This window comes from Streptomyces sp. NPDC001070 (genome assembly GCF_053598835.1).
The window spans coordinates 110,822-165,513 of sequence record NZ_JBSFLB010000016.1; the positions used below are offsets into that span (position 1 = coordinate 110,822).

56 protein-coding genes, 4 tRNA genes and 2 pseudogenes (2 of these 62 running past the window's edge) are annotated in these 54,692 nt (G+C 71.1%); 37 read left to right on the top strand and 25 right to left on the bottom strand.

What is annotated here, in order from left to right:
• Positions 1-881 carry the 5' portion of an EamA family transporter RarD gene (gene rarD, locus ACWDAS_RS20820; protein WP_450392833.1) on the bottom strand. The gene continues 64 nt to the left of window position 1, outside the view, so 881 of the gene's 945 nt are visible here — the first part of the coding sequence; it begins with the start codon at positions 879-881; the stop codon falls past the left edge of the window.
• A gap of 197 nt (positions 882-1,078) precedes the next feature.
• Positions 1,079-1,936: an SDR family oxidoreductase gene (locus ACWDAS_RS20825; protein ID WP_450392835.1), complete on the bottom strand. Its 858-nt coding sequence runs from the start codon at positions 1,934-1,936 to the stop codon at positions 1,079-1,081.
• Between the two features lie 105 nt (positions 1,937-2,041).
• On the opposite strand from ACWDAS_RS20825, the gene ACWDAS_RS20830 reads away from it, so the two are divergent.
• Positions 2,042-2,437 carry a winged helix-turn-helix transcriptional regulator gene (locus ACWDAS_RS20830; protein WP_450392838.1) on the top strand — a complete coding sequence of 132 codons (396 nt, stop codon included), beginning with the start codon at positions 2,042-2,044 and terminating at the stop codon, positions 2,435-2,437.
• Positions 2,438-2,477: 40 nt separating this feature from the next.
• On the opposite strand, the gene ACWDAS_RS20835 is transcribed toward ACWDAS_RS20830, so the two are convergent.
• The 5 genes from ACWDAS_RS20835 to ACWDAS_RS20855 all read right to left on the bottom strand — a co-directional run bounded on the left by ACWDAS_RS20835 (position 2,478) and on the right by ACWDAS_RS20855 (position 8,726).
• Entirely contained in the window at positions 2,478-3,563 is a 1,086-nt protein-coding gene (locus tag ACWDAS_RS20835; protein WP_450392841.1) for a 2-oxoacid:ferredoxin oxidoreductase subunit beta, read from the bottom strand.
• On the bottom strand, positions 3,556-5,481 hold the full coding sequence (locus ACWDAS_RS20840; RefSeq protein WP_450392843.1) for a 2-oxoacid:acceptor oxidoreductase subunit alpha: 1,926 nt from the start codon (positions 5,479-5,481) through the stop codon (positions 3,556-3,558). Before ACWDAS_RS20840 ends, ACWDAS_RS20835 begins: the two co-directional genes overlap by 8 nt.
• A gap of 256 nt (positions 5,482-5,737) precedes the next feature.
• Positions 5,738-6,397 carry a LuxR C-terminal-related transcriptional regulator gene (locus ACWDAS_RS20845; RefSeq protein ID WP_450393046.1) on the bottom strand — a complete coding sequence of 220 codons (660 nt, stop codon included), beginning with the start codon at positions 6,395-6,397 and terminating at the stop codon, positions 5,738-5,740.
• A gap of 123 nt (positions 6,398-6,520) precedes the next feature.
• Positions 6,521-7,834, bottom strand: coding sequence for a sensor histidine kinase (locus ACWDAS_RS20850; RefSeq protein WP_450393049.1), 1,314 nt, complete (start codon positions 7,832-7,834; stop codon positions 6,521-6,523).
• Positions 7,835-7,994: 160 nt separating this feature from the next.
• The gene (locus ACWDAS_RS20855; RefSeq protein WP_450392846.1) at positions 7,995-8,726 is read right to left on the bottom strand and encodes a TetR/AcrR family transcriptional regulator C-terminal domain-containing protein; all 732 of its coding nucleotides are present in this window, start codon (positions 8,724-8,726) and stop codon (positions 7,995-7,997) included.
• A gap of 154 nt (positions 8,727-8,880) precedes the next feature.
• Here ACWDAS_RS20855 and ACWDAS_RS20860 point away from each other — a divergent pair, with 154 nt between their 5' ends.
• Positions 8,881-10,380, top strand: coding sequence for an MFS transporter (locus ACWDAS_RS20860; RefSeq protein WP_450392849.1), 1,500 nt, complete (start codon positions 8,881-8,883; stop codon positions 10,378-10,380).
• A 71-nt stretch (positions 10,381-10,451) separates the two neighbouring features.
• Here the strand turns inward: ACWDAS_RS20860 and ACWDAS_RS20865 are convergent, their stop codons facing one another.
• On the bottom strand, positions 10,452-11,615 hold the full coding sequence (locus ACWDAS_RS20865; protein WP_450392852.1) for a sensor histidine kinase: 1,164 nt from the start codon (positions 11,613-11,615) through the stop codon (positions 10,452-10,454).
• Between the two features lie 202 nt (positions 11,616-11,817).
• Here ACWDAS_RS20865 and ACWDAS_RS20870 point away from each other — a divergent pair, with 202 nt between their 5' ends.
• The 12 genes from ACWDAS_RS20870 to ACWDAS_RS20925 all read left to right on the top strand — a co-directional run bounded on the left by ACWDAS_RS20870 (position 11,818) and on the right by ACWDAS_RS20925 (position 23,169).
• Complete coding sequence (locus ACWDAS_RS20870) at positions 11,818-12,186, top strand: NADH-quinone oxidoreductase subunit A (protein ID WP_450392855.1); 369 nt, start codon at positions 11,818-11,820, stop codon at positions 12,184-12,186.
• The gene (locus ACWDAS_RS20875) at positions 12,177-12,794 is read left to right on the top strand and encodes an NADH-quinone oxidoreductase subunit B (RefSeq protein ID WP_450392857.1); all 618 of its coding nucleotides are present in this window, start codon (positions 12,177-12,179) and stop codon (positions 12,792-12,794) included. Before ACWDAS_RS20870 ends, ACWDAS_RS20875 begins: the two co-directional genes overlap by 10 nt.
• Complete coding sequence (locus ACWDAS_RS20880; RefSeq protein ID WP_450392859.1) at positions 12,791-14,116, top strand: NADH-quinone oxidoreductase subunit C; 1,326 nt, start codon at positions 12,791-12,793, stop codon at positions 14,114-14,116. Before ACWDAS_RS20875 ends, ACWDAS_RS20880 begins: the two co-directional genes overlap by 4 nt.
• Entirely contained in the window at positions 14,113-15,075 is a 963-nt protein-coding gene (nuoH, locus tag ACWDAS_RS20885; protein ID WP_450392862.1) for an NADH-quinone oxidoreductase subunit NuoH, read from the top strand. The genes ACWDAS_RS20880 and nuoH overlap by 4 nt, the downstream gene beginning before the upstream one ends.
• Positions 15,075-15,635 carry a NuoI/complex I 23 kDa subunit family protein gene (locus ACWDAS_RS20890; RefSeq protein WP_450392865.1) on the top strand — a complete coding sequence of 187 codons (561 nt, stop codon included), beginning with the start codon at positions 15,075-15,077 and terminating at the stop codon, positions 15,633-15,635. The genes nuoH and ACWDAS_RS20890 overlap by 1 nt, the downstream gene beginning before the upstream one ends.
• Positions 15,632-16,189 (top strand): NADH-quinone oxidoreductase subunit J family protein, encoded by a 558-nt coding sequence (locus ACWDAS_RS20895; protein ID WP_450392867.1) that lies wholly within the window; start codon positions 15,632-15,634, stop codon positions 16,187-16,189. Before ACWDAS_RS20890 ends, ACWDAS_RS20895 begins: the two co-directional genes overlap by 4 nt.
• The gene (gene nuoK, locus ACWDAS_RS20900) at positions 16,189-16,569 is read left to right on the top strand and encodes an NADH-quinone oxidoreductase subunit NuoK (protein WP_450392869.1); all 381 of its coding nucleotides are present in this window, start codon (positions 16,189-16,191) and stop codon (positions 16,567-16,569) included. Before ACWDAS_RS20895 ends, nuoK begins: the two co-directional genes overlap by 1 nt.
• Positions 16,566-18,596, top strand: a complete 2,031-nt coding sequence (locus ACWDAS_RS20905) for an NADH-quinone oxidoreductase subunit 5 family protein (RefSeq protein WP_450392871.1) — start codon at positions 16,566-16,568, stop codon at positions 18,594-18,596. The genes nuoK and ACWDAS_RS20905 overlap by 4 nt, the downstream gene beginning before the upstream one ends.
• A gap of 3 nt (positions 18,597-18,599) precedes the next feature.
• Positions 18,600-20,165 (top strand): complex I subunit 4 family protein, encoded by a 1,566-nt coding sequence (locus ACWDAS_RS20910; RefSeq protein WP_450392873.1) that lies wholly within the window; start codon positions 18,600-18,602, stop codon positions 20,163-20,165.
• Positions 20,165-21,667, top strand: a complete 1,503-nt coding sequence (locus tag ACWDAS_RS20915) for an NADH-quinone oxidoreductase subunit N (protein ID WP_450392876.1) — start codon at positions 20,165-20,167, stop codon at positions 21,665-21,667. Before ACWDAS_RS20910 ends, ACWDAS_RS20915 begins: the two co-directional genes overlap by 1 nt.
• 119 nt (positions 21,668-21,786) lie before the next feature.
• Positions 21,787-22,647 (top strand): zinc metalloprotease HtpX, encoded by an 861-nt coding sequence (gene htpX / locus ACWDAS_RS20920; RefSeq protein WP_450392878.1) that lies wholly within the window; start codon positions 21,787-21,789, stop codon positions 22,645-22,647.
• A gap of 120 nt (positions 22,648-22,767) precedes the next feature.
• Positions 22,768-23,169, top strand: a complete 402-nt coding sequence (locus ACWDAS_RS20925) for a YccF domain-containing protein (protein ID WP_450392881.1) — start codon at positions 22,768-22,770, stop codon at positions 23,167-23,169.
• 40 nt (positions 23,170-23,209) lie between these two features.
• On the opposite strand, the gene ACWDAS_RS20930 is transcribed toward ACWDAS_RS20925, so the two are convergent.
• From ACWDAS_RS20930 to ACWDAS_RS20945, 4 genes are all read right to left on the bottom strand, one after another.
• Positions 23,210-24,592 carry an FAD-binding oxidoreductase gene (locus ACWDAS_RS20930; protein ID WP_450392883.1) on the bottom strand — a complete coding sequence of 461 codons (1,383 nt, stop codon included), beginning with the start codon at positions 24,590-24,592 and terminating at the stop codon, positions 23,210-23,212.
• 74 nt (positions 24,593-24,666) lie between these two features.
• Positions 24,667-25,119: a flavodoxin family protein gene (locus ACWDAS_RS20935; RefSeq protein ID WP_450392886.1), complete on the bottom strand. Its 453-nt coding sequence runs from the start codon at positions 25,117-25,119 to the stop codon at positions 24,667-24,669.
• 1 nt (position 25,120) lies between these two features.
• Positions 25,121-26,443, bottom strand: coding sequence for a radical SAM protein (locus ACWDAS_RS20940; RefSeq protein ID WP_450392889.1), 1,323 nt, complete (start codon positions 26,441-26,443; stop codon positions 25,121-25,123).
• Between the two features lie 208 nt (positions 26,444-26,651).
• A complete protein-coding gene (locus ACWDAS_RS20945) occupies positions 26,652-27,140 on the bottom strand; it encodes a YajQ family cyclic di-GMP-binding protein (protein WP_450392892.1) in 489 nt (162 codons plus the stop codon).
• A gap of 188 nt (positions 27,141-27,328) precedes the next feature.
• Here ACWDAS_RS20945 and ACWDAS_RS20950 point away from each other — a divergent pair.
• Both ACWDAS_RS20950 and ACWDAS_RS20955 read left to right on the top strand, forming a co-directional pair.
• Positions 27,329-27,410 (top strand) — tRNA-Tyr (locus ACWDAS_RS20950).
• 322 nt (positions 27,411-27,732) lie between these two features.
• Positions 27,733-28,164, top strand: a pseudogene (locus tag ACWDAS_RS20955) (DUF4259 domain-containing protein).
• 69 nt (positions 28,165-28,233) lie between these two features.
• Here ACWDAS_RS20955 and ACWDAS_RS20960 read toward each other — a convergent pair.
• From ACWDAS_RS20960 to ACWDAS_RS20985, 6 genes are all read right to left on the bottom strand, one after another.
• Positions 28,234-28,668, bottom strand: coding sequence for an AAA family ATPase (locus tag ACWDAS_RS20960; RefSeq protein WP_450392894.1), 435 nt, complete (start codon positions 28,666-28,668; stop codon positions 28,234-28,236).
• A complete protein-coding gene (locus tag ACWDAS_RS20965; RefSeq protein WP_450392897.1) occupies positions 28,596-28,814 on the bottom strand; it encodes an AAA family ATPase in 219 nt (72 codons plus the stop codon). The genes ACWDAS_RS20960 and ACWDAS_RS20965 overlap by 73 nt, the downstream gene beginning before the upstream one ends.
• Entirely contained in the window at positions 28,811-28,939 is a 129-nt protein-coding gene (locus tag ACWDAS_RS20970) for a hypothetical protein (protein ID WP_450392900.1), read from the bottom strand. Before ACWDAS_RS20970 ends, ACWDAS_RS20965 begins: the two co-directional genes overlap by 4 nt.
• A 249-nt stretch (positions 28,940-29,188) precedes the next feature.
• Positions 29,189-30,958 (bottom strand): trypsin-like serine protease, encoded by a 1,770-nt coding sequence (locus ACWDAS_RS20975; protein ID WP_450392902.1) that lies wholly within the window; start codon positions 30,956-30,958, stop codon positions 29,189-29,191.
• Positions 30,959-31,231: 273 nt separating this feature from the next.
• Positions 31,232-31,432, bottom strand: a complete 201-nt coding sequence (locus tag ACWDAS_RS20980) for a hypothetical protein (protein ID WP_450392905.1) — start codon at positions 31,430-31,432, stop codon at positions 31,232-31,234.
• Positions 31,433-31,613: 181 nt separating this feature from the next.
• Entirely contained in the window at positions 31,614-32,285 is a 672-nt protein-coding gene (locus ACWDAS_RS20985) for a cell wall-binding repeat-containing protein (RefSeq protein ID WP_450392908.1), read from the bottom strand.
• 480 nt (positions 32,286-32,765) lie between these two features.
• Between ACWDAS_RS20985 and ACWDAS_RS20990 the strand changes: the two genes are divergently transcribed.
• The gene (locus tag ACWDAS_RS20990; RefSeq protein ID WP_450392911.1) at positions 32,766-33,317 is read left to right on the top strand and encodes a DoxX family protein; all 552 of its coding nucleotides are present in this window, start codon (positions 32,766-32,768) and stop codon (positions 33,315-33,317) included.
• A gap of 163 nt (positions 33,318-33,480) precedes the next feature.
• Positions 33,481-33,726, top strand: a complete 246-nt coding sequence (locus ACWDAS_RS20995; protein ID WP_450392914.1) for a hypothetical protein — start codon at positions 33,481-33,483, stop codon at positions 33,724-33,726.
• Here ACWDAS_RS20995 and ACWDAS_RS21000 read toward each other — a convergent pair.
• Positions 33,696-34,163 carry a nuclear transport factor 2 family protein gene (locus ACWDAS_RS21000; protein ID WP_450392917.1) on the bottom strand — a complete coding sequence of 156 codons (468 nt, stop codon included), beginning with the start codon at positions 34,161-34,163 and terminating at the stop codon, positions 33,696-33,698. The two genes, ACWDAS_RS20995 and ACWDAS_RS21000, sit on opposite strands and share 31 nt — an antisense overlap.
• Before the next feature lie 51 nt (positions 34,164-34,214).
• On the opposite strand from ACWDAS_RS21000, the pseudogene ACWDAS_RS21005 reads away from it, so the two are divergent.
• Positions 34,215-34,403, top strand: a pseudogene (locus ACWDAS_RS21005) (hypothetical protein); the annotation flags it as partial.
• A 493-nt stretch (positions 34,404-34,896) separates the two neighbouring features.
• Here the strand turns inward: ACWDAS_RS21005 and ACWDAS_RS21010 are convergent.
• Both ACWDAS_RS21010 and ACWDAS_RS21015 read right to left on the bottom strand, forming a co-directional pair.
• Positions 34,897-35,559 carry an SDR family oxidoreductase gene (locus ACWDAS_RS21010; RefSeq protein WP_450392919.1) on the bottom strand — a complete coding sequence of 221 codons (663 nt, stop codon included), beginning with the start codon at positions 35,557-35,559 and terminating at the stop codon, positions 34,897-34,899.
• Positions 35,560-35,587: 28 nt separating this feature from the next.
• Positions 35,588-36,832: an amidohydrolase family protein gene (locus tag ACWDAS_RS21015; protein WP_450392921.1), complete on the bottom strand. Its 1,245-nt coding sequence runs from the start codon at positions 36,830-36,832 to the stop codon at positions 35,588-35,590.
• Between the two features lie 213 nt (positions 36,833-37,045).
• Here ACWDAS_RS21015 and ACWDAS_RS21020 point away from each other — a divergent pair.
• The 7 genes from ACWDAS_RS21020 (at position 37,046) to ACWDAS_RS21050 (ending at position 40,645) form a co-directional block, all read left to right on the top strand.
• Positions 37,046-37,118, top strand: a tRNA-Thr gene (locus ACWDAS_RS21020).
• Between the two features lie 46 nt (positions 37,119-37,164).
• Positions 37,165-37,237: transfer RNA gene (locus ACWDAS_RS21025), tRNA-Met, on the top strand.
• 87 nt (positions 37,238-37,324) lie between these two features.
• The gene (gene rpmG / locus ACWDAS_RS21030; RefSeq protein ID WP_004571794.1) at positions 37,325-37,489 is read left to right on the top strand and encodes a 50S ribosomal protein L33; all 165 of its coding nucleotides are present in this window, start codon (positions 37,325-37,327) and stop codon (positions 37,487-37,489) included.
• A 100-nt stretch (positions 37,490-37,589) separates the two neighbouring features.
• Entirely contained in the window at positions 37,590-38,042 is a 453-nt protein-coding gene (locus tag ACWDAS_RS21035; protein WP_450392924.1) for an FAS1-like dehydratase domain-containing protein, read from the top strand.
• Positions 38,043-38,046: 4 nt separating this feature from the next.
• On the top strand, positions 38,047-38,481 hold the full coding sequence (locus ACWDAS_RS21040) for a MaoC family dehydratase (protein ID WP_450392927.1): 435 nt from the start codon (positions 38,047-38,049) through the stop codon (positions 38,479-38,481).
• 77 nt (positions 38,482-38,558) lie between these two features.
• Entirely contained in the window at positions 38,559-39,122 is a 564-nt protein-coding gene (locus tag ACWDAS_RS21045; RefSeq protein WP_450392930.1) for a TetR/AcrR family transcriptional regulator, read from the top strand.
• Between the two features lie 80 nt (positions 39,123-39,202).
• Positions 39,203-40,645: an MFS transporter gene (locus ACWDAS_RS21050; RefSeq protein ID WP_450392933.1), complete on the top strand. Its 1,443-nt coding sequence runs from the start codon at positions 39,203-39,205 to the stop codon at positions 40,643-40,645.
• Between the two features lie 342 nt (positions 40,646-40,987).
• On the opposite strand, the gene ACWDAS_RS21055 is transcribed toward ACWDAS_RS21050, so the two are convergent.
• Positions 40,988-41,530 (bottom strand): winged helix-turn-helix transcriptional regulator, encoded by a 543-nt coding sequence (locus ACWDAS_RS21055; protein WP_450392935.1) that lies wholly within the window; start codon positions 41,528-41,530, stop codon positions 40,988-40,990.
• A gap of 120 nt (positions 41,531-41,650) precedes the next feature.
• Here ACWDAS_RS21055 and ACWDAS_RS21060 point away from each other — a divergent pair, with 120 nt between their 5' ends.
• Positions 41,651-42,820, top strand: coding sequence for a thiolase family protein (locus ACWDAS_RS21060; protein ID WP_450392937.1), 1,170 nt, complete (start codon positions 41,651-41,653; stop codon positions 42,818-42,820).
• An 83-nt stretch (positions 42,821-42,903) separates the two neighbouring features.
• Positions 42,904-43,959: a UDP-N-acetylmuramate dehydrogenase gene (locus ACWDAS_RS21065; RefSeq protein ID WP_450392940.1), complete on the top strand. Its 1,056-nt coding sequence runs from the start codon at positions 42,904-42,906 to the stop codon at positions 43,957-43,959.
• 108 nt (positions 43,960-44,067) lie between these two features.
• Here the strand turns inward: ACWDAS_RS21065 and ACWDAS_RS21070 are convergent, their stop codons facing one another.
• On the bottom strand, positions 44,068-45,081 hold the full coding sequence (locus tag ACWDAS_RS21070; protein WP_450392943.1) for an adenosine deaminase: 1,014 nt from the start codon (positions 45,079-45,081) through the stop codon (positions 44,068-44,070).
• Between the two features lie 129 nt (positions 45,082-45,210).
• Complete coding sequence (locus ACWDAS_RS21075) at positions 45,211-46,428, bottom strand: pyridoxal phosphate-dependent aminotransferase (protein ID WP_450392946.1); 1,218 nt, start codon at positions 46,426-46,428, stop codon at positions 45,211-45,213.
• A 203-nt stretch (positions 46,429-46,631) separates the two neighbouring features.
• On the opposite strand from ACWDAS_RS21075, the gene ACWDAS_RS21080 reads away from it, so the two are divergent.
• The 3 genes from ACWDAS_RS21080 to nusG all read left to right on the top strand — a co-directional run bounded on the left by ACWDAS_RS21080 (position 46,632) and on the right by nusG (position 47,952).
• Positions 46,632-46,704, top strand: a tRNA-Trp gene (locus ACWDAS_RS21080).
• 63 nt (positions 46,705-46,767) lie between these two features.
• Positions 46,768-47,067 (top strand): preprotein translocase subunit SecE, encoded by a 300-nt coding sequence (gene secE / locus ACWDAS_RS21085; RefSeq protein ID WP_450392949.1) that lies wholly within the window; start codon positions 46,768-46,770, stop codon positions 47,065-47,067.
• A gap of 69 nt (positions 47,068-47,136) precedes the next feature.
• Entirely contained in the window at positions 47,137-47,952 is an 816-nt protein-coding gene (nusG, locus tag ACWDAS_RS21090; protein WP_450392952.1) for a transcription termination/antitermination protein NusG, read from the top strand.
• 86 nt (positions 47,953-48,038) lie between these two features.
• Here the strand turns inward: nusG and ACWDAS_RS21095 are convergent, their stop codons facing one another.
• Positions 48,039-48,329, bottom strand: a complete 291-nt coding sequence (locus ACWDAS_RS21095) for a hypothetical protein (protein ID WP_450392955.1) — start codon at positions 48,327-48,329, stop codon at positions 48,039-48,041.
• Positions 48,330-48,598: 269 nt separating this feature from the next.
• Here ACWDAS_RS21095 and rplK point away from each other — a divergent pair, with 269 nt between their 5' ends.
• The 6 genes from rplK to rpoB all read left to right on the top strand — a co-directional run.
• Complete coding sequence (gene rplK, locus ACWDAS_RS21100; RefSeq protein WP_319135229.1) at positions 48,599-49,033, top strand: 50S ribosomal protein L11; 435 nt, start codon at positions 48,599-48,601, stop codon at positions 49,031-49,033.
• Between the two features lie 74 nt (positions 49,034-49,107).
• Positions 49,108-49,833, top strand: a complete 726-nt coding sequence (rplA, locus tag ACWDAS_RS21105) for a 50S ribosomal protein L1 (protein WP_450392958.1) — start codon at positions 49,108-49,110, stop codon at positions 49,831-49,833.
• Positions 49,834-49,995: 162 nt separating this feature from the next.
• Entirely contained in the window at positions 49,996-50,943 is a 948-nt protein-coding gene (locus tag ACWDAS_RS21110; RefSeq protein ID WP_450392961.1) for a hypothetical protein, read from the top strand.
• A 273-nt stretch (positions 50,944-51,216) separates the two neighbouring features.
• A complete protein-coding gene (rplJ, locus tag ACWDAS_RS21115; protein WP_431944506.1) occupies positions 51,217-51,771 on the top strand; it encodes a 50S ribosomal protein L10 in 555 nt (184 codons plus the stop codon).
• Positions 51,772-51,852: 81 nt separating this feature from the next.
• Entirely contained in the window at positions 51,853-52,236 is a 384-nt protein-coding gene (rplL, locus tag ACWDAS_RS21120) for a 50S ribosomal protein L7/L12 (RefSeq protein ID WP_450392964.1), read from the top strand.
• A 565-nt stretch (positions 52,237-52,801) separates the two neighbouring features.
• On the top strand, positions 52,802-54,692 hold the 5' portion of the coding sequence (gene rpoB, locus ACWDAS_RS21125; protein ID WP_450392966.1) for a DNA-directed RNA polymerase subunit beta. 1,598 nt of this gene lie beyond the right edge of the window; 1,891 of the gene's 3,489 nt are visible here — the first part of the coding sequence; its start codon is at positions 52,802-52,804; the stop codon falls past the right edge of the window.

Genomic DNA, 54,692 nt, shown 5'->3' on the forward strand with positions numbered 1-54,692 from the left:
ATCCGGCCGCGCCGCGCAGCGCGCAGCGCGTCCCAGGTCAGCAGGGCCAGCGCGAGCCAGACGAGGGCGAAGCCCGCCCAGCGTTCGGCCGGCATCTCCTCGTGGAACCAGAGCAGCCCGAGCGCGAACTGGAAGACCGGCGCGAGGTACTGCAGCAGTCCCAGCATGCTCAGCGGGATGCGGATCGCCGCCGCGCCGAAGCAGATCAGCGGCACCGCGGTGACGACGCCGCACGCGGCGAGCAGGGCGGCGTGGCCCGCGCCGTGCGAGGCGAAGGTGGCGTCGCCGCGGGTGCCGAGAAGTACCAGGTAGCCGAGGGCCGGCAGGAACTGCAGGGCCGTCTCGGCGGCGAGCGACTCCAGGCCGCCCATGCCGACCTTCTTCTTGATGAAGCCGTACGTGGCGAAGGAGCAGGCCAGGGTGAGGGCGATCCAGGGCAGGCGCCCGTAGCCCACGGTCAGTACGAGCACGGCGGCGGCACCGACGGCGACGGCGGCCCACTGCGCGGGGCGCAGCCGCTCGTGCAGGACGAGGACGCCGAGAGCGATGGTGACCAGCGGGTTGATGAAGTAGCCCAGCGAGGTCTCGACGACGTGGCCGCTGTTGACGCCCCAGATGTACAGGCCCCAGTTCACGGATATGACGGCGGCGGCCACCGCCAGCAGCGCGAGCCGGCGCGGCTGCCGCAGAAGTTCGGGGACCCACGCCCAGCGGCGCATCACCAGCAGCACGAGGGAGACCACGACCAGCGACCAGACCATGCGGTGGGCGAGGATCTCGCCGGCGCCGGACGGTTCGAGGAGCGGCCAGTAGAGGGGGAAGAGTCCCCAGAGCCCGTAGGCGGCGAATCCGTACAGCAGACCGGCACGCTGCTCGTTCACTCGATCCTCCCGGGGCGCTGGCCGACTGCTCGAAGGTAGCGTGCGGGGCGTCCTCCCGTCATCTGCGTATCGCATGACGGTCATGACACATCCTCGGCGGTTCAAGGACCGCCGGAGCCGTGGCGGCGCAGAACGAGACCCCCGTGGCCGGAGGGGATCCGCCGCGGGGGCCTCGCCGTCGGTGGACGGCCGGGGGTTCAGCCCTTCAGCGCCGCCGCGATCGTGTCCGCGAGCGGGGTGGTGGGGCGTCCGATCAGCCGGCCCAGGTCGCCGCTGCCGCCCTGGAGGAGGCCCCGGGAGACGCCGGCGACGTCCACGTCGACGAAGATCTCCGCGAGCGGTCCGGGCAGCCCGGCGCCGGTGAGGACGGAGTGGAGGGCGTCGGCCGGGAGGTCGGTGTACGCGACCGGACGGCCGGACTGCCGGGCCAGCTCGGCGGCGTACTCGGCCATCGTCCAGGCGTGGTCCCCGCTCAGCTCGTAGACCGCGTTCTCGTGCCCCTCGCCGGTCAGCACGGCGGCCGCGGCCGCCGCGTAGTCCTCGCGGGTGGCGGAGCCGACGCGGCCCTCGCCCGCGCTGCCGACGACGCCGTGCTCCAGCTGGACGGGGATCTGCGCGGTGTAGTTCTCGGTGTACCAGCCGTTGCGCAGCAGTGTGTAGGTCAGTCCGGAGTCGAGCAGGACCCGCTCGGTGGCCAGGTGCTCGGCGGCGAGCTTGAAGTCGGCGGCCGGTCCGCCGAGGACGCTGGTGTACGCGAGCCGCGCGACGCCCGCCTCCTTGGCGGCGTCGATCACCGCGGTGTGCTGTGCGGCGCGCTGCCCGACCTCGCTGCCCGAGATCAGCAGCACGACGTCGCCGGCCCGAAAGGCGTCCTTGAGGGTCCCGGGCGCGTTGTAGTCGGCCACCCGGACCTCCACGCCCCGGGCGGCGAGGTCCGCGGCCTTGTCCGCGTCGCGGACGACGGCGACGACCTGCTCTGCCGGGACCTCGGCCAGCAGCCGGTCCACGACAAGACGGCCCAGCTGTCCGGTGGCTCCGGTGACGACGATGCTCATGACGGGTTCACTCCAGTCCCTATTGTCCCTGTTCGTGAAGACAGGACTAACCCTAGGACTGGTACTAACTTCCAGAAAGTACCCACTTGAAAGTAAGCTAGTGACATGGAAGTAAGGGAAGAGCTCACCGGGGTGCCGCGGACGCCCCCGGATGTGAACGCGCGGAACTGCCCCTCGCGCGTGATCCTCGAACACGTCACCAGCCGATGGGGCGTCCTCGTGCTGGCCGCGCTGATCGACGGCACCCTGCGCTTCAGCGAGTTGCGCCGCGCGGTCGGCGGGGTCAGCGAGAAGATGCTCGCCCAGACCCTGCAGACCCTGGAGCGCGACGGCTTCGTGCACCGGGAGGCGTACCCCGTCATCCCGCCGCGCGTCGACTACTCCCTCACCCCGCTCGGCAAGGAGGCCGCCGACCAGGTCTGGGGCCTGGCCCGCTGGGCCGAGGCCCGTACGGAGCAGGTGATGGCGGCCCGCGAGGCATACGACGGGGCCCGGGCCTGACGATCAGGCCCGGGCCCCGGACGGCGGGGAGAGCGGGGCCTCAGCCCACGACCGTCCATGTGTCGTTGCCGGCCAGCAGTGCGGCGAGGTCGCCCTTGCCGTGCTGCTCCACGGCCTGCTCCAGTTGCTCGGACATCAGCGCGTCGTAGACCGGCCGGTCGACGCTGCGGAACACCCCGATCGGCGTGTGGTGCAGCGTGTCGGGGTCGGCGAGTCTGGACAGGGCGAAGGCCGTGGTGGGGGACTCGGCGTTCGCGTCGTGCACCAGGACGTCGCCCTCGTTGGAGGCGTCGACGTCGACCACCTTCAGATCGCCGGTGGCCCGGTCGCGCACGACGCCCTTGGCGTTGTCGGCGCCGAAACGGATCTGCTGCCCGTGCTCCAGCCGGATCACCGCGTTCTCGGCGGTCGACCGGTCCTTCAGCACCTCGAAGGCGCCGTCGTTGAAGATGTTGCAGTTCTGGTAGATCTCCACGAAGGCGGTGCCCGGGTGCGCGGCGGCCGCCCGCAGCACGCCGGTGAGGTGCTTGCGGTCGGAGTCGACGGTGCGCGCCACGAAGGACGCCTCCGCGCCGAGCGCCAGCGATACCGGGTTGAAGGGCGCGTCCAGCGAGCCCATCGGCGTCGACTTGGTGATCTTGCCGAGCTCGGAGGTCGGGCTGTACTGGCCCTTCGTCAGCCCGTAGATCCGGTTGTTGAAGAGCAGGATCTTGAGGTTCACATTGCGCCGCAGCGCGTGGATCAGGTGGTTGCCGCCGATGGACAGCGCGTCGCCGTCACCCGTCACCACCCACACCGACAGGTCGCGCCGCGAGCCGGCCAGCCCGGTGGCGATGGCCGGGGCCCGGCCGTGGATGGAGTGCATCCCGTAGGTGTTCATGTAGTACGGGAAGCGGGAGGAGCAGCCGATCCCGGAGACGAAGACGATGTTCTCCCGGGCCAGGCCCAGTTCGGGCATGAAGCCCTGCACCGCGGCGAGGATCGCGTAGTCGCCGCACCCGGGGCACCAGCGCACTTCCTGATCCGACTTGAAGTCCTTCATGGACTGCTTGGCGTCGGCCTTGGGGACCAGGGACAGCGCCGGCAGCCCCGGCATCGGGTGGTCGACGGCAGGGGCCTCAGACATCTGCGCTCTCCTCCTGGATGGCGGCAGCGAGTTGTTCGGCCTTGAAGGGCAGGCCGGTCACCTGGGTGTGGGAGCGGGCGTCGACCAGGTACTTCGCCCGCAGCAGGTGGGCGAGCTGGCCGAGGTTCATCTCCGGCACCACCACCTTGTCATAACGCTTGAGGACCTCTCCGAGATTCCTCGGGAAGGGGTTCAGATGGCGCAGATGGGCCTGTGCGACCGCGCCCCCTGCGCCCCTGATGCGCCGGACGGCCGCCGTGATCGGCCCGTACGTCGAACCCCAGCCGATGACCAGGGTGCTCGCCGCGCCGTCGGGGTCGTCGACCGTCACGTCCGGCACCTCGATGCCGTCGATCTTGGCCTGCCGGGTGCGCACCATCAGATCGTGGTTGGCCGGGTCGTACGAGATGTGCCCGGTGCCGTCCTGTTTCTCGATGCCGCCGATCCGGTGCTCCAGACCGGGAGTGCCCGGTACCGCCCAGGGGCGGGCCAGGGTCTCCGGGTCGCGCAGGTACGGCCAGAACTCCTCGGAGCCGTCCTCCGCCACGTGGTTGGGCGTCGTCGCGAACTGCACCCGCAGGTCGGGCAGCTCGTCCAGCTCGGGCACGCGCCACGGCTCGGAGCCGTTGGCCAGGTAGCCGTCGGAGAGCAGGAAGACCGGGGTGCGGTAGGCCAGCGCGATGCGGGCCGCCTCCAGCGCCGCGTCGAAGCAGTCGCCCGGGGTGCGGGGCGCCACGATCGGCACCGGGGCCTCGCCGTTGCGCCCGTACATCGCCTGCAGGAGGTCGGCCTGCTCGGTCTTGGTCGGCAGGCCCGTCGAGGGCCCGCCGCGCTGGATGTCGATGATCAGCAGCGGCAGCTCCAGCGACACCGCGAGACCGATGGTCTCCGACTTCAGCGCGACACCCGGGCCGGAGGTGGTCGTGACGGCCAGCGAGCCGCCGAAGGCCGCACCGAGCGCGGCGCCGATGCCGGCGATCTCGTCCTCGGCCTGGAAGGTGCGCACGCCGAAGTTCTTGTGCTTGCTCAGCTCGTGCAGGATGTCCGAGGCCGGGGTGATCGGGTACGAGCCCAGGAAGAGCGGCAGGTCCGCCTGCCGGCCCGCGGTGACCAGGCCGTACGACAGCGCCAGGTTCCCCGAGATGTTGCGGTAGGTGCCGGCCGGGAAGGCCGCCTCAGCCGGGGCCACCTCGTAGCTGACCGCGAAGTCCTCGGTCGTCTCACCGAAGTTCCAGCCCGCGCGGAACGCGGCGACGTTCGCCTCGGCCAGCTCCGGCTTCTTCGCGAACTTCTTGCGCAGGAAGTCCTCGGTGCCCTCGGTGGGCCGGTGGTACATCCACGACAGCAGCCCGAGCGCGAACATGTTCTTGCTGCGCTCGGCCTCCTTGCGGGTCAGCGGGTACTCCTTGAGCGCCTCGACCGTCAGGGTGGTCAGCGGCACCGGGTGCACCGCGTAGGCGGACAGCGAGCCGTCCTCCAGCGGCGAGGCGGTGTAGCCGACCTTGGTCATCGCGCGGGAGGTGAACTCGTCCGTGTTGACGATGATCTCCGCGCCGCGCGGCAGGTCGCCGATGTTCGCCTTCAGTGCCGCCGGGTTCATCGCGACCAGGACGTTCGGGGCGTCACCCGGGGTGAGGATGTCGTGGTCGGCGAAGTGCAGCTGGAAACTCGAGACGCCCGGCAGGGTGCCTGCCGGGGCCCGGATCTCGGCCGGGAAGTTCGGCAGGGTGGACAGATCGTTGCCGAACGACGCCGTTTCCGAGGTGAACCGATCTCCCGTGAGCTGCATGCCGTCGCCGGAGTCCCCGGCGAATCGGATCACCACCCGATCGAGTTTCCTGGTCTCCTTGGCGGGTTTCCGCTGCCCGCCCAGGACGGGATGATCGGTGCTTGTCGGGCTGCTGACCTGGCTGGTCACTGAATCGGACCTCCTTCGAGGCGGCGGCTCACGACCGGGGCCGTGGCCTTGTGTCCCACGCGCCATCGTACGTGGGTAAGGGTCGCCTTCCCGGGTCTTCCCGCACGGTGAACGCCGCTCCGGGCTCCCTTTGTGCCCTGATGGGTCACGGCCACCGCCCCCGGAGCCCGTGCTGCCTGTTCCGCCATATGGGACGCCGGCCGGCGCCGTCCCGGTTCTGCCCCTCCGCGACATTCTCTGACGATACGTCAGAGGATCAGGAATTGAGGTAGGTGAGCACGGCCAGGACGCGCCGGTGGTCGCCCTCGCTGGGAGCCAGCCCCAGTTTGAGGAAGATGTTGCTCACGTGCTTCTCCACCGCGCCGTCGCTCACCACGAGCTGCTTGGCGATCGCGGAGTTCGTCCGCCCCTCCGCCATCAGCCCGAGTACCTCCCGCTCCCGCGGGGTCAGGCCGGCCAGCACGTCCTGCTTGCGGCTGCGCCCCAGCAGCTGTGCCACCACCTCCGGGTCCAGGGCGGTGCCGCCACCGGCCACCCGTACGACCGCGTCCACGAACTCCCGCACATCGGCTACCCGGTCCTTGAGCAGATACCCGACCCCGCGGGAACTGCCGGCCAGCAGTTCGGTGGCGTACTGCTCCTCCACGTACTGCGACAGCACCAGCACGCCCAGCCGCGGATGGTCGCGGCGCAGCCGCACCGCCGCGCGCACGCCCTCGTCCGTGTGGGTCGGCGGCATCCGCACGTCGGCGACCACCACATCGGGCAGGGCGCCCTCGGCGGCCAGCTCGCCGATCACCTTCAGCAGGGCCTCGGCGTCGCCCACCCCGGCGACGACCTCGTGCCCGCGGTCGGTCAGCAGACGGGTCAGTCCCTCCCTCAGCAGCACCGAGTCCTCGGCGATGACCACCCGCACCCTGTCCTCCACCGCTACCGGCCCCCCGTGTCGACGTCGACGTGTCCCTCCCCAGCATTCCAGCTTCCGGCGGCCGGCACACGGCGTTGCCGCCCGGGCGGAGCGCGGGGGAGGGAGAGGGGGTCAGGTCCGCCAGGGCAGCTCGGCGGCGACGGTCGTCGGGCCGCCGGCGGGCGAGTCCACCGCGAGCACACCGTCCACCGCCCCCAGCCGCTCGGCGAGCCCGGCCAGGCCCGAGCCGTGCGCGGTGGAGGCGCCGCCGCGTCCGTTGTCGATGACGTGGATCATCAGCCGGTCCCCGGAGCGCCACAGGTCGACCGTGGCGCGCGAGGCGCCGCTGTGCTTGCTGATGTTCTGCAGCAGCTCGGAGACGGTGAAGTACGCGATGCCCTCGATCGCCGGCACGGGCCGTCCCGGCAGGTCCACGCTCACCCGCACCGGCACGGTGCAGCGCGCCGCGAGAGCGGACAGGGCGGCGTCGAGGCCGCGGTCGGTGAGGACCGCCGGGTGGATGCCTCGGGCCAGGTCGCGCAGCTCCTGCAGGGCGAGCTTCACCTCGCCGTGCGCCTCCTCGACCATGGTGGCGGCCGCCTTCGGGTCCTCCTGCAGCTTCTCCTTGGCCAGGCCCAGGTCCATGGCCAGCGCCACCAGCCGGGCCTGCGCCCCGTCGTGCAGATCGCGCTCGATGCGGCGCAGGTCGGCGGCGGCGGTGTCCACCACCGTCCCCCGGTCCGACTCCAGCTCCGACACCCGGCTGGCCAGCCGCGACGGCCCCAGCAGCCCGGCGACCAGACCCCGGTCCACGTGCGCCATGCCCCGGATCAGCCAGGGGGTGGCCAGCACCAGCAGCAGCCCCAGCACGGAGGTCATGGCGACCTCGAAGGGCGAGTCGAGCCACCAGCCGTTGCCGTTCCCGTCCCCGTACAGCTGGAGCCCGGGCTGGTCGGTGTAGGCGGGGAAGACCCACTGCCACAGCGGATAGGTGAAGAGCCCCCAGCCGTAGGTGAAGAAGGAGACCGCCACGGAGAAGGTGAACACGCCCCAGGGGAAGTGCAGGAAGAAGTACAGGACGTGCCGCCAGGAGGCGCCGCTGGTCAGTTGGCCGCCGAGCCACGACATGAGGCCCTGGCCGGGCCGCCGGCGCAGCGGCGCGGGCGCGGCCACGTCGATGCGCAGGCACTTGCGGGCGCGCTCGCGCTCCACGACGCCCAGGCCGCGGCATCCGGCCAGCATCAGGGCGAGCACCGGCAGCCCGAGGAAGGTGACCAGCAGCCCCGCGCCGAGCGACAGCATCGTCACCGTGAAGACGAAGCCGATGACGCCCATCGGCAGATTGAGCAGCAGATACAGGAACTCGCGCCAGGTGCGGGCCTCGATCGGCGCCCGCAGCGCCGCGGGCAGCCGGTGCTCACGCGGCTCCGGGAAACCGTATGCCATGGTCACGTCCGTCCTCTTCGTCGTCCCTCTGCGTCCCGCCTTGTGACGCCTCCAGCCTCGTCCCCGGCGGCGTTCGGGCCCATGGTGCGGATCGGCGTCTTGGACCTGGGGAAAACCCCACCCCCGAAGCGCGGTGGACCCGGTGCGGGGCGGGAGCGGCTCAGTGCGGGAGCCGCAGGGCCAGCCCGTCGAGGACGACGTCCAGGCCGTAGGCGAACTTGGCCTCGCGCAGCGCGGCCGGGTCCCCGGTCGCCGCCGCGGTGTCCGCATACGAGCCGGACAGGTGGTCGTGGGGGGCCGCGGCCCGCTGGGCGGCGGGCATGAGGCGGGCGATGAAGTCGGCCTCGGTCTCGCCGGAGCGGGCGACCGTGGTCAGCCAGGCCGCCTCGGTGGTGCTCATGCCGATGACGTAACTCAGGACGGTGTCGATCGCGCGGCTCGGCTCGGGGAAGCCGGCGGCGGTGAACAGCGCGGCCAGCCGCTCGGAGAACGACATGAGGTTGGGGCCCAGGTAGGCCAGGCCCGCCTGGCCGAGGACCGAGGACAGCCACGGGTGGCGCAGGGCCGTCGTACGGAAGGACCGGGCGGCCCCGGTGACGGCGGCGCGCCAGTCCGGGCCTCCGGCGGGAGGGACGGAGATCTCGGCGGCGACCTCGTCGACCGCCAGTTCCATCAGCTCGTCCTTGGTCGCGACGTGCCGGTACAGGGAGGTCGCGCCGGCGTTCAGGCGGGCGCCGAGCTTGCGCATGCTCAGCGCCTCGATGCCCTCCGCGTCCAGCATGGCGATCGCCTCGCGGACGATCACGTCCCGGCTGAGCGCGGGCTGGTCGGACTCGCGCTGCTGGCGGGCCCACACGGAAGGGATTGGGTTCGGCTTCGTCCTGGCGGCCATGGCGCTCCTTCGGGGACCTGCGTACGGGCAGCGGCGGCGTACAGCGTTCGCATTCAGCGTACAGGAATGACGGTTGCGCACAGCGTTCCGGCATGCGTACAGTGTTCGCATCGAAGGAACAGTGTGCGCACATCCGATCCCGGAGGGAAGACCCATGGAAACCCGCAACCCACGCCGCTGGTGGATCCTGATCGCGCTGTGCCTCAGCTCGCTGGTCCTGGTGGTCGACAGCATGGCGCTGACCGTGGCGGTGCCGTCGATGACCGAGGACATCGGCGCGAGCGCCCAGGACACCCAGTGGATCCTCGACTCCTACATCCTGGTCTTCGCCGGTCTCCTGCTGACCTCGGGAAGCCTCGGAGACCGGTTCGGCCGCCGGAAGGTGATGCTGGCAGGGCTGCTGCTCTTCGGGGCGGCGTCACTTGCCGCCACCTTCTGCACCAGCCCCGGCGAGGTGATCGGCGTACGGGTCGCGATGGGTGTCGGCGGCGCGCTGATCATGCCCTCGACACTGTCGATCCTCATCACCGTCTTCGACGAGGAGGAGCGCGGCAAGGCGATGGCGGCGTGGAGCTCGGTGTCGATGCTCGGCCTGGTCGGCAGCCCGGTGCTCGGCGGCGTGCTGATCGACCACTTCTCCTGGCACTCGATCTTCTTCGTCAACGTCCCGGTCGTCGCGCTGGCCGTCGTCGCCGCCCTCGCCCTCATGCCGGAGTCCAGGGGACCGTGGCAGAAGCCCGACCCGCTCGGCGCGGTGCTGTCCGCGGCCGGCATGACCGCCCTGGTCTGGTGGATCATCGAGCTCCCGCAGCACGGCGCCCTCGGCGGCCGCTCCGGGATCACCCTGGCCGTCGCGGTCGTCGCCCTCGGCGGGTTCGTGGTCTGGGAGAACGTCACCTCCGCGCCGATGGTGCCGCTGGCCCTGTTCAGGCACCGCAACTTCAGCGGCGGCTCGCTCTCGCTGACCCTGGTCCAGATCGGCAACGGCGGCCTGCTGCTGGTGCTCACCCAGTACCTGCAGTTCGTGCTCGGCTACTCGCCGGTCAAGGCGGGCCTCGCGTTCGTGCCGCTGGCCGTCACCGCGCTGGCAGGCAACGTCCTGGGCGCCAAGTTCGCCGCGCGGACCGGCAACCGGCTCCTGATCCTGGGCGGCATGCTCGTCATGGCCTCCTCCTTCGGGCTGCTGACCACCGTCTCGGCCGGCACCGGCTTCGCCGTCCCGGCGGCCGCCCTCGGCCTGCTCGGCCTCGGCGCGGGACTGGCGATGCCGGCCGCGGTCGGGGCGCTCATGGCCACCATCCCCGCGGAGCAGGCGGGCGTCGGCTCGGCCCTGAACGACACCATCCAGCAGGCGGGCACCGCGCTCGGCATCGCCATCCTCGGCTCGCTCATGGCCGGCCGCTTCGCCCGCGAGATGCCCGCCGGCACCCCCGAGCAGGGCAGGCACTCCATCGGCGGCGCGCTCACCGTCGCCCGGGGCGACGCCGGACTGGTCCGCGCCGCCCGGGAGGCCTTCACCGCCTCGATGTCGACCACCTTCGCCACCAGCGCGATCGGCGTCCTCGCCGCCGCCCTCCTGGCCACCCTGGTCATGCGCGACAGCAGGCCCGAGCCCACCGCCGCCCCGGTGGAGGAGGCCGAACTCGCCGCCTGACCGTACGGCGGAAGGCAGGTGCCCTCCCGGAAGTCCCGGGAGGGCACCTGCCTCCTCTCGTCGCGCGGTCCTCAGCCGCGGTCCCGCCAGGGCAGCTCCGCCGTCACCGTCGTCGGGCCGCCGGCCGGGGAGTCGATCACCAGCAGGCCGTCCACCGAGTCCAGACGCTCGGCCAGACCGCCCAGCCCGCTGCCGCCCGACGCGCTCGCGCCGCCCCGCCCGTCGTCACGCACCTGGATCATCAGCCGGTCGTCGGAGCGCCACAGCTCGACGACGGCCCGGCCCGCCCCGCTGTGCTTGCTGATGTTCTGCAGCAGCTCGGAGACGGTGAAGTACGCGATGCCCTCGATCGCCGGCGCCGGCCGGCTCACCAGGTCCACCTGGACCTGCACCGGCACCGTGCAGCGCGCGGCCACCGAGGACAGGGCGGCGTCGAGGCCGCGGTCGGTGAGGACCGCCGGGTGGATGCCTCGGGCCAGGTCGCGCAGCTCCTGCAGGGCGAGCTTCACCTCGCCGTGCGCCTCCTCGACCATGGTGGCGGCCGCCTTCGGGTCCTCCTGCAGCTTCTCCTTGGCCAGGCCCAGGTCCATGGCCAGCGCCACCAGCCGGGCCTGCGCCCCGTCGTGCAGATCGCGCTCGATGCGGCGCAGGTCGGCGGCGGCGGTGTCCACCACCGTCCCCCGGTCCGACTCCAGTTCGGCGATCCGCCGCTCCAGTTCGTCGGAGGGGGACAGCAGGCCGCGGACCATCGCGCGGTCCGCGTTCGCCAGCCCCCGCGCGATGAACGGCAGCACCGGCCACGCCACGAAGAGCGAGGTCAGGATGACGGCGAAGGTCGCTATGCCCCACGGCAGCCGCACGAAGAAGTACAGCCCGTGCCGCCACCCCACCGGGTCCTTCAGCGAGGTCCACAACCAGGGGAAGAAGCCCATCCGTCCCGGCACCAGCGGGCGGGGCTCGTCCACCGCCACCCCGAGCATCCCGCGGGCCCGCGTCCGCTCCAGCCGCCCCAGCAGCCGGCACCCCGCCAGCCCCAGCGCCAGGAGCGGCAGGCCGACGACGGTCACCGAGAGCCCGATGCCGAGGTACAGCACGACGACGACGTAGACGAAGCCCACGAGGTCGACGGGCAGGTTCGCCAGGAGATAGGCGATCTCCTTCCACGTCACCGCGTCGAAGGCGAACCGCGCCGGCGGCAGCGGGGCGGCGTCCCCGCGCTGGGAGTCGAAGGTCATGACGTCAAGCCTGCCGGGCACCGGGCGGCCACCGCCATGGGGTGCGCCTGCCGGGACAAGGTGGGGTTATCCGTACCACCGGCCAAGACGGGTGGTTCCGCTTCCGGGGGCAGGGCCTAGACTCCGTTCGTACAGATCGTCTAAAGATCCACCGGGATCGCTGGACAACGCGCTTACGACGAGAAACGAGGGGCGGACGGACGTGGACTACTTCCACGGCTACTCGGTCGTCGGGCTGGTCGCGGTGCTCGGGGTGCTCTTCGTGGCCGTGGCCTTCGGGGCCGGCCGGCTGCTGCGGCCTGTCGTGCCGACGCAGGAGAAGATGCTCACGTACGAGTGCGGCGTCGACCCCGTCGGCGAGGGCTGGGCGCACACCCAGATCCGCTACTACGTCTACTCCTTCCTGTACGTCGTCTTCGCGGTCGACGCGATCTTCCTCTTCCCCTGGGCGACGGTGTTCGCCGCCGAGGGATACGGCGGCACGACGCTGGTGGAGATGTTCGTCTTCCTCGGCTTCCTCGCCGTCGGCCTGCTCTACGCCTGGAAGAAGGGCGTCCTGGAATGGACGTGACCGACGTGACCGATGTGAGCACTCCCGAGTACCTGCCGGAGCCGCGCCGCCTCGGCACCCTCGCGCGCCTGGCGCCCGAGCCGATGAAGGTGGTCCTGAACTGGGGCCGCCGCTACAGCCTGTGGGTCTTCAACTTCGGGCTCGCCTGCTGCGCCATCGAGTTCATCGCGGCGTCCATGGCCCGGCACGACTTCATCCGGCTCGGCGTGATCCCCTTCGCGCCCGGCCCGCGCCAGGCCGACCTCATGGTCGTCTCGGGCACGGTCACCGACAAGATGGCCCCGGCCGTGAAGCGTCTGTACGAGCAGATGCCCGAGCCGAAGTACGTCATCTCCTTCGGCGCCTGCTCCAACTGCGGCGGTCCCTACTGGGACTCCTACTCCGTCACCAAGGGCGTCGACCAGATCATCCCCGTCGACGTCTACGTGCCCGGCTGCCCGCCGCGGCCGGAGGCGCTGCTGCAGGGCATCCTCAAGCTCCAGGAGAAGATCGCCCGCGAGTCGCTCGGCGAGCGCTACGGCGACGGGGGTGCCCCGCGTCCGTCCACCGCCGCGCTGCGCAGCGGCCTTGTCCAGGCCCCGCCGCCGCCCGGGGAGGCCGCGAAGTGAGCACGCCCTTCGACCGGCTCCCGGAGCCGGAGGCCGTCGCCGAGATCTTCGGCGCGGAGGCCACGGCGGAGGAGGCGTACGACCTGCTCACCGTGGACGTCCCCGCCGCCTCGTGGACCGGCGCCCTGGAAGCCGCCCGTGACGTGCTCGGCTGCACCTTCTTCGACTGGCTCAGCGCCGTCGACGAACCCGGCACCGGCTTCCGGATCTGCGCCCACGTCGCCGCCCCCGCGGTCGGCTCCGTGCGGCGCCTGCTGATCCGTACGACCGTCCCGCACGAGGCCCCGGCGCTGCCGACCGCCACCGGCGTCTACGCGGGCGCCGCCTGGCACGAGCGCGAGACGCACGAGATGTTCGGCGTCGACTTCACCGGCCACCCGCACCTGCTGCCGCTGCTGCTGCCGGAGGGCTTCGAGGGGCATCCGCTGCGCAAGGACTTCGTGCTGGCGGCAAGGGTCGCCAAGGCGTGGCCGGGCGCGAAGGAGCCGGGGGAGTCCGATCACGGCGGCCCCAAGCGGCGTCAGATGCTGCCCCCCGGCGTGCCCGACCCCAACGACTGGGGCCCGATGAAGGGTCAGCTCCCGCCCACCCCGGCGCGCCCCGCCCGCACCCCGCGGGCGGCGGGTGCCGCGGGTGCCGCGGACCGCCCCGCCCGGCGCACCCGCAGCGTCACGGAGGGTTCCGCCAGCCAGGCCGCGGCGGCCCCGGCCGCGGCCGGCACCCCGCGCCGCACCCGTTCCGCGAGCGACGGTTCCGCCGGCCGGAGCGGCGGTGCCGCGGCCCCCGAGACCCCTCGCAGGCGCACCCCCGACGCCCCTTGGGACGTCCCCCGCGACACGACCACGACCACGACCACGACCGGCCCGGCGCCGGACGCGGTCCCGCAGGCGGCCGTCGCCCCCGAGGCGACTCCTGCGGCGGAGCCCGCGGAGCCGGCAGCGGCCTCCGCGGCAGCGGCCACCCCGGCCCCGGTTGACGTCTCCCAGGGGTCGTCAGCCGCGGGCGGGCACCCCGACGCGGAGCCGGCGCCCTCCGCGGGGGCCTCAGCGCCCGACGATGCGAGGGCAACCGCGGCGGACAGCGCGAGCGACCGGCCGGCCGCCGAGGGCTCCGGCCCGGCGGCGGACGCCGCCGAAGTCCCCGGCGCCGCCGAGGGCGACCGGCCCCCCGCAGGGGAATCCGCACCCGGCGACGGAGCCGCACCGGCGGGCGGGGCGGAAGACAAACCCGCGGGGCCCACCCCGGGCGGCGACACCGCCGACACCGCCGAGACCACCGACGCCCCCGACCACGACGACACAGAAGGAGGCAGCACACCGTGAGCGACGCCCTCGAAGTGATCCTCCGGCTGCTCGCCGTGCTCGTCGTCTTCCTCGTCCTGCCCCTCGTCGTCGGCCAGACCGAGCACAAGGTCATGGCCCACATGCAGGGCCGCCTCGGACCCATGTACGCCGGCGGCTTCCACGGCTGGGCCCAGCTCGTCGCCGACGGCGTCAAGTTCGCGCAGAAGGAGGACGTGGTCCCGGCCGACGCGGACCGGAAGATCTTCCAACTCGCGCCCGCCGTCGCGCTGCTGCCCTACCTCCTCGTCCTCATCGCGATCCCGGTCGGCCCGAACGGCCTCGTCGGCCAGGACATCGACGCGGGCCTGTTCTTCGTGCTCGCCGTGATGGGCGTCGGAGTGCTCGGCTCACTCATGGCCGGATGGGCCTCCGCCAACAAGTTCTCCCTCCTCGGCGGTCTGCGCACCGCCGCGCAGCTGATGTCGTACGAGCTGCCGATGCTGCTCGCCGCCGCGTCCGTCGCCATGGCGGCGGGCACGCTCTCGCTCCCCGGCATCGTCGACGCGTACGCGTGGTGGTGGACGCCGTGGCAGCTGATCGGCGCCGTCGTCTTCTTCACCGCCGGGCTCGCCGAGCTCCAGCGCCCGCCGTTCGACATGCCCGTCGCGGACTCGGAGATCATCTTCGGTGCCTACACCGAATACACGGGGCTGCGCTTCGCGCTGTTCCTGCTCGCCGAGTACGCGGGCATCGTGGTGCTGTGCGGCCTGACGACCGTCCTGTTCCTCGGCGGCTGGCACGGCCCGTGGTCCGACAGCCTCGGCTGGCTGTGGACGCTGCTCAAGACCGCGGTCCTGGCCTTCGTCGTCATCTGGCTCCGGGTCACGTACCCCCGCCTGCGCGAGGACCAGCTGCAGCGGTTCGCCTGGACCGTCCTCATCCCGCTCGCCCTGGCCCAGATCGCGCTCACCGGCGTGGTGAAGGTGGTGATCTCCTGATGGGCATTCCCGGTTCCGGCCTGGCCAAGGGCCTCGCCGTCACCCTGCGCACGATGACCCGGCGCTCGCACACCGCCCAGTACCCCGAGGTGCAGCCCGAACTGCCGCCGCGCAGCCGCGGCGTCATCGCGCTGTTCGAGGAGAACTGCACGGTCTGCATGCTGTGCGCCCGCGAGTGCCCGGACTGGTGCATCTACATCGACTCCCACAAGGAGACGGTGCCCGCCGCCGTCCCCGGCGGCCGCGAGCGCAGCCGCAACGTGCTGGACCGCTTCGCCATCGACTTCTCGCTCTGCATGTACTGCGGCATCTGCATCGAGGTGTGCCCCTTCGACGCCCTGTTCTGGTCGCCGGAGTTCGAGTACGCGGAGACCGACATCCTCGAGCTCACCCACGAGCGCGACAAGCTGCGCGAGTGGATGTGGACGGTGCCGGCCCCGCCGCCGCTGGATCCCGGGGCCGAGGAGCCCAAGGAACTCGGCGCCGCCCGCAAGGCCGCCGAGAAGGCCGCGGCCGCCGCGGCCGAGGAGCAGGCCGGGCAGCCGGAGGGCGACGCGTGAACCTCGCCGCGGCCCACCCCGGGTTCCTGTCCCCGTCGGGGGTCGAGATCGCCTTCGTCCTCGTCGGCGTCGCCACCCTCGCCGCCGCCGTCGTCAGCGTGACCACCAAGCAGCTGGTGCACGCCGCGCTGTGGCTGGTCGTCGCGCTCGGCGGCGTGGCCGTGGAGTACCTCCTGCTCACCGCCGAGTTCATCGCCTGGGTGCAGGTGCTGATCTACGTCGGCTCCGTCGTCGTCCTCGTACTGTTCGGGCTGATGCTCACCAAGGCGCCCATCGGCCGCTCCCCGGACGCCGATTCGGGCAACCGGATCGCCGCAACGGCCGTCGCGGCCGCCTCCGCGGGCACGCTGGTGTGGGTGGTCGTGGACGCGTTCCGGGCCACCTGGATCGACGTGGACGGCGCCGCGCAGGGCTCCACCAAGGTCACCGGGCAGATCCTCTTCCGGCACTGGGTGCTGCCGTTCGAGGCGCTGTCCGTGCTCCTGCTCGCCGCGCTCGTCGGTGCGATCGTCCTGTCCCGCAAGCAGTCCCGTCAGCAGCCGGGGGAGCGCTGATGCATCTCGTCTATCCCGCCGTCCTCGCCGCCCTCCTCTTCTCCGTCGGCCTGTACGGCGTCCTCGCCCGGCGCAACGCGATCCTCGTCCTGATGTCGGTCGAGCTGATGCTGAACGCGGTCAACCTCAACCTGGTCGCCTTCGACGTCTGGCTCCGCGACACCCTGCACGCCGGGCAGGCGCTGACGCTCTTCGTCATCGTCATCGCCGCCGCCGAGATCGGCATCGGCCTCGCCATCGTCCTGCTCGTGTACCGCAACCGGGGCACCTCGGACGTCGACCGCCTCACCGACCTCGCCGAGCACGACCCCCACGACGACACGCAGGGCGAAGGGGCCGCGCCCTCCGCACCCGAAGAGAAGGCCGAGGCCGCAGCGTGACCCTGACGACCCTCGCCGTCCTCGTCCCCCTCCTCCCCTTCCTCGGCGCCGTCGGCGGTCTGCTGCTCGGCCGGACCGCGCCCGGCTTCGTCCGGCCGCTGGCCGTGCTGCCGACCGCGAGCGCCTTCGTGCTGGCCGCGATCGTCGCCGTACGGCAGGGCAGCGGCCCCGCCACCGACGCCGCGACCCGGCTGACGCCGACCGGCTCGGTGCCCATCGACCTCGCCCTGCACCTCGACGGCTTCTCGGTGCTGATCGCCGTTCTCGTCGGCCTGGTCGCGACCTGCGTGCAGCTGTACTCCACCGGCTACCTGCGCGACGACCCGCGCTACGCCTCCTACTCCGCCCTGGTGTCCCTGTTCACCGCCGCCATGTTCCTGGTCGTCTACACCGGCGACCTGATGGTGCTGCTGGTCGGCTGGGAGATCATGGGCATCTGCTCCTACTTCCTGGTCGGCCACTACTGGGAGACCGAGGTCGCCCGGGCCGCCTCCCTCAAGGCGTTCCTGGTCACCAAACTCGGCGACGTCCCCTTCCTGATCGGCGTCTTCGCGCTCGCCACCGACGCCGGAACGTTCCGGATCAACGGCATCCTCACCGCGGCCACCCACGGCGGCATCGCGCACCCCACGGTCGTCGGCCTGCTGCTGCTCGCCGGCGTCGCGGGCAAGTCCGCGCAGTTCCCGCTGCACACCTGGCTGCCCGACGCGATGGCCGGCCCCACCCCGGTGTCCGCGCTGATCCACGCCGCCACGATGGTCGCGGCCGGCATCTACCTCGTCGCCCGGCTGCTGCCGGTCTTCGAGGCCTCCGCCGTCACCCTCGCGGTGCTCGGCGTGATGGCCGCCGTCACCATGATCGGCTCCGGTCTGGCCGCGCTCGCCCAGGACGACATCAAACGCGTCCTCGCCTACTCGACGATCGGCCAGCTCGGCTACATGGCCGGGGCGCTGGCCGTCGGCGACCGCAGTGCCGCCGTGTTCCACCTCATCTCGCACGGTGCCTTCAAGGCCCTCCTCTTCCTCGCCGCCGGCGTCGTCATCCACGCAGCCGGCACCAACTCGCTGGCCGCCATGTCCCGCATGGGCGACCTCGGCAAGCGCGTCCCGGACGCCATGTGGACGATGGGCATCGCCCTGGCCGCCCTGGCCGCGATTCCCCCCTTCTCCGGCTTCTTCTCCAAGGAGTCCGTGCTGAGGGCGGCCGAGCACGCCTCCGCCGGCCACGCCGAGGGCGTCCCGTCGGCCGTGGGCTGGCTGGTCCTGGTCGCCGCGCTGATCACCGCCGTCCTCACCGCCGCCTACGCCACTCGCCTGTTCCTCCTCGCCTTCCGCGGTCAGGGCGCCACGGCACCCGAGGCGCACGGGAGGGAACCCGCGGTCATGACCGTCGTGCTGTGGGTGCTGGCGATCCCGACCCTCGCCTTCGGAGCGATCTCCCTCGTGCCGAAGGCCTTCGACCTCCCCGCCTGGCTCGACGGCAACGCACTCGCCCCGACCCTGGTGACCTCGATCCTCGGCGTCGGCCTCGCCGTCGTCGGCATCCTCGCGACCTACGGCGCCTGGCAGGCCGCCGCGGCCCGCCGCCGCACGCCGCTCGGGGCCGCCCCCACGGCCTTCGGCGTGGGAGGTGCCCCCATAGCGGGAGCGACCGACGAGGAGCCGGCGCTCACCGAGGCCGCCGCCCTGCAGGCCCACGAACAGGTCTACGGGGACATCGCCGCCGCCCAGGACCCCGCCGACCCCGGTCGCCTGCTGCTCGGCCCGCTCTTCGGCCCCGCCTCGCACGGCTTCCGCCTCGACGCCCTGTACTCTGCGCTCTTCGTCCGCCCCGTGCTCGCCGCGGCGGGCCTCGTCCGCTTCCTCGACCGCGAGGTCGTCGAGACGTACGTCCGCGGCGCGGGCGGACTGCCCCGGCTGCTCGGGGCGATCGTGCGCCGCACCCAGACGGGCAATGTGCAGACCTATATCAGCGTGCTGCTGGCCGGCTCCGTGATCCTCGCCGTCCTCGTCGCCGTCGGAGCGTGAGCCGTGAACGACACCGTCCTCCAGTACGTCCTCGCGGCCGCCGTCGTCCTGCCGCTGCTCGGCGCCGCCGGCGCCCTGCTGCCGCCCCCACCCGGCCTGAGGGGCAAGAACCCCGACCAGGCCGTGCTCCGCCACGGCGTCACCGTCACCGGTGTCGTCCTCGCCCTGAGCATCGTCCTCGCCGCGGGCTTCGACCACGACCACCCCGCCACCATGCAGGCGAGCACCGACATCAGCTGGATCCCGGCGCTCGGCATCCGCATCCACCTCGGCATCGACGGCATCAGTCTCCCCCTCTTCGTCCTGACCGCGCTGCTGACCTTCCTCTGCGCGCTCTACAGCTACTTCAAGATGCCCGCGGGCCCCTCCCCGAAGGCGTTCGTCGCGCTCCTGCTCTTCCTCGAGACGGGCACGCTCGCCACCTTCGCGGTGCTCGACCTGGTGCTCTTCTTCCTCGCCTTCGAGATGGTCCTCATCCCGATGTACTTCCTCATCGCCCGCTGGGGCGGCGAGGGCCGGGAGAGGGCCGCCCTCCGCTTCATCCTCTACACACTGCTCGGCTCCGTGATCATGCTGCTCGGCCTGCTCCTCATCGGGCTGAAGGCGGGCACATTCGACATGGTGGCACTCGCCTCTGACAACGGGTCGTCGCTCAGTCACTCCACGCAACTGATCGCCGTCCTCGCCATCGGCCTAGGCCTCGCCGTCAAGGCCCCGATGTGGCCCCTGCACAGCTGGCTCCCCGACGCCCACACCGCCGCCCCGACCGTCGGCTCGGTGCTCCTTGCGGGCGTGCTACTCAAGATGGGCACCTACGGCTTCGTGCGGATCCTGCTGCCGATCGCCCCCGAGGGCATGCAGTCCTTCGCGCCCTACCTGGCCGCCTTCGCGGTCATCGGCATCGTCTACGGCTCGCTGGCCTGCCTGGCCCTGGCCCGCCGCGGCGCCGGCGGCGACCTCAAGCGCCTCATCGCGTACAGCTCGGTCGGCCACATGGGCTTCGTGCTGCTCGGCATCGCCACCCTGACCACCACCGGCGTCAACGGCGCGCTCTTCGCCAACATCGCCCACGGCCTGATCACCGGACTGCTCTTCTTCCTGGTCGGTGCCCTCAAGGACCGCTACGGCTCCACCGACCTCGACAGCCTCGCCGGGCAGACCGGGGCCGCGTTGTACGGCAAGGCCCCCCGCATGGGCGGCCTGCTCGCGTTCGCAGCCGTCGCCTCCCTCGGCCTGCCCGGACTGGCCGGCTTCTGGGGCGAGATGCTCGCGATGTTCGGCTCGTTCAAGCCCGCCCCGGGCCTCGACCGCGGCGCGTACCTCGCCTTCACCGCGATCGCGGCCTTCGGCACCCTGCTCACCGCCGCGTACCTCCTGGTCGTCGTACGCCGCGTCTGCATGGGCGAGCGCGACACCGTCCACGCCGCGCCGGCGCTCGCCGACGTCCAGGGCTACGAGTTGGCGGCCTGGACCCCGCTGGTCGCCCTGACCGTCCTCGCCGGCCTGTGGCCCGCCGCCCTGCTCGGCCTGACCGACCCGGCCGTGCGCACCCTGCTCGGAGGCAGCTGATGAGCACCCTCGCCACCTCCGTCGTCCAGTCGGTCGACTGGGCCGCGATCGCCCCGCCCGGCATCGTCGCGGCGGCCGCGCTCGTCGTGCTGGTCGCCGACCTCTTCCTGCCCGACGGCCGCAAGCAGCCGCTGGTGGGGATCACCCTCGCCGGCCTCGTCCTGGCCGGGCTGAGCCTGCTGCCGCTCCTCGACGGCGACCGCACCACCTTCTGCCTCGTCGGCAGCCCGGGCGACTGCTCCTACGTCGCCGACCACTTCACGCTCGTCGTGCAGCTGCTCGTGCTGGCCGGAGCGCTGATCGCCGCCCTGCTGTCGGTGCACACCCTCGACGAGCTGCCGGCCGGTGAGTTCTGGTTCCTGCTGCTCTCCTCGGCCTCCGGCGCCGCGCTGCTGCCCGCCTCGCGCGACCTGGCGACCCTCGTGATCGCCCTGGAGGTCACCACCCTCCCGTCGTTCGCACTGGTCGGCCTGCGCCGCGGCGACCGGCTGTCGAGCGAGGCGGCCCTGAAGTTCTTCCTCTCCTCCGTCGCCGCGACCGCCGTCACCCTGCTGGGCGTCAGCTTCGTCTACGCCGCCACCGGCACCCTCCACCTGGAGGCCATGGCCAAGGGACTGCAGGGCGTCGACCCGCGCCTGGGCACGCTCGCCGCCGCCGGCGCCGCCCTCACCGTCGTCGGCTTCGCCTTCAAGCTCGCCGTCGCGCCCTTCCACTTCTGGGTGCCCGACACCTACACCGGCGCCCCGCTCCCGGTCGCCGGCTACCTCTCGGTCGTCGGCAAGACGGCCGGATTCTCCGGCCTCATCCTCGTCACCGTCGTCGCCTTCCGGCCGTACGCGCACGTCTGGGGCCCCGCCGTCGCCGTACTGGCCGCCCTGACCATGACCGTGGGCAACGTCGCCGCCCTGATCCAGCGCCCCGACCGGCCGCGCAGCGCGGTACGCCTGCTGGCCTGGTCCTCCATCGGCCAGGCCGGCTACCTGCTCGTCCCGATCGCCGCCGCCGCGTACGCCGACCCCGACCGGCAGGTCGGCACCACCCTCGCGTACGCGCTGATGTACGGCGCCGTGAACCTCGGCGCCTTCGGGGTCGCCGCGCTCGTCGCCCGCACCGCGCCGCAGAACCGGCTCACCGACTACCGCGGCCTCTACTCCGGCCACCCGCTCGCCGCGCTGGCCATGGCCTTCTTCCTGCTCTGCCTGGCGGGTCTGCCGCCCGGCATCATCGGCCTGTTCGCCAAGGTCGCCGTCTTCTCCTCGGCCGTCGACGCGGGTCTGGGCTGGCTGGCCGCCGTCATGGCCGTCAACGTCGTCATCGCGCTCGTCTACTACCTGCGCTGGACGGCCCTGCTCTTCGCCCGGCCCGGGACGGAGCCTGCGGCCGCAACCGTGCGCCCTCCGCGCCCGCTGAGCGCCGCCATCGCGCTCACCGCGGTCGTCGGGATCGCCCTGTCCGGCGCACCCCAGCTCATCCTCCGCTTCGCCTCCGGCACCCTGCTCTGAGCGCGCGGTGAAACGTGCACAAGGGAACTAACGCCCCTCCGGTGGCGTTGGCCCCTACGGGAGGTTCTCCTTGGACGAGGAGAAAAGGTCCTCCCGATGCACAACTTGGAGGGTGTACCGTGCACCGCCGGCACAACGGCCTGAAGACCGCCGCTCTCCTGGGCGGAATGTCGGCGCTCATCCTGATCATCGGCAGCTTCTTCGGCCGCACGGGATTGATCGTCGCGCTCGTCGTCGCCCTCGGCACCAACGCCTACGCGTACTGGAACAGCGACAAGATCGCGCTGCGTTCCATGCGCGCCCGCCCGGTCAGCGAGTTCGAGGCGCCGGGGCTCTACCGCATGGTCCGCGAGCTCTCCACCGCCGCCCGGCAGCCCATGCCACGGCTCTACATCTCCCCGACCGAGGCCCCCAACGCCTTCGCCACCGGCCGCAATCCGCGCAACGCCGCCGTGTGCTGCACCGAGGGCATCCTGCGCATACTCGACGAGCGGGAGCTGCGCGGCGTCATCGGCCACGAGCTCAGCCACGTCTACAACCGCGACATCCTCATCTCGTCCGTCGCCGGGGCCCTGGCCTCCGTGGTGCTGTTCCTCGTCAACTTCGCCTGGCTGATCCCCATCGGCCGCTCCGACGACGACGAGGGCCCGGGCCTCCTCGGCCTGCTGCTGATGATGATCCTCGGCCCCATCGCCGCCTCCCTCATCCAGCTCGCCGTCAGCCGCTCCCGCGAGTACGAGGCCGACGCCTCCGGCGCCCGCCTCACCGGCGACCCGCTCGCCCTCGCCTCCGCGCTGCGCAAGCTGGACGCGGGCACCAAGCGCGCGCCGCTGCCGCCCGAGCCGCGGCTGGAGACCACCAGCCATCTGATGATCGCCAACCCGTTCCGCCCCGGCGACGCGTCAAAGCTCTTCTCGACCCACCCCCCGATGGGCGAGCGCATCGCCCGCCTGGAGGAGATGGCCGGCTACCGCCGCTGACGTCCCGGGAGGTTCCGGAGGGGCCCCTGAGCGACGAACACGCCGCGCTGGACGAAGGAGCGACGGCCCCGGGAACCGCCCTGACAGGCGGGGGCCCTTGCCGCGTGGGAGGCTGAGGCAATGAAGGCGGTCAACCTCATCCTGAACATCGTGTGGCTGATCATCTGGGGTCTGTGGATGGCCATCGGCTACGCCGTGCTGGGCCTGCTGATGTTCATCTTCATCATCACCATCCCGTGGGGCATCGCGTCCCTGAGGATCGCCAACTACGTGCTGTGGCCCTTCGGCCGCACCACGGTGGAACGTCGCGACGCGGGAGTGGGCTCGCTGCTCGGCAACATCATCTGGCTGATCTTCGCGGGGATCTGGCTCGCCATCGGCCATGTGCTGGCGGGCATCGGCTTCTGCCTGACGATCATCGGCATCCCGTTCGGCATCGCGAACTTCAAGATGGTGCCGATCTCCCTGGTGCCGCTGGGCCGCGAGATCGTCCCCGTCGACGCGCCGTACGCCACCCGCTGAGCCGTCACCCGCCGAGCCGACGCCGGTCCGCCCGGGCGGCTCAGCCCGGTTCGATGTTGTGGTTGAGCCGGAAGACGTTGCCCGGGTCGTACTCGGTCTTCACCCTGGCGAGCCGCCCCAGGTTGTGCGCCCCGAAACCGGAGATCACCCGGCCCTCGCCCTCGTCGCCGATGAAGTTCAGGTAGACCGTGCCCGAGGACCACTGACGCATGTCGGCCCGGATGTCGTGCGCCCACTTCCGGGCGCGCTCGTCGTCCGCCGGGTCCTCCCACAGGCCGAAGGGGTGGACGACCCACGGCGCCTGGCGCCAGGGCACGGGGTAGTCGGCCGGGGCCCGCGCGACGGCGCCGCCCGCGGGGAACAGCACGTGCTGGGAGGGGGAGGGGACGACCATGTCCCGGGCACGGGCGCAGAAACGGTCCACGGCCTCGTCGGGGAAGTCGTCCAGGTACTCCGCCGACCAGTAGTTCCGGTAGCCGGGCGGGTCGTCGAGCATGGACTGCAGATCCGCGTACGGCAGCTCCATGACCAGCCGGCCCTCGGGACCGAGCGCCAGCAGCGGGTCCAGCACCTCGCGCGCCTCGGCCTCGGTGCCGGTGTACGTGACCAGGACCGCGCAGGCGAGCGCGCCCACCAGGTGCTCCGGCACGAACTCCTCCGGCGGCCCGGTCAGGAAGAGCATGCCCCCGCCCACCTCGTCCGGCGCGGACGCCAGCAGGGTGCGGTAGGTGCGCAGCACCTCGGGGCCGGCCTCCGCGGGCCACAGCAGCAGGGCCATGGTGAACGCGGGCAGCGGGTGCAGCCGCAGCGTGAGGGAGGTGACGACGCCGAAGTTGCCGCCGCCGCCGTGCAGTGCCCAGAACAGCTCGGGGTTCTCGTCCTCGGCGGCCCGCACCGAAGTGCCGTCCGCTGTGACCAGCTCGGCCTCCAGCAGGTTGTCGCAGGTCAGCCCGAACTTGCGTTCCAGCCACCCCGATCCGCCCCCGAGGGTGAAGCCGCCCACCCCGGTGGTGGAGACCCGGCCCCCGGTGGTGGCCAGGTCGTACGGCTGCGCCGCCCGGTCCAGGTGGCTCATCGTGGCGCCGCCGCCGACCCGTGCCGTACGAGCCCGCGGGTCGACGACGACGGCGTGCATGCGGCGCAGGTCGACGACGATGCCGCCGTCGGTCAGGGACATGCCCGAGACGCTGTGCCCGCCCCCGCGGACGGCGATCTCCAGCCCTCGCTCACGGCCGAAGCGGATCGCCGAGGCGACGTCGCCGACGGTCTCGCAGAGCGCGATCAGGGACGGACGGCGGTCGATCATCGCGTTGAAGAGCGTGCGGGCCTCGTCGTACGCCGGGTCACCGGGGGCGACGGCCTCGCCCGCGAGGCCGGAGCGCAGAGCGTCCAGGGCCGCGTCGTCCAGGACATGGGGTGCCATCGGGTGCCCCCTCTCTCCACCTCCACGGTAGGACGGGGGTGCGGGCCCGGCACGTCGGCGCCGGCCCCGCGCGGTCAGTCCGCCAGCCCGGCGGCCAGGGCCGCGCCCAGCTCCCAGCAGGCCTCCAGATCCGGCTTGGAGGGCTCACCGGTGACCGTCACGGCGGCCGCCGCCCGCGTCCAGCCGAGCCCGGTCGTGATCGCCTCGATACCGCGGACGGTGCCCGTGACGTCGTTGCCGCCGTGCACGTAGTAGCCGAAGGGACGGCCGCGCGTGGCGTCCAGACACGGGTAGTAGACCTGGTCGAAGAAGTGCTTGAGCGCCCCGGACATGTAGCCCAGGTTCGCCGTCGTGCCCAGCACGTAGCCGTCCGCCGCGAGCACGTCGGAGGCGGTCGCCGCGAGGGCGGGCCGCCGTACGACGTCCACGCCCTCGATCTCGTCGGTGGTCGCCCCGGCGACCACCGCCTCGAACATCGCCTGCAGGTTGGGTGACGGCGTGTGATGCACGATCAGCAGCGTCGGCACCTCAGCTCACACCGACGGGCGCCGACGCGGGCAGGCTGTCCATGAAGGAGCTGACGGAGAAGACCGCGTTGCCGGGGCCGGCCGGGCCGTACCCGGGCGGCGAGGACAGCCCGTACTCCTCCAGCGTCGCGCGGTACACGTCCAGCAGGCGGATGTGGTACTCCAGCGGGGCGCCCTCCGGGTTGGCCTTGCCCAGCGGGGTGGTCGGCTCCGGGCACCAGGTGGTGAAGCGCGGGGTGATGCCCCGCGACATGAAGAAGCGCAGGCCCTCGGCGGTGGAGTCGATCGCCTCGCCGACACTGGTGAAGCCGAAGGGCTCGGCCATCTCCACGCCCGCCACGAAGTTCGGGATCACATTGCGCGGGCCGAAGATCTCGGCGGAGTCCAGGATGCGGCGGTGCCACTCGTCGCGGCCCACGTAGCGCTCCTTGCCGGGGCAGTACAGCTCGAACAGGCGGCGGTCCCACACCTCGTAGTTGGGGTGGTAGATCTGCACGCCGTAGTCCTTGAAGCGCTGCACGTCCTCCTTGGGCAGCGCCTGGGCGACGACCTTGCCGATCCAGCGGCCGGGGAAGCGCTCCTCGATGGCCTTCGCGTAGTGGCCGTAGAAGTCGGCCTCGTCCCGGCCGGCGACCTTGGAGGTGATCGCCCCGCCGGTGAGGGTGTACGCGGTGGAGGTCTTCGCCTCGTCGTACTTGTCGATGATCTCCAGCGCCTCCAGCACCTCCTCGACCGGCTTCACACCCGTGTAGGGGCGGCCGGCCGCCTTGTGCTGGCGCCAGTTGTGGTTGATGTCGCAGTACTGGCACTCCTCCTTGGCGCCGAAGTACTGGCACACGCGGAAGACCGTCAGATAGATCAGGTAGCCCCACTGGATCGTCGGCGCGACCTCCATCACCGACTTCCCGTTCTCCAGGGTGTGCCGGTAGTACGCGGGCATCGGCGGCAGGCCGACGTCCGCGATGCGCACCCCGTCGAGGTAGAGGCCGAGGACACCGCGCCCGCCCGCCCGTACGCGGTAGGGCGAGGACGGGTTGACGCGCACGGAGACGACCGTACGGCGCAGGTCGTAGGGCCCGCCGGTGAGCACGATCTCCTCGGGCGGGCGGTTGAGCGCGGCGGCACCCAGCTCGGGGAGCGTGCGGTGGTCGAAGGAGAAGATGAAGTACGACTTCGGTTTGACGTCGCCGCCCTCGCCGCCGCTGAGCGCGGACTCGTCGAAGGCGATCCCGCCGCGCAGCAGGTCCTCCTTGATGACCGCCTCGCGGGGTACGTGCGGGAAGCGGCTCATCAGGTCCTCGACCAAAGCGGTGCGGCTGTGCATGCCCGGCTCCATCCTCGATACGACTGCCCCGGGTCCACGGCACGACGGCAGGCCCGGGGAGGCCCAACAGGAAGACACTACGCACCTGCGAGGGATTCCCGGGCGCCACCCTCCGAATGCGCCCCCCGCCGGAGCCGCCGGAGCGCCGGCGGGCACGGCAAAGGCCCCGGTCGCCTCCTCCCGACCGGGACCTCCGGCAGGACCTCGCTCAGCGGTAGTTCACGAACTGCAGAGCGAAGTCGAAGTCCTTGCCCTTCAGCAGCGCGATGACGGCCTGCAGGTCGTCCCGGCTCTTCGAGCTCACCCGAAGCTCCTCGCCCTGCACCTGCGCCTTGATGCCCTTGGGCCCCTCGTCGCGGATGATCTTGGCGACCTTCTTGGCGTTCTCCTGCGAGATGCCTTCCTCGATGGTCGCGAAGATCTTGTACTCCTTGCCGGACAGCTGCGGCTCGCCCGCGTCCAGCGACTTCAGCGAGATCCCCCGCTTGACCAGCTTGGTCTCGAAGACGTCCAGGATGGCCTTGACCCGCTCCTCGGAGTTGGCCTGCATCAGGATCTTCTCCCCGGACCAGGAGATCGACGCGCCGACGTTCTTGAAGTCGTAGCGCTGCGAGATCTCCTTCGCGGCCTGGTTGAGGGCGTTGTCGACCTCCTGCCGCTCGACCTTCGAGACGATGTCGAAACTGGAGTCGGCCATCTTCTGTTGGCTCCTTGGCTCTGATCCGTCAGGTTCGCGACCCGCCTCCGGGCCGCCTCCGCAAGCCTAGCCACCGGACCCGCCCGGAGCGCTGATCAATAGGGTGGCGAAGCACCCCCGCGCATCGGGTATTGTTTACGACGTCGCCAAGGGGACCGCACACAAGCGGCCCGCGGAGACACTTCCCAGGCGGTGTGCCCGAGTGGCCAATGGGAGCGGACTGTAAATCCGTCGGCTTAGCCTACCCAGGTTCGAATCCTGGCGCCGCCACAGTGGAAACACAGCCCCTGAGCTGCGGAAACGCAGAGCGGGGGCTGTTTCGTTTGCTCCGGCGGATGCGGGCCGCTGTCTCGCTCCGTTCCGTTCTCGCACGCTCTCTACCAGCGGTTGTGGACGGGGCGTGGACGGGAGCTGGGGTCCGACCTGCGGCTGTGGGGCATGCGTGGGACGGCGGACCGGCGCGTCCCGAGGAGTGTCGGAGCCTGGTCGCCGTCGCCGCCGGATTGTCAGTGGCTAGTTGTAAGTGCCAACAACGCTCGTGATCAATACACCTAGTGCGAGGCTCCCGGCGAAGCTGTGCGAGGAGATCACCATGGGTACCTGGGATACCGGCCCCTTCGACAACGACACTGCCGCGGACTTCGCCTGCGCTCTCGACAGTGCCAAGCCCGAGGAACGCGAAGCCCTGATCCGCGGCGTACTCACCCGAACCGTGGACGCCAGCGGTTACCTCATGGAGGCGGAGGAAGCCGTGGCCGCTGCGGCACTGATCGCGGCGCAGTGTCCAGGCGGCGAACCGGTCGACACGTCCTACGGCCCTGAAACGCCTATGCCGACCTTCCCCTCCGATCTCCGGACCCTGGCAGACGAAGCGCTCGCCCGCATCGGCAGTGACGAATCCTGATTGGCATCGAACTGGATCGATCCACGGGACGGGAGGCAATGGCGTGCGACGCTCAACAGCCTTCGCGCCGTACTCGCCCCGCCGCCACCGACCATCCCGCTCTTCGATATCGAGCCATAGCGCAGGGCGGCGGGTTCCGTCGTACCCGCCGCCCTGCGCATGGGCGACCAAGGCAGGGGGTTGCCTCGCTCACTCAGGCGAGCCGAAATCTTCGCGTTCGCGGCTTCGTCCCCGCCCTTCAGGAACTTCGCGTACACCCGGACCGACCGGGGAGGCGCCGCGCATCTCGGCGAACACGTCGATGACGACCATCCGCGCGTGCGGGTTCCTGTCCAGCCATGCGGCGATGGCGGCGGCGCCGCCCTGCGGCAGCGGCGGGCACTCGGTCACCAGGGTCAGCGCGGCCGGGGCGGGCTGCCCACCGAGCAGCTTGCCCATACGGGTCTGAAGACGGCGCGGGGTGTCCTCCAGAGCGAGGTAGAGCCGTCCACGGGCACGCTGTCGAATGCCTTGCACCCCGCTGCAACGGAGCGGGCCAACCCGAGGGAGAGTCAGGACTTTCCGACCTTGGGCGGTCCGGCGAGCAGGTTCACGCCCTCGGAAAGGATCCCGGGCACCGCCCACTTGGGCTCGGGGAACTCCGCGGCCACGAGCTGATCGGCCGTCCACGCGGTGCGCGGCTTGGCGGGCGGGGGCGGCAGCTCCGGGGCGGGGTCACGCCGGACCGAATACAGGTGCGGCGGGGTGATCGGGGTGGGTTCGGGGCTCATGCCGCCACCGTCCGGGGGCGGTTGGCACCGGTCCGCAGACCGGACGCGATGGTGTTCCGCGCCTCGTGCTCGGTCTGGCCCGCCCGTGCGGCGGCCTCCGAGAGCCACACGGCCACCTGCGCCAAGGCTAGCTCTCCCCCGCCAACTGCCCGAGGGCGACAGCGGCTCGGTAGAGCGCCGTGTCGCGCGTGCCGGGAACGGCGCCGGTCACCTTGTCCGGTTCGGCGGTCACGGCGGACCGCAGGTAGGCCCCGCGCCGATCGGTGGCGAGCGGGTCCCGGCCCGCCCTGCCTGAGGACGCGCCGGGATCCGCTGGACGAGAGCCATACGGTTGGCCCTCACCTGGTCTTTCGGCCGGTCCGGTGACCGATGGCTCAGCCGAAGAGGCCGTACTGCTGCCAGCCGGTGCCGATGGTCACACGGGTGCTGAAGAGCTCCGAGGTGGCCCTGCCGGTACCGGGGTAGAGGTACAGCGTGCCGCCGGAGGTACGGGCCAGGAAGTCGGCCTTGCCGTCGCCGGTGACGTCACCGACGGCGTCGAAGCGGTTGTAGCCGCTCCAGGTGCGGACCTTGACACGGCCGGAAAGCGGCGCAGAGGACTTGCCCGTGCCCTTGTACAGGTAGATGTCCGAGGTGCTGGAGTTGCGGGCGAGCAGGTCGGCCTTGCCGTCGCCGGTGAGGTCGCCGTGGCCGAGCAGCATGTTGTACTGGTTCCAGCTCGTGCTGGTGCCGACCTGGACGCGGGACGCGAAGCTGCCGTTCCCCTTGCCGGGGTACAGCCACAGCTTGCCGCCCGAGTCGACGGACATCAGGTCGGGCAGCGCGTCGCCGGTCATGTCGCCGGGGACGACGATGCGGGTGCGGGTCTTCCAGTTGTCGAAGCGGTAGCTCCAGGCCCAGCTGTTGCTGCTGACGACGTAGTGGCCCCAGTAGATGTCGCCGCTGGCGCTGTCGCGGATGATGTAGTCCTGGTAGCCGTCCCGGTTGAGATCGGCCTGTACGACGACGTTGAGACCGCTCCAGTCGCCCAGGGACTGGCGGGTGGCGAAGGACGTCCCCTTGGAGTCGTACTCGAAGCCCGTCGAGTCGGAGCTGCGGCGCACGAACACGTCGGCCCTGTGGTCACCGCTCATGTTGGTGTCGTCGATGCGCGGGTAGGCCGCACCGACGTACGTGCTCACCTTGGTGAAGACGCTGTACGCGCCGCTGGCGACGCAGTCCTGCACACCCCAGGAGACGATGCCGACGATCCTGTTGTCGACGATCAGCGGGCCGCCGGAGTCGCCGTTGCAGGGCGTGACCGTGCCGGTGTCGGAGCCTGTGGCGGGCTTCCCGGCGCAGACCATGTGACCGGCCACGAAATCGGTGCCGTAGAAGCCGCTGCAGGTCGCGTTGGAATTGATCGGCAGGGTGGCGGTGCGCAGGTTCTCCGAGATGTCGCCGGTGGTGGAGCTGGTACGGCCCCAGCCATAGACCGTGGCGCTGGTGCCGGCCACGTACGAGGCGGTGTCGGTCGAGGTGGTGATCTGGATCGGCTTGGCGCTGACCGGGTTGGGGAGGGTCAGCACCGCGAGGTCGTTGTCGGTCGTGGTCGCGTTGTACGACGGGTGGTTCCACTGCCGCCACACGCCGGAGACGGTGCCGCCGTGGAGGTCGGTGTTGCCGGCGGTGTCCGTCGTGGGGAGCTGGGCGGTGCCGGTGACGACAGCGCCGTGGGCGTGCCAGTTGAGGCCCTTGACGCAGTGCGCGGCGGTGAGGATCTTCGTGGGCGCCACGACGGTGCCGCCGCAGAAGATGCCGTAGTCGTCGCTCTCGTCGGTGGTGCCTTTGTCGTCGTAGTACCAGAGCTGCGCCATCCACGGGGCCGAGGTGATGCCGGTCTCGGTGCCGCCGATGATCTTCGGGTCGACCGCGGTGGACGAGGGCGGGGAACTCGCCAGGGAGCTCGTCGCCGTCTTGGTGCCGGCCGTCCCGGCGTCCGCTTCGAGCGCGCCCTTGACGCGGTCGGTCAGAACGGCCGTGGGGGTGGTGGTGTGGGCACTCTCGCTGACGCCCGGGAGCGAGGAGGCGGGTGCGGCGTTGGCCGGCGTCATGAGCATCGCGCCCGTGATGCCGAGGGCGAGAGCGGCGGTGGGAATCACCATGCGTATCCCACGTCTGTGCCTCCCGCCCTTGATGGCAGAGAACACTCAGGTCTCCTGTCGAGGTGGTGGAGCGTACGGGGACAGGAGGGACCCGCCGGGGCGCGGGCAGCGCACAGCGCAGCCGTTCGGTCGGACATGTCCGGAGAAGGAATCCCCCCCTCATCCGTGGCTGGCCGATCATACGATTGAGGGGCGGGTCCCGTCACCGAGATTGGTCTCTGGGCATCCCCAGGCACTTGGCCATCTGCGCGACGCCCTGGACGGCGAGCCCGACTAGGTCAGCCGGTAGACGTTGCGGCCCTCGCGCTCGCGCAGGAGGGTGCCGAGCCGCTCCCCGGTGGCGAGGAATGCGCCGTCGTCCAGCTCCAGGACGTCGGGGCGGTTGTTGCAGCCGGTCGACCCCGCGCTCGGCGGGCGTCGATCCGGTGCGGCGCATCGGACTCCTTGCAGTGGCAGGATCCGTGATATGGGCACCGAGACGGATTGGGTGTACCGGGTCTTCGAGCCGCACGGCTCGGAGGGATGGCGCCCTTACGGCAGGGAGTCCGAACGGTGGCGGGGCACGATCACCGCCGATGATTCGAGCGAGGGCCCCCGATACGCCGTCGCCCTCGTCGTTGCCGACCTGATGACCGAGTGGAAGACGCGCGGCCTTTCACGGGCGAGGCACGTGCGGGTCCTCCTCTGGCGCGACGAGGAGGGCGACGAGGCGGACGCGGACATCATCGTGGAGGTCCGGCCGAGCATCCACGCCGAGTGACCGGCGGGTGTCCGGTTCCTTGTACGCCTTGTACGCCTTGTACGCCTTGTGCGCTTTGTGCGCCTTGGCCAGCGCCGGCTCCGCGTCGATCCCCACGGTGATGATCTTCGGCGTGCTCGGGCTGTACTTGTTGGGGTGGCCGTACACGGACGCGGTCATGGTCGAGCCGTCGGTCAGCAGTACCACCGCGGTCCCCGAACCGCCCGTGGAGCCCGCGGCGGAACTGGCCGCCAGCGCGTCGCGGTGGTCGGTGCCGGTGGCCGGGAACACGTACTTCGGCGTGCTGGTGATCGCCTTGGCCACGGCCACCGAGGTGGAGTAGCGCGATGCGTCGGACAGCCGCTTGGCGACGTACCCGAGCGAGGTCACCTTGGACGCCACCGAACTGCCGAGGACTTTGGTGCCGCCGACCGGGTAGACCGTCTTGCCCTTCGGCGGCATGCGCTTCGGCTCGGTCTGCACCCAGGAGTCCAGACTCGTGCCCGAGGTCATCAGCACCGGTCTGCGCTTCCTGCCGGCCAACGAGGCCGCGGTGGTGGCGTACGCCGAGCTCGACTTGCTGATCACGCCCTGGATGAGATCCGGATCCCCGGGTGCCGGTCCAGTCCGACCAGGGCGAAATCCTCCGGACCGGAGTGCCGCCGTGCCCTGCGGGTGCCCTTCATGTCGTACGAGATGCCCAGCACGCGTTACACGGCACCCGGGTCGGCGGTCGTTCGGATCGGTGCCCTTCCGTGCCGGCTCGACCTGCCCGGGCCCGCGCGATGCCGGCGCCGGCCCGGCGGAAAGGCGCCCCGAGCTGCCGAAATCCCGACCCGGTTCGTCACGCGGCATCACCGGCACATGCCGACCCTTCCGGCAGACCAGGATGAGAGGCAGGAAAAAGGTGTAAACGTGGTTGAACAAGGCACGGTGCTGACACGTACCCATGGGAAGGGAGGAGGGATGCCCGTGTGATTCGCGGTGACCGCATCGACACGCTCCGCTGGTCCCCGGGGGTCGGCCGGCGCCGCCCATCGGGGCCTCGGGGGCAGAAGAGGGTTCCCTATGCATTACATAGCTGAGCGTCTGCGGGTCCCGCCCCAAACCGCGGACGTCGTACCGGCTCGGCCTCCGGTGACCGCCGGCGACTGCGGCCTGCTGCTGATCCGGCTCACGTTCGGTGTCGTGATGGCGGGACACGGGCTCCAGAAACTCTTCGGGTGGTTCGGCGGGCAGGGGCTCGCCGGGGCCGGCAAGGGCTTCGAGATGCTGGGTTACTCGCCCGGGAAGGTCTTCGCGGCCATATGCGGGGCCTCTGAGTTCCTGGGCGGCGTGGGCCTGGCGCTGGGGCTGCTCACCCCGCTCGCGGCGGCGGCCCTGATCGGCGTGATGATCAACGCCATGGTCACCGTCTCCGGTGCGCACGGACTGTGGGAGGAGCAGGGCGGCATCGAGTACAGCCTGGGCATCACGGTCGTCGCCCTCGCCGTCGCCGCCATCGGCCCCGGGCGGCTCGCGCTTGACCGCTTCTTCCGCTGGGGGAGGGGTGGCTGGGTCGAAGCCGCCCTCGCGCTGGGTCTGGGCGGCGTGGGAGCCGCCATCGTCCTGAGCATCTAGGCCGGCCTCCGTGCCGGTGGCACACGCGTGCGGCCCCGGGGCGCGGGGGAGCGCCCCGGGGCCGTGGGCTGTCCCGGGGCGGCGGGCGGGGCCGCGAAGCTCACCCCTTCGAGTGACGTGTGAAGCCTGCGGAGAAAATCGAACACGTGATTGAATCCTGTGTATGGCCAACACCGTGTTCCCGCCCGATTTGGTGCAGGCGCAGCGCGAATGGCACCTCACCTACGCGCAACTCGCCGCCGAGCCCGACCATGCGGCGATCCTGAGACGACGCCTTCTGTGGCTGTCCTGCCGGCTGTTCTGGCACCCGTACTGGCGCACCGGACCGGGCCGCTCGCCCGCGGCCCGGGTGGAGCTGCGGCAGCAGGCTCGCGCGGCTCAGAGCCCGAGGTCGGACAGACCCGGGTGATCGTCCGGCCGCCGCCCCTGCGGCCAGTGGTACTTGCGTTCCGACTCGGCGATGGGGAGGTCGTTGATGCAGGCCAGCCGTACCCGCATCAGGCCCTCGTCGTCGAACTCCCAGTTCTCGTTGCCGTAGGAGCGGTACCAGTTGCCGGAGTCGTCATGGCACTCGTAGGCGAAGCGGACGGCGATGCGGTTGCCGTCGAAGGCCCAGAGCTCCTTGATGAGGCGGTAGTCCTGCTCCCTGGTCCACTTGCGGGTGAGGAACGCGACGATCTCATGCCGCCCGTTGATGAACTCGGCGCGATTGCGCCACCGGCTGTCCGGTGTGTAGCCGAGGGACACCTTCTCGGGGTCGCGGGTGTTCCAGGCGTCCTCCGCCAGGCGCACCTTCTCGATGGCGCTCTCGCGGGTGAACGGGGGGGCCGGGGGCTTCATCGGCATGCTCTCTCCGTGGCGTGAGGGGGGGCGGCGCTTGCTTCCCGATACGACCAAGTGCAGCCCAGAGCGGGGCTGATCGCATCTCGGCCGACCTCCCCGCACGCCGAATTCGCGGACGACGCAATTTCAGCAAGGAGGTCGCCGTGGGCCCGTTGCCCGTTCCGGGGTTCCAAAAGAGGCCTCTTCGGCGCCGTCCTCACCCGCGACGGCGAGGTCGTCGCACGCGGACAGAACCGCGTCCTCCTCACCGGCGATCCCACCGCCCACGCCGAAGTGGAGACCATCCGCAAGGCGGTGGCGCGCATGAGTCCGGAGGCGCCCTCCATCTCGGAGGAGCACCGAAAGGGGGCACGCTGGAGTACGTCCCGCGCCCCGAGGGTTCACCCGCCCCGGTGCCCGAGCGCGCGCCCGGATGCTCCAGGGGCACAGCATCTACATCAGCGGCGCGCCCTGCCCGATGTGCATGAGCGCCATCTACTGGCCGCGCATCGAGGCCGGCCACCCGGGAGATCGGCTTCGACGACGCCTACCAGTACGAGGACTTCGCCAAGCCGCTCGACCAACGGCGCATCGAGAGCCGCCAGATGCACCCCGAGTTCGGCGCGAAGGCCTACCAGGCGTGGATGGAGAAGCCCGACCGTCACCCGTACTGAAAGCCCTTCGCCCGCCGGGGCCGGCACCCGAACGGTGCCGGCCCCGGCGGGTCTGCGGCGCCACATGAGGCCGTACGGGAAGCTCAGTTGCCCGCGATGTCCTTCACCGCGACCGACACCGGCGTGTGACCCCCGATCAGCTCCAGGGTCAGCCCGGCCGTCGACGGCGTGTCGAGCAGCTCCGCGAGGACCGCCGCGACGTCGTCACGGGTCACCGAGCCGCGCCCGGTGGAGGCGGCGAGCCGGACCCGCCCGGTCCCCGGGTCGTTGACGAGCAGACCGGGGCGCAGGATCGTCCAGTCCAGCGAGGTGCGATGGCGCACCTCGGCGTCGGCGGCTCCCTTGGCGCGCAGATAGGCGGCGAAGACGTCGTCGGTGCCGGGGCTGGGGTCGGTGTCGGCCCCCATGGCGGAGACCATCAGGTAGCGGCGTACGCCCGCGCGTTCGGCCGCGTCGGCCAGGAGCACGGCGGCGTCCCGGTCCACGGTCTCCTTGCGGGCGGCGCCGCTGCCCGGCCCCGCGCCCGCCGCGAAGACGACCGCGTCGGCGCCGCGCAGCGCCTGGGCCACCTCGTCCACCGACGCCGCCTCCAGGTCCAGCTCGATCGGCTCCGCGCCGGCCTCCCGCAGGTCGTCGGCCTGTTCGGGCTTGCGGATGATGCCCGCCACTTCGTCGTCGCGCGCGGCGAGCAGCCGCTCCAGCCGCAGCGCGATCTGTCCATGTCCACCAGCGATCACAGTGCGCATGCCACCGACGCTACGCCCGGCGCGCCGTTCATGCCGGATCACGGCGGCTCCTCGACTGACGCGGCAGGTCGAGCGCCAGGGTGTCGGTGTACTCGCGGACTGCGCTGGTCCGGGAGACGACCCGGCCCCGGTGGATGACGATCCTGCTGTAGGCGAGGGACAGCGCGCCCTCCAGCCGGTCGGCCCGTACCGCCAGCAGCTCGGCGGGGAAGCCCGCCTCGACCCGCACCTCGGGCAGCCCCATGACGGCGCGGGCGTCCCGGCTCACCGCCTCGTACGCCTCGCCGGGGGCGCACTCGCCGTGGGAGGCGAGCAGGAAGGCGGCCTCCAGGGGGTCGCCGCGGCCGACGGGGTTGGTCAGGTCGCGCAGCGCCCCGCTGCCCGCGGCGATCCGGACGCCGGCCGCCCGCAGGGTCCGGACCGGCGCGGTGCTGCCCCGGCGCACCGACTCCAGGGCGCCGCAGTTGCCCTGCGGGAGGGCGGTCAGCGAGACCCCGGCGGAGGCGAGCTGCCCGGCGAGGCGGACGGTGGTGTCGTACGGGAGCCGGGACAGGCCCCCGCAGGGGCCGAGCGCGACGCCGGGGCGCAGGCCGCCGGCCATCGCGGCGAGCCGGGAGAGGCGGGCGGGGTCGGCGGCGTCGGTGTGCAGGTCCACCGGGAGGCCGAACTCGGCCGCCACCGCGAGCACGGCCTCCGCGTACCCGGCGGGGTCGGGGTCGAGGTCGGGGCAGCCGCCCACGACGCCGGCCCCCATCTTGAGGGCGTCGCGGAGCACGGCGAGGCCGTCGGCCCCGGCGGGCCCGGTGAGCACCCGGGGCACGGCCACGGTCTGCAGGTCGACCAGTCCGCGCAACGCGCGCCGGGCCTGCAGCGCGGCCTCGAGGGCGCGCAGCCCCTGGACGTCGCCGATGCGGATGTGGGTGCGGACCGCGGTCGCGCCGTGGCCGAGCTGATGGAGCGCGCCCTCGGTGACCCGCCGCTGCACGTCCTCGCCGTCGTACGAGGGCGGGCCGCCGCAGTCGGCCGTCAGGGCGGTGTCGAGGTGGGCGTGCGGCTCGGCGGGCGCGGGCAGCAGGAGGTAGCCCCCCAGATCCACCCGGGTGCCCTCGTGGAGGCTGCCGGCGGTGCCGACGGCCTCGATGCGCGCTCCGGCCAGGCGCACGTCGACGGTGCGGCCGTCGGCGAGGCGGGCATCGCAGAGCAGGAGGGCGGGGGCTGGGGCCGCTTCGCCGAGCGGGGGGTCGGTGGGCTGCTGCGGCTGGCTGTCGGTCATCGCGCTCCTCGGGGCCGGAGGCAAGATCACGCGGTTCCGAGCCTAGGGCGCGGTGCCCGGTCCGTCCGGGAAGAGCCAATAGTCGTACTGGTGACGTCAAGTGACGTATGGGACCGAGCGGGTGGGCCGGCGGAGGTGGGGAGCGGTCCGGCGACTGCCCGCAAGATACGGATTTCACCTTCGGCGGCGGACCGTGTAATGTCTTCCTCGCTCGCCCCAATAGCTCAGTCGGCAGAGCGTCTCCATGGTAAGGAGAAGGTCTACGGTTCGATTCCGTATTGGGGCTCTGGTGATCGGATGACCCGCCACCCGGCGGGTGATCTCTTCATCGAAGCGGCGTAGCTCAGTCGGTAGAGCAAGCGGCTCATAATCGCTGTGTCACCGGTTCAAGTCCGGTCGCCGCTACCCGCGTAGCCGATTGTGGGATCGGTCCCTCAATCGGCTACTCTTTCCGTGTTCAAACCTTATTGCCGTTCGTCAAGGAGCACTCACGTGGCCGCCACCGACGTCCGCCCGAAGATCACGCTGGCCTGCGTGGAGTGCAAGGAGCGGAACTACATCACCAAGAAGAACCGGCGCAACGACCCGGACCGTCTTGAGATGAAGAAGCACTGCCCGCGCTGCAACGCGCACACCGCGCACCGCGAGACGCGCTGACCCAGGCCGTAAGACCAACGAGGCCGCCCCTGTGACCGGGGGCGGCCTCTTGGCGTTGGCATCCCGCCGACGACACAAACCACAGCTCCAGGAGGTGCCGATGGCGCTGGACCAGTCCTTCGTGGGGCGGTCGTATCCGCCCACCGCTCCCTACGAGGTGGGACGGGAGAAGATCCGCGAGTTCGCCGAGGCCGTCGGGGACCCGAACCCGGTCTACACCGACCCCGACGCGGCCAAGGCCCTCGGCCATCCGGATGTGATCGCGCCGCCGACCTTCCCCTTCGTGATCACCTACAAGGCCTCGGGGCAGGTCGTCCTCGACCCGGAGCTGGGACTGGACTACGGCCGGGTGGTGCACGGCGACCAGAAGTTCAGTTACACCCGCCCCGTGCGGGCCGGCGACCGCCTGTCGGTGACGGTCACCATCGAGGCCATCAAGTCGCTCGCGGGCAACGACGTCATCGACGTCCGCGGCGAGGTCCACGACGAGAGCGGCGAGCACGTGGTGACGGCGCTGATGAAGCTGGTGGCGCGCGCGCCGGAGGGTGAGTGAGCTGATGACCGCGAAGATCTCCTACGACGAGGTCGAGGTCGGCACCGAGCTGCCGGCGCAGTCCTTCCCCGTGAACCGCGCCACACTCGTGCAGTACGCCGGTGCCTCCGGGGACTTCAACCCGATCCACTGGAACGAGAAGTTCGCCAAGGAGGTCGGCCTGCCGGACGTCATCGCGCACGGCATGTTCACCATGGCCTCGGCGATCCGCGTGGTGACCGACTGGGTCGGCGACCCGGGAGCCGTCGTGGACTACGGGGTGCGCTTCACCAAGCCCGTCGTCGTGCCGAACGACGCGACGGGCGCGCTGATCGAGGTCAGCGCCAAGGTCGCGGCCAAGCTGGACGACGACGAGCGTACGGTCCGGGTGGACGTGACGGCTGTCAGCGCCGGGCAGAAGGTGCTGGGCATGTCGCGCGCGGTGGTCCGGCTGGCGTAGCCGTGAGGAGAGGGCGGCGGGTCCTCCCGCCGCCTTCCTCTTGAGTTCGGTTGTTATTGACTGATAACTTACTTTCCATGGCAGGCGACGGCATGCGTATGAGTGCGGAGGAGCGCCGTGAGGCGGCGATCCGGGCGGCGATGACGGAGTTCGGGAGGGGCGGCTACAACGGCACCTCCACCGGCGTCATCGCCAAGCGCATGGGGGTGTCGCAGCCGTACCTCTTCCGGCTCTTCCCGAACAAGAAGGCGCTGTTCCTGGCCGTCGTCGCGCGGTGCGTCGAGACGATCGAGGCGCACTTCGAGAAGGCGGCCGAGGGGCTGGAGGGGGAGAAGGCGTTCGAGGCGATGTGCAGCTCCTACCAGGAGCTGATCGGAGGCGGCGACGTACTGCGGATGCAACTGCAGATGTACGTGGCCTCCGTCGACGACGACGAGATCCGCGAGGCCTGCCGGCGGGGCTGGCTGGGCCTGTGGGATTACGTCATGGCGCGCACAGGGGTGGGCAACCGCGAGACGGCGGAGTTCTTCGGCACGGGAATGCTCGTGAACGTACTGGTGGCGCTCGGTGTCCCACAGGGCGAGCGCGGCTGGGCGGGGGTCGAGGAACTCTACGCCGACCGCTTTCCCGACAAGGGCTGACGGGTCGCGTCGGCCGTTCGAGGGGTACATCCATGCCCCTGAAAGTTATTGATCAATAACTAATCTGCTGGGGGATTCCCATGGCACCGTCACCGCAGGAGGGCAGGCGCGGCAGCGTCGGCTGGGCCCTCGTCATCACCAGCGTCGCCGGCTTCATGGCGGCGCTCGACAATCTGGTGGTCACCACCGCGCTGCCCTCCATCCGCGAGGACCTGGGCGGCGCACTGGAGGACCTGGAGTGGACGGTGAGCGCCTACACGCTCACCTTCGCCGTCCTCCTCATGTTCGGCGCCGCCGTGGGCGACCGCTTCGGTCGCCGGCGCATGTTCCTCGTGGGCCTCGGCATCTTCTCCGCGGCCTCCGCCGCCGCCGCGCTCGCCCCCGGCATGGGCGAACTCATCGCGGCCCGGGCCGTGCAGGGCGTCGGCGCCGCGATCCTCATGCCGCTCACCCTCACCCTGTTGTCGGCGGCCGTCCCGCCCGAGCGACGGGGCATGGTCTTCGGCATCTGGGGCGCCGTCAACGGCCTCGCCGTGGCCGCGGGACCGCTGATCGGCGGCTCGCTCACCGAACACATCTCCTGGCAGTGGATCTTCTGGGTCAACGTCCCGCTCGGCCTGCTCCTCCTGCCGCTCGCCCGCCTGCGGCTCGCCGAGAGCCACGGTCCCAACCCCCGGCTCGACGCGACCGGAACGGTGCTCGCCAGCGCCGGCCTGTTCGGCATCGTCTACGCCCTCGTCCGCGGCAACGCCGACGGCTGGACCAGCGGCCCGGTCCTCGGCGGACTCATCGGAGGGGGCGTGCTGCTGGCCGCCTTCGTCCGGCACGGCGTCCGCGCCCGCAATCCGATCCTCCCGATGCGGCTCTTCCGCAGCCGCGCCTTCGCCGCCGTCAACGCGGCCAGCCTGCTGATGTTCCTCGGCATGTTCGGCTCGATCTTCCTGCTCAGCCAGTTCCTCCAGGGCGTGGCGGGCTACTCCCCGACCGAGGCGGGGCTGCGCATGCTGCCCTGGACCGGCATGCCGATGATCGTCGCGCCCATCGCGGGCTTCCTCTCCGACCGCATCGGCGGCCGCCCGGTCGTCGCCGCGGGACTCGCCCTCCAGGCGGTGGGGCTCGGCTGGTTCGCCCTGGTCATCGAGCCGGGCGTGTCGTACGCGGCGCAGGTGCCGGCGCTGATCGTGAGCGGCATCGGGATGGCGATGTACTTCGCGCCGAGCGCCAACATCGTGATGGGCAGCGTCCGGCCCGAGGAGCAGGGCATCGCCTCGGGTGCCAACAACGCCCTCCGCGAGGTCGGCGGGGCCCTCGGGGTCGCGACCCTCGCGGCGGTCTTCTCCGCCCAGGGCGGCTACGAGTCCGCGACGCGGTTCGTGGACGGCCTCACCCCCGCGCTCTGGACCGGCGCGGCAGCCGTCGCGGTCGGCGCGGCCGCGGCTCTCCTCGTCCCCACCCGCCGCGCCGCGGCACCGACCAGCACGATCCCCACGTCGCCCAAGCCCCTCGTGGACGCGATGCCCTGACACCCCTTCCGGGGCCGCGCCCCGCCGGGCCCGACCCGGCGGGGGCGCGGTCACGTCCGGCAGGGCATTCCGTCGAGAAGCCCCGGCACCACCCGCCCGCGGTCGCGAACGAGACGGGAGGGGCGGGCGGGACGGGGCCGTACGGACGCTGCGGGATATGTGCGGCCCGCTGGGTGACGTGCCGCTCACGAAGGCGTCCCGGGCTCCGGCGGGGCGTGAATGGCACGGTTCGCCAGGACCGTCCCAGACGCGCCCCGGCCCAGGCGCGACGGTCAGGCGCCCCCGGGGCCACCTGGCGCCGGAGCCCCAGGCCACCCCACACCGCGGCCACGCCCACTGAGGTCAGCCCGACCCCGTCGGTCCCGTGCGCGTCCACTCCCCACCCCGGAGGTCGAGCGTCAGGTCGTGGTCGTGGACCTCCTCGCCGCAGGTGCGGCAGTACTCGACGGGGTCCACCGGATGATCGTCCCGGTGCCGCAGGACGACCGGCGGCTCGTCCATGACCCACTTGTCGCCCCACGCCACCAGGGCGCGGATGACCGGCGCGAGATCACGCCCCGCCTCCGTCAGGTGGTACTCGTGCCGCGGCGGCCGCTCGCTGTAGGCGCGCCGCTCGACCACACCGGCCTCCTCCAGCGCGCGCAGCCGCGCGGTGAGCCGGTCGCGCGGAGCGCCCGTGTTGCGGGCGATCGCGTCGAAGCGCCGGTTGCCGTACACGATCTCGCGGACCGCGAGCAGGGCCCACTTCTCGCCGACGACGTGCAGCGCCGCGGCGGCGGAGCAGGGGCGCCCCGGCAGCCGGGGCCGCCGCGCGGACGGCGAGGTGGCCGAAGGGGTGGCCGAAGGGGTGGCCGACGGCGTGGTCGGCGGCGTGGTCGGGCTCACCCGCTCAGTCTCACATAGCGGGTTGTTATTTCAAACCCACTCGCCGTAGCCTCGTCACCGTTAGTTAGGTGGAAAATCAAACTTACCCCGACCGCAGGAATCGCAGGAGGCGAGAACGTCATGCGTGACGCCGTCATCGTCGAAGCCGTACGCACCCCCATCGGCAAGGGGAAGCCGAACGGGGCCCTGGCCGGCACCCATCCGGTCGAACTGCTCGCACACACCCTGAAGGAGCTCGTCGGCCGCAGCGGGATCGACCCGGCGCTGGTCGACGACGTCATCGGCGGCACCGTGGACCAGGTCGGCGAGCAGGCCATGAACACCACCCGCTGGGCCTGGCTCTCCGCCGGCTTCCCCGACTCCGTTCCCGCCACCACCGTCGACCGGCAGTGCGGCTCCTCCCAGCAGGCCGTGCACTTCGCCGCGCAGGGCGTCATCGCCGGCGCGTACGACGTCGTCGTGGCCTGCGGAGTGGAGTCCATGAGCCGGGTGCCGATGGGGTCCAACGTGCTGCCCGGCGCCGACCCGTTCGGACCCGGTGTCGCGGAGCGCTTCCCCGGCGGACTCGTCCCGCAGGGCATCAGCGCGGAGCTGATCGCGGCCAAGTGGTCGCTGAGCCGCGAGGCGATGGACGTCTTCGCCACCGAGTCGCACCGCAAGGCGGCCGCGGCGTGGGCGGCCGGGGCCTTCGAGGCCGAGGTCGCGCCGATCGCGGGGCTCACCACGGACGAGTCCGTGCGTCCCGCCACCACTCCGGAGGTCCTCGCCGGGCTGCGTCCCGCCTTCGCCCACCCCGGTTACGCCGAGCGCTTCCCGCAGATCGACTGGTCGGTCACGGCGGGCAACAGCAGCCCGGTCAACGACGGCGCCTCCGCGGTCCTGATCACCAGCAGTGAGACCGCCGAGCGCCTCGGCCTGCGCCCGCTCGCCCGGCTGCACAGCTTCGCGGTCACCGGCTCCGACCCGCTGCTGATGCTGACCGGCGTCATCCCGGCCACCGAGCGCGTCCTGCGCCGCGCCGGGCTGGGTCTGGACGACATCGACCTGTTCGAGGTCAACGAGGCCTTCGCCAGCGTCGTCCTGTCCTGGCTGCAGGAGACCGGCGCCGACCCCGCCAAGGTCAACGTCAACGGCGGCGCCATCGCGCTGGGCCACCCGCTCGGCGCCAGCGGCACACGGCTGATGACCACTCTGGTGCACGCCATGCGCGCCCGCGGCGCCCGCTACGCGCTGCAGACCATGTGCGAGGCGGGCGGCCTGGCCAACGCCACGGTCCTCGAAGCCCTCTGACCCGGCGGGCGCCGTAGCGCCGGACGCGGGTACGGGGCGGGCAGCCCCCTGGGGGGCACCGCCCGCCCCGTACCCTGAATGCCGTGCACGTACTCCACGACGCCCCGCTCGCGCCCCTGACCACCTTCCGCCTCGGCGGCCCCGCGACCCGCCTGGTGACGGCGACGACGGACGCCGAGGTCGTCGAGGCCGTCCGGGAGGCCGACGCCGCCGGGACGCCGCTGCTGATCATCGGCGGCGGCAGCAATCTCGTGATCGGCGACGAGGGCTTCGCGGGCACCGCGCTGCGGATCGCCACCCGCGGGTTCGAGCTGCGCGGCACCGAACTGGAACTGGCCGCGGGCGAGGTCTGGACGGACGCCGTCGCCCGTTCCGTGGAGGCGGGACTGGCGGGCATCGAGTGCCTGGCCGGCATCCCGGGCTCCGCCGGGGCCACGCCGATCCAGAACGTGGGCGCCTACGGCCAGGAGGTGTCCAGCACGATCACCGAGGTGATCGCGTACGACCGGACCTCCGGTGAGACCGTCGCCCTGGACGGCGCCGAGTGCGCCTTCTCCTACCGCCACAGCCGCTTCAAGGCGGACCCGGCGCGCTACGTCGTGCTGCGCGTCCGCTTCGCGCTGGAGGACGCCGGCGGCATGTCCGCCCCGGTGAAGTACGCGGAGGTGGCCCGCGCCCTCGGTGTCGAGGCGGGCGACCGGGTGGCCCTGGCCACCGCCCGCGAGACGGTGCTGAAGCTGCGCTCGGGCAAGGGCATGGTGCTGGACCCGGAGGACCACGACACCTGGTCGGCGGGCTCCTTCTTCACCAACCCGGTCCTCACCGAGGCCGGGTACGCCGACTTCCTCGCCCGCGTCCACGACCGCCTCGGCCCGGACGCCACGCCCCCCGCCTACCCGGCGGGCGACGGCCACATCAAGACCTCCGCCGCCTGGCTGATCGACAAGGCGGGCTTCACCAAGGGCTACGGCACCGGCCCCGCCCGCATCTCCACCAAGCACACCCTCGCCCTCACCAACCGGGGCGCGGCCACGACTGCGGATCTGCTCGCCCTCGCCCGCGAGGTCGTCGAGGGTGTCCGCGCGGCCTTCGGGATCACGCTGGTCAACGAGCCGGTGACGGTCGGCGTCAGCCTTTAGAGCCCTCCGGGCACCGGCCCCGGGGCCGCGGTACGGCCCACCCAGCCCACGCGACCGGGACGCCATCCCGGCGGCCGGCCGGCAGCGCCCGTAGCGTCCCGGCCGGGATCAGCCGCCGATCCAGTCGTCGATGCCCGCCAGCAGCTTGGTCCGCACGCCCTCCGGCGCCGCGGAGCCGCGCACCGACTGGCGGGCCAGCTCGGCCAGCTCCCCGTCCGTGAACCCGTGCGCGTGCCGCGCCAGCTCGTACTGCGCGGCCAGGCGCGAACCGAACAGCAGCGGGTCGTCGGCGCCCAGCGCCATCGGCACCCCGGCGTCGAAGAGGGTGCGCAGCGGCACCTGCTCCGGCCGGTCGTAGACGCCGAGGGCGACATTGGACGCCGGGCACACCTCGCACGTGACGCCCCGCTCGGCCAGTTTCGCCATCAGCCGCGGGTCCTCCGCGGCCCGTACGCCGTGCCCGACCCGGCTGGCGTACAGGTCGTCCAGGCAGTCGCGGACGCTGCCCGCGCCCGCCAGTTCCCCGCCGTGCGGCGCCGCCAGCAGGCCGCCCTCCCGGGCGATCGCGAAGGCCCGGTCGAAGTCCCTGGCCAGGCCCCTGCGCTCGTCGTTGGAGAGCCCGAAGCCGACGACTCCCCTGTCCGCGTAGCGGACCGCGAGGCGCGCCAGCGTGCGGGCGTCCAGCGGATGCTTCGTGCGGTTGGCGGCGACGAGGACGGCCATGCCCACACCGGTCTCCCGGGAGGCGGTCTCCACGGCGTCCAGGATGATCTCCATGGCCGGGATCAGCCCGCCGAGCCGGGGCGCGTACGAGGTCGGGTCGACCTGTATCTCCAGCCAGCCCGAGCCGTCCTTGGCGTCCTCCTCGGCGGCCTCCCGCACCAGGCGCCCGATGTCCTCGGGGGAGCGGAGCACGGACCGCGCGATGTCGTACAGGCGCTGGAAGCGGAACCAGCCGCGCTCGTCGGTCGCGCGCAGCTTGGGCGGCTCGCCCGAGGTCAGGGCCTCGGGGAGGTGCACTCCGTACTTGTCGGCGAGCTCCAGCAGGGTCGCGGGCCGCATCGAGCCGGTGAAGTGCAGGTGGAGGTGCGCCTTGGGGAGGAGGGATACATCGCGTGCCATTCACAGATCCTGCCGCACCGGCGGGGGGTGCCGGTACCGCTTTCGCGCGCTTTCCCCGAACGAGCGCTTGCCCGCACACACACGCGGGCCCCCGGACCGCCAGGTCCGGGGGCCCGCGGGGCGGTTCGCTCAGGCCTTGGCCTCGCCCAGCAGCTTCTGCAGCCGGGAGACGCCCTCGACCAGGTCCTCGTCACCGAGCGCGTACGAAAGCCGCAGGTAGCCGGGGGTGCCGAAGGCCTCACCCGGGACCACGGCGACCTCGGCCTCCTCCAGGATGAGTTCGGAGAGTTCGACGGAGCTCTGCGGCCGCCTGCCGCGGATCTCCTTGCCGAGCAGGGCCTTGACCGACGGGTACGCGTAGAACGCGCCCTCCGGTTCCGGGCAGAGGACGCCGGGGATCTCGTTGAGCATCCGCACGATGGTCTGGCGGCGGCGGTCGAAGGCCTTCCGCATCTCCGCCACGGCGTCCAGGTCGCCGGAGACGGCGGCGAGGGCGGCGACCTGTGCGACGTTGCTCACATTCGAGGTGGCGTGCGACTGCAGGTTGGTGGCGGCCTTGACGACGTCCTTGGGGCCGATGATCCACCCCACGCGCCAGCCGGTCATGGCGTAGGTCTTGGCGACGCCGTTGACGACGATGCACTTGTCGCGCAGCTCGGGCAGGAGCGCCGGCAGCGAGACGGCGGCGGCGCCGCCGTAGACCAGGTGCTCGTAGATCTCGTCGGTCAGCACCCACAGGCCGTGCTCGAGGGCCCAGCGGCCGATCGCCTCGGTCTCGGCCTCGGTGTAGACGGCGCCGGTCGGGTTGGACGGCGACACGAAGAGCACGACCTTGGTCTTCTCCGTGCGGGCGGCCTCCAGCTGCTCGACGGAGACCCGGTAGCCGGTCGTCTCGTCGGCGACCACCTCGACCGGCACACCGCCGGCCAGCCGGATCGACTCCGGGTAGGTCGTCCAGTACGGCGCCGGGACGATGACCTCGTCGCCCGGGTCGAGGATCGCGGCGAAGGCCTCGTAAATGGCCTGCTTGCCGCCGTTGGTGACCAGGATCTGGGAGGCGTCGACCTCGTACCCGGAGTCACGCAGCGTCTTGGCGGCGATCGCGGCCTTCAGCTCCGGCAGCCCGCCGGCGGGGGTGTAGCGGTGGTACTTCGGATTGCGGCACGCCTCCACGGCCGCCTCGACGATGTAGTCGGGCGTGGGGAAGTCGGGCTCGCCGGCACCGAAGCCGATGACCGGTCGCCCGGCGGCCTTGAGCGCTTTGGCCTTGGCGTCCACGGCGAGCGTCGCGGACTCGGAGATCGACCCGATGCGGGCCGACACGCGTCGTTCAGTTGCAGCGGTCATGTCTGCATCGTCGCAGACCCGGCGGGGCCGGAGCACACGAGTTCACGTTCCGGGCAGAACCGCGCGGAACCGCGCCGAACACGCAACGCATTCGACGCCCGGGCCGTGAACACGTACACTCATCCGTCGATGGCCCCCGCGAGCTGATCTTGGTTGCGCACATCGTGCAGCCGCTCGGATGCGGTACGTTGGGGGACACCCAAAGGGTCGTAGCTCAATTGGTAGAGCACTGGTCTCCAAAACCAGCGGTTGGGGGTTCGAGTCCCTCCGGCCCTGCTACAAGCAGGCAGACGCTTTGAGGATTTTTTCGGCAAACGACCCGGATTCAGGTGAGGACGAGTGACGGAAGCCCTGGGCTCCACCGCGACGCCTGAGAGTGGTCGTCCCGACAGTGAATCCGCGGACGCCACCTCCAAGAAGCCCCGCCGCGGCGGCAAGCGCGGCAAAAAGGGCCCTCTCGCGCGCCTCGCGCTCTTCTACCGCCAGATCGTCGCGGAACTCCGCAAGGTCGTCTGGCCCACGCGCAGTGAGCTCATCACCTACACCAGCGTGGTGATTGTCTTCGTTGTGGTCATCATCGCGCTCGTTACCGTGATTGACTGGGGACTCAACAAGGGCGTCTCGTACGTCTTCGGGTGATTCCTCCTGCGGAGGGCGCCCGTGGCGCCCGACCGCCTGTTCCACATCGTGAAGGAAGAAGCAGCGACCGTGTCTGACCCGAACCTGTACGACGCCGACGAGACCGTCGAGGGCGACGACACCGCGCTCGACATCGTCGAGGCAGCCGACGGCGACATCGACCAGGCGGAGGCTGCAGACGAGGCCGCCGGCGAGCCCGCCGAGGAGGCCGCCGTCCAGGTCGTCGACGAGGACGAGCTCACGGGTGGGGAAGCCGCGGAGGAGCAGGCCCCGGTGGACCCGGTCGCCGCCTTCCGCGAGGAGCTGCGTGTCCTGCCCGGCGAGTGGTACGTCATCCACACCTACGCCGGCTACGAGAACCGCGTGAAGTCCAACCTGGAGCAGCGCGCCGTCTCGCTGAACGTCGAGGACTACATCTACCAGGCCGAGGTGCCCCAGGAAGAGGTCGTCCAGATCAAGAACGGCGACCGCCGCACCGTCCGCCAGAACAAGCTGCCCGGCTACGTGCTGGTCCGCATGGACCTGACGAACGAGTCCTGGGGCGTCGTCCGCAACACCCCGGGCGTCACCGGCTTCGTCGGCAACGCCTACGACCCGTACCCGCTGACGCTGGACGAGGTCACCAAGATGCTCGCTCCGGAGGTCGAGGAGCAGGCCGCCGCCGCGGAGGGCGGCGAGGGCGCCGCGCCGAAGCGCAAGGTCGAGGTCCAGGTGCTGGACTTCGAGGTCGGCGACTCGGTCACGGTCACCGACGGCCCGTTCGCGACGCTGCAGGCCACGATCAACGAGATCAACCCGGACTCGAAGAAGGTCAAGGGCCTCGTCGAGATCTTCGGCCGTGAGACCCCGGTCGAGCTCAGCTTCGACCAGATCCAGAAGAACTAGTCGGACGATCGTCCGGAAGAGCCCCTGCTCGGCGGTTTCCCGTCGGGCAGGGGCTCTTCCGCGTCCGCGGGGTCGTCAAGGGGCCGTCACGAGGCCGTCGGCTCGACGCCCCGAGGGGGGAAGCCGTGGATCCCCGGGGCGTCGACGGAGTCCGGTATGTCGAGGGGGCAGACGCCCCAATCCCGGGCGATGCGCATGGCATGGTCCTCGTCGGGCATGGCGGCGAACCAGGCGTCCCATCGGGCGTCCTGCCAGTCCTCCCGGCCGTTCTCCAGCCATCGGCGTCCGACACCGAGTTCCCGCACGACGGCGGTGGGCTCCCCGAGGTGCAGGGGGACGCCGCCGCGCTCGCCGATCCGGCAGTAGGCGCGGGTCAACGCGCCCGCCTCGGTGGCTCAGGCGTGGCACTCGACGATGCGGTCGGTGCCGGCGTACCGGACGTCCCCAAGGCGCGTGCTCAGCGTCCGGAGCCGACCGGGGAAGCGCGGATCGGCGGCGTCGGGGCAGGCCGCCGACCGGTGTCCCGGGCGGGTCCCCGCCCTTCTCTGACCTGCTCGGTTTCAGAGCTCACCGTGGTACCCGTTATCGTGGTGCGGTATGCCTGCTCGCAGGCAGGAAAACTCTCACTAGGACCCGGAGAGAGCACATGCCTCCCAAGAAGAAGAAGGTCACGGGGCTTATCAAGCTCCAGATCAACGCCGGCGCGGCCAACCCGGCCCCGCCGGTGGGCCCGGCGCTGGGCCAGCACGGCGTGAACATCATGGAGTTCTGCAAGGCCTACAACGCCGCGACCGAGTCGCAGCGCGGCTGGGTGATCCCGGTGGAGATCACGGTCTACGAGGACCGTTCCTTCACCTTCATCACCAAGACCCCGCCGGCGTCGCGGATGATCCTCAAGGCCGCGGGTGTGGAGAAGGGCTCCGGCGAGCCGCACAAGACCAAGGTCGCGAAGCTTACGCGTGACCAGGTCCGCGAGATCGCCACGACCAAGCTGCCCGACCTGAACGCGAACGACCTGGACGCCGCCGAGAAGATCATCGCCGGCACCGCGCGTTCCATGGGCATCACGGTCGAGGGCTGACCACACCACCAGCAGTTCCGTGGGAGGGCCTGCTCGGCCCGCACCACGACTCCTCAAGACACACAGGAGCAGTAGTGAGCAAGCGCAGCAAGTCTCTCCGCGCTGCGGACGCCAAGATCGACCGGGAGCGTCTGTACGCGCCCCTCGAGGCCGTCCGTATCGCCAAGGACACCTCCACCACCAAGTTCGACGGCACCGTCGAGGTGGCCTTCCGTCTGGGCGTCGACCCGCGCAAGGCCGACCAGATGGTCCGTGGCACCGTGAACCTTCCGCACGGCACCGGTAAGACCGCCCGGGTCCTGGTCTTCGCGACCGGTGACCGTGCCGAGGCCGCGCGTGCCGCGGGCGCCGACATCGTCGGCGCCGACGAGCTGATCGACGAGGTCGCGAAGGGCCGTCTGGACTTCGACGCCGTCGTCGCCACCCCGGACCTCATGGGCAAGGTCGGCCGCCTCGGCCGCGTCCTCGGCCCCCGTGGTCTGATGCCGAACCCGAAGACCGGCACCGTCACCCCCGACGTGGCCAAGGCCGTCACCGACATCAAGGGCGGCAAGATCGAGTTCCGCGTCGACAAGCACTCGAACCTGCACTTCATCATCGGCAAGACCTCGTTCGGTGAGCAGCAGCTGGTCGAGAACTACGGCGCCGCGCTGGACGAGATCCTTCGTCTGAAGCCGTCCGCCGCCAAGGGTCGCTACATCAAGAAGGCCGCCATCAGCACCACGATGGGCCCCGGCATCCCGGTCGACCCCAACCGCACCCGCAACCTCCTCGTCGAGGAGGACCCGGCCGCCGTCTGACCGGGTGGGCCCCCACGGGCCCGTGTGCTGTGAAGCCGGCCCCGCGCCTCTCCCGAGGCGCGGGGCCGGTTTTTTCGTGCGCCGGTGTCAGTGCGGTGCGTTAACGTGACAAGCGGTTTCACCGCAGACACACGGGCAACGAGCAGCATGGGGTGGGGATTCATGAGCATGTCCGCAGCAAAGCGTGTGGGCGTCTGCCTGGCGGCCGCGGCCGTCGTGGTCGGTCTCGCGGGCTGCGACGACGGCGACGGGGGCGGCAAGAAGCGGAATAAGGCCGAGGCGCCGCACTCCGCGGTCCAGTCGCAGGGCGAGGTCGCCGCGGTCATCCAGGCCGCCTTCAAGAAGACCTCGGAGGCCAAGTCCGCCAAGGTCCGCATGACGGTCAGCATCCCGGCGGGCACGGAGGGCGGCGGCACCATGGAGGTGTCCGGCGTGCAGGGGTGGGACCCGGCGATGATGGACGTCACCCTGGAGGGCTCCGCCCTCACGGCGGCCGACCCGGACGCCCCGTCCCGGATGCGCATGATCATGCTGGACAACGCCATGTACATGGACGGTGGCGCCAAGCAGGCCGCCGAGACGGGCGGCAAGCGCTGGATGAAGTTCGACTTCGAGGCCGCGGCCGAGGTGAGCGGCAACGAGGCGCTGCAGAAGCAGATAGGCGGCGGCCTGGGGAACCTCAACCAGGACCCGGCCGAGCAGCTGGCGCTGCTGCTCCAGTCGCCGAGCCTGAAGCACATCGGCGCGGAGAAGGTCGACGGCGTCGAGGCGCAGCACTACAAGGGCACGCTGACGTTCGAGGAGATGGCCGACGCGAACAAGGCCACCGACGTGCTCTCCGAGAAGGAGCGCAAGGCCCTCGTCGCCAACGTCGAGAAGGCGGGCATCAAGGGGTACGACACCGAGATCTGGGTCAACGAGGACGACTACCCGGTGAAGATGGTCGTGGGGATGAAGACGCACCAGGGGACGGTCCGCATGACCGCCCGCTACTCCGACTACGGCACCGCCGCCACCGTCCAGGCGCCGCCGGCGAAGGAGACCGTCGACCTCTTCGCGATGCTGAAGGGGATGAAGGGGTCCGAGGTGACCGCCGGCACCACCGGCTGACCTGCCCCGACGCCGGATTTGCTTGGCGCCGACCCGTTCGCGTACTCTTCAACGGAAGCCAAAGACCGCTGGTTGTTGCCGTGTCCGCAAGGGTGCGGCGGCCGAAGGATCCGCTGACTGCGGACGGCCCGCGCAGGTGACCGTGGATGCACTCCTGGGATCGCTTCCCGCGATTCCGGTCGAGTCACGCCCCGTGCCCCTGCGCCGGGGCGTTTGTTTTTGCCCGGCCCCTTCCCGTGCGGTCCGAATCACCCGGAAGGAGGCCGAGGCTCTATGGCGAGGCCCGACAAGGCCGGTTCGGTTGCCGAGCTGACGGACAAGTTCCGCAGCTCCAACGCCGCCGTGCTGACCGAGTACCGCGGTCTCACCGTGGCGCAGCTCAAGACGCTGCGTCGTTCGCTCGGTGAGAACGCCACGTACGCCGTGGTGAAGAACACGCTGACCAAGATCGCGGCCAACGAGGCCGGGATCACCCAGCTGGACGACCTGTTCGCGGGTCCGACGGCTGTCGCCTTCGTCACCGGTGACCCGGTGGAGTCGGCGAAGGGTCTCCGTGACTTCGCCAAGGAGAACCCGAACCTCATCATCAAGGGCGGTGTGCTTGACGGCAAGCCGCTGTCCGCCGATGAGATCAAGAAGCTCGCGGACCTCGAGTCCCGCGAGGTGCTGCTCGCCAAGCTGGCGGGTGCCATGAAGGCCAAGCAGGGCCAGGCCGCTGCTGTCTTCCAGGCCCTGCCTTCGAAGCTCGTCCGCACCGTGGAAGCGCTGCGCGAGAAGGTCGAGCAGGGCGGTGCCGGTACGCCGGCTCCCGCCGAGGACGCGGAGTAGTCACTCCCGTGCTCTAGCGGGCCCGTACGCCCGCCGACATGTACATCCGGCACCTGCCGAATTAGTGGAAGGACCGCCATCATGGCGAAGCTCAGCCAGGACGACCTGCTCGCGCAGTTCGAGGAGATGACCCTCATCGAGCTCTCCGAGTTCGTGAAGGCCTTCGAGGAGAAGTTCGACGTCACCGCCGCCGCCCCGGTCGCCGTCGCCGCCGCCGGTGTCCCCGGTGCCCCGGCCGAGGCCGTCGAGGAGAAGGACGAGTTCGACGTCATCCTCACCGGCGCCGGCGAGAAGAAGATCCAGGTCATCAAGGTCGTGCGCGAGCTGACCTCCCTGGGTCTGAAGGAGGCCAAGGACCTCGTCGACGGCACCCCGAAGCCGGTCCTCGAGAAGGTCAACAAGGAGGCCGCTGACAAGGCCGCCGAGTCCCTCAAGGCCGCGGGCGCGTCCGTCGAGGTCAAGTGATCTCTGCCCCTTTCGAGGGGCTGATCAGCCGCAGGGCGGCCACCCTTTCGGGTGGCCGCCCTCGGTCGTTTGCGTGGTGCGTCACCCGGCCCGGCGACGGACCCGGGTAGGGTGATCATCACCGTTCCGGGATCGTCGTCTTCCCCGAGCTGTGACGATCTCCGCGGGGCGGGGGCCTTGACGAACCGCACGCAGCGCGCGATTCTCAGGACGCGTCGTCACATCGGCCATGGACCGAGGCATGGATCGAAGGCGATGCGGGAATGCCTAGCGTGGCAAGCGTGAACGAGGGCATGACGGCTCACAACAAGGGGCTCCCACCGACCCCTCCGGAGGACGAGATTGGTGCAGCACCGGTCTCCGAAACTCTGCACTGGACATCAGTGTGCCAAGTGGCTACACTGACCCTTTGCGCTGCCTGTTAGCTGTCGCCTGGCCCGTCACCAGGGGCAAGCCCAAGCCTGAGCACACATGAGGAACTGTCCTGACCAGGGCATCCTTGTCTGCGCCCGGGGGCGGAACCGGTACGCGCGTAGTGAGTCCGAGCCCTCGGAAGGACCCCCTCTTGGCCGCCTCGCGCAACGCCTCGACTGCCAATTCGAACAACGGCGCAAGCACCGCCCCGCTGCGCATCTCTTTCGCGAAGATCAAGGAGCCCCTCGAGGTCCCGAACCTCCTCGCGCTGCAGACCGAGAGCTTTGACTGGCTCCTCGGCAACGCCGCGTGGAAGGCTCGTGTCGAGGCGGCCCTGGACAGTGGTCAGGACGTCCCCACCAAGTCCGGTCTGGAGGAGATCTTCGAGGAGATCTCCCCGATCGAGGACTTCTCCGGGTCGATGTCGCTGACCTTCCGCGACCACCGTTTCGAGCCTCCGAAGAACTCGATCGACGAGTGCAAGGAGCGCGACTTCACGTACGCCGCCCCGCTCTTCGTCACGGCCGAGTTCACCAACAACGAGACCGGCGAGATCAAGTCCCAGACGGTCTTCATGGGCGACTTCCCGCTCATGACCAACAAGGGCACCTTCGTCATCAACGGCACCGAGCGTGTCGTGGTGTCCCAGCTGGTTCGCTCGCCGGGTGTGTACTTCGACAGCCAGATCGACAAGACGTCCGACAAGGACATCTACTCCGCCAAGGTCATCCCCTCCCGTGGTGCCTGGCTGGAGATGGAGATCGACAAGCGCGACATGGTCGGTGTCCGCATCGACCGCAAGCGCAAGCAGTCCGTCACCGTCCTCCTGAAGGCGCTCGGCTGGACCACCGAGCAGATCCTCGAGGAGTTCGGCGAGTACGAGTCGATGCGCGCCACCCTGGAGAAGGACCACACCCAGGGCCAGGACGACGCGCTGCTGGACATCTACCGCAAGCTGCGTCCGGGCGAGCCGCCGACCCGTGAGGCCGCGCAGACGCTGCTGGAGAACCTCTACTTCAACCCCAAGCGCTACGACCTGGCCAAGGTCGGCCGCTACAAGATCAACAAGAAGCTGGGTGCCGACGCGCCGCTCGACGCCGGTGTGCTCACCGTCGAGGACGTCATCGCGACGATCAAGTACCTGGTCAAGCTGCACGCCGGCGAGACGGAGACCACCGGCGACAACGGCTCGTCCGTCGTCGTCGAGGTCGACGACATCGACCACTTCGGCAACCGTCGTCTGCGCAACGTCGGCGAGCTCATCCAGAACCAGGTCCGCACGGGCCTGGCCCGTATGGAGCGCGTCGTCCGCGAGCGGATGACCACCCAGGACGTCGAGGCGATCACGCCGCAGACCCTGATCAACATCCGGCCGGTCGTCGCCTCCATCAAGGAGTTCTTCGGCACCAGCCAGCTGTCCCAGTTCATGGACCAGACGAACCCGCTGTCGGGCCTGACCCACAAGCGCCGTCTGTCCGCGCTGGGCCCCGGTGGTCTGTCCCGTGAGCGGGCCGGCTTCGAGGTCCGTGACGTGCACCCGTCCCACTACGGACGCATGTGCCCGATCGAGACCCCCGAAGGCCCGAACATCGGTCTGATCGGCTCGCTGGCCTCCTACGGCCGGGTGAACGCCTTCGGCTTCGTCGAGACCCCGTACCGCAAGGTCGACGAGACCGGTGTCGTCACCGAGGAAGTCCACTTCCTCACCGCCGACGAGGAGGACCGCTTCGTCATCGCCCAGGCGAACGCCCCGCTGACCGACGACAACCGCTTCGCGGAGTCCCGCGTCCTGGTGCGCCGCCGCGGCGGAGAGATCGACTACGTCCCGGGCGAGGACGTGGACTACATGGACGTCTCGCCGCGCCAGATGGTGTCGGTCGCGACCGCCATGATCCCCTTCCTCGAGCACGACGACGCCAACCGCGCGCTCATGGGCTCGAACATGATGCGCCAGGCCGTGCCGCTGCTGAAGGCGCAGGCCCCGCTGGTCGGCACCGGCATGGAGTACCGCTGCGCGGTCGACGCCGGTGACGTCATCAAGG

What these genes read in the sequence shown, in the direction of transcription:
- ACWDAS_RS20915 (WP_450392876.1), top strand. Translation starts at nt 20,165, where the DNA reads ATGAGCACCCTCGCCACCTCCGTCGTCCAGTCGGTCGACTGGGCCGCG.
- ACWDAS_RS20975 (WP_450392902.1), bottom strand. Translation starts at nt 30,958, where the DNA reads ATGGTGATTCCCACCGCCGCTCTCGCCCTCGGCATCACGGGCGCGATG.
- ACWDAS_RS21070 (WP_450392943.1), bottom strand. Translation starts at nt 45,081, where the DNA reads ATGGCACGCGATGTATCCCTCCTCCCCAAGGCGCACCTCCACCTGCAC.
- ACWDAS_RS21035 (WP_450392924.1), top strand. Translation starts at nt 37,590, where the DNA reads ATGGCGCTGGACCAGTCCTTCGTGGGGCGGTCGTATCCGCCCACCGCT.
- rplL (WP_450392964.1), top strand. Translation starts at nt 51,853, where the DNA reads ATGGCGAAGCTCAGCCAGGACGACCTGCTCGCGCAGTTCGAGGAGATG.
- ACWDAS_RS21000 (WP_450392917.1), bottom strand. Translation starts at nt 34,163, where the DNA reads ATGCCGATGAAGCCCCCGGCCCCCCCGTTCACCCGCGAGAGCGCCATC.
- ACWDAS_RS20835 (WP_450392841.1), bottom strand. Translation starts at nt 3,563, where the DNA reads ATGTCTGAGGCCCCTGCCGTCGACCACCCGATGCCGGGGCTGCCGGCG.
- ACWDAS_RS21060 (WP_450392937.1), top strand. Translation starts at nt 41,651, where the DNA reads ATGCGTGACGCCGTCATCGTCGAAGCCGTACGCACCCCCATCGGCAAG.
- ACWDAS_RS20995 (WP_450392914.1), top strand. Translation starts at nt 33,481, where the DNA reads ATGGCCAACACCGTGTTCCCGCCCGATTTGGTGCAGGCGCAGCGCGAA.
- ACWDAS_RS20940 (WP_450392889.1), bottom strand. Translation starts at nt 26,443, where the DNA reads ATGCACAGCCGCACCGCTTTGGTCGAGGACCTGATGAGCCGCTTCCCG.
- ACWDAS_RS20855 (WP_450392846.1), bottom strand. Translation starts at nt 8,726, where the DNA reads ATGGCCGCCAGGACGAAGCCGAACCCAATCCCTTCCGTGTGGGCCCGC.
- ACWDAS_RS21010 (WP_450392919.1), bottom strand. Translation starts at nt 35,559, where the DNA reads ATGCGCACTGTGATCGCTGGTGGACATGGACAGATCGCGCTGCGGCTG.
- ACWDAS_RS21050 (WP_450392933.1), top strand. Translation starts at nt 39,203, where the DNA reads ATGGCACCGTCACCGCAGGAGGGCAGGCGCGGCAGCGTCGGCTGGGCC.
- ACWDAS_RS20830 (WP_450392838.1), top strand. Translation starts at nt 2,042, where the DNA reads ATGGAAGTAAGGGAAGAGCTCACCGGGGTGCCGCGGACGCCCCCGGAT.
- ACWDAS_RS20875 (WP_450392857.1), top strand. Translation starts at nt 12,177, where the DNA reads ATGGACGTGACCGACGTGACCGATGTGAGCACTCCCGAGTACCTGCCG.
- ACWDAS_RS20865 (WP_450392852.1), bottom strand. Translation starts at nt 11,615, where the DNA reads ATGACCTTCGACTCCCAGCGCGGGGACGCCGCCCCGCTGCCGCCGGCG.
- ACWDAS_RS20965 (WP_450392897.1), bottom strand. Translation starts at nt 28,814, where the DNA reads ATGAGCCCCGAACCCACCCCGATCACCCCGCCGCACCTGTATTCGGTC.
- rplK (WP_319135229.1), top strand. Translation starts at nt 48,599, where the DNA reads ATGCCTCCCAAGAAGAAGAAGGTCACGGGGCTTATCAAGCTCCAGATC.
- ACWDAS_RS20850 (WP_450393049.1), bottom strand. Translation starts at nt 7,834, where the DNA reads ATGGCATACGGTTTCCCGGAGCCGCGTGAGCACCGGCTGCCCGCGGCG.
- ACWDAS_RS21075 (WP_450392946.1), bottom strand. Translation starts at nt 46,428, where the DNA reads ATGACCGCTGCAACTGAACGACGCGTGTCGGCCCGCATCGGGTCGATC.
- ACWDAS_RS21110 (WP_450392961.1), top strand. Translation starts at nt 49,996, where the DNA reads ATGAGCATGTCCGCAGCAAAGCGTGTGGGCGTCTGCCTGGCGGCCGCG.
- nuoK (WP_450392869.1), top strand. Translation starts at nt 16,189, where the DNA reads ATGCATCTCGTCTATCCCGCCGTCCTCGCCGCCCTCCTCTTCTCCGTC.
- ACWDAS_RS20930 (WP_450392883.1), bottom strand. Translation starts at nt 24,592, where the DNA reads ATGGCACCCCATGTCCTGGACGACGCGGCCCTGGACGCTCTGCGCTCC.
- ACWDAS_RS20825 (WP_450392835.1), bottom strand. Translation starts at nt 1,936, where the DNA reads ATGAGCATCGTCGTCACCGGAGCCACCGGACAGCTGGGCCGTCTTGTC.
- ACWDAS_RS20860 (WP_450392849.1), top strand. Translation starts at nt 8,881, where the DNA reads ATGGAAACCCGCAACCCACGCCGCTGGTGGATCCTGATCGCGCTGTGC.
- rplJ (WP_431944506.1), top strand. Translation starts at nt 51,217, where the DNA reads ATGGCGAGGCCCGACAAGGCCGGTTCGGTTGCCGAGCTGACGGACAAG.
- ACWDAS_RS21045 (WP_450392930.1), top strand. Translation starts at nt 38,559, where the DNA reads ATGGCAGGCGACGGCATGCGTATGAGTGCGGAGGAGCGCCGTGAGGCG.
- ACWDAS_RS20890 (WP_450392865.1), top strand. Translation starts at nt 15,075, where the DNA reads ATGGGCATTCCCGGTTCCGGCCTGGCCAAGGGCCTCGCCGTCACCCTG.
- ACWDAS_RS20925 (WP_450392881.1), top strand. Translation starts at nt 22,768, where the DNA reads ATGAAGGCGGTCAACCTCATCCTGAACATCGTGTGGCTGATCATCTGG.
- ACWDAS_RS20945 (WP_450392892.1), bottom strand. Translation starts at nt 27,140, where the DNA reads ATGGCCGACTCCAGTTTCGACATCGTCTCGAAGGTCGAGCGGCAGGAG.
- ACWDAS_RS20990 (WP_450392911.1), top strand. Translation starts at nt 32,766, where the DNA reads ATGCATTACATAGCTGAGCGTCTGCGGGTCCCGCCCCAAACCGCGGAC.
- ACWDAS_RS21040 (WP_450392927.1), top strand. Translation starts at nt 38,047, where the DNA reads ATGACCGCGAAGATCTCCTACGACGAGGTCGAGGTCGGCACCGAGCTG.
- ACWDAS_RS21015 (WP_450392921.1), bottom strand. Translation starts at nt 36,832, where the DNA reads ATGACCGACAGCCAGCCGCAGCAGCCCACCGACCCCCCGCTCGGCGAA.